A 56,267-nucleotide genomic window follows, 5' to 3' on the forward strand; every position below is an offset into this window, starting at 1 on the left:
CGCGTCCGGGTTGGGCGCCAGCAGGCCGTTGGACCGGCCGTCGTGGTTGACCGCGGAGCCGGCGATCACCGCGAGGATCTGGTCGCCGTCCCGACGCGCGTCGTCCACCCGCTTGAGCACCAGCACGCCGCCGCCCTCGGCACGGGAGTAGCCGTCGGCGTCGGCCGAGAACGACTTGATCCGGCCATCGGGCGACAGCACGCCGCCGACCTCGTCGAAACCGACCGTGACCAGCGGGGTGACCAGTGCGTTCACGCCGCCGACCAGCGCCACGTCGGCCTCGCCGTTGCGCAGGGCCTGCACGCCGGCGTGCGCGGCGACCAAGGACGACGAGCAGGCGGTGTCGACGGTGACCGACGGCCCACGGAAGTCGTAGAAGTAGCTCACCCGGTTGGCGATGATCGAACTCGAGTTACCGGTGATGGCATACGGGTGGGTGATGCTCGGGTCGGACAGCGCCAGGTTCTGGTAGTCGCCGTTCGTCGAACCCATGTAGACCGCAACCGCTTGGCCGCGCAGGCTCGAGGCCGGGATGCGGGCGTGCTCCAGGGCCTCCCAGGTCAGCTCGAGCGCCATCCGCTGCTGCGGGTCGACGTTGTCGGCCTCCATCTTCGACAGCGCGAAGAACTCGGCGTCGAAGCCCTTGATGTCGGACAGGTAGCCACCGCGGGTGCGCGCCTTCTTGACGCGTTCGGCAACCCGGGGCTCCTCCATGAACTCCGACCAGCGCCCTTCCGGCAGGTCGGTGATGGCGTCGAAGCCCGCCAGCAGCTTCTCCCAGGTCTCCTCGGGGGAGTTCATGTCGCCGGGGAAGCGGGTGGCCAGGCCGACGACCGCGATGTCGGCGACATCGGCGTCCCGCGACCAGTCCTCGGAATCGTCGGCCCCGTTTTCCAGCACCGGCTCGCCCTCGACGATCACCGTGGCCAGCGCCTCGATCGTCGGGTGCCGGAACGCCACCGTCGCCGACAGCGTCACGCCGGTGAAGTCCTCGATGTCGGAGGCCATCGCCACCGCGTCACGCGACGACAGGCCCAGTTCGATCAGCGGGGCGGTCTCGTTGATCTTGTCCGGCGACTGCGAGGTGGCCTTGGCCACCCAGTCGCGTAGCCAGGTCCGCATGTCGGCGACGGTCAGGTCGGTGCGGCTGGTGCCGCGCAGGGTTGCGTCGTCGCCGTCGCCGGTCATCTGCGGAGCCTCGCTCATCTGGGGTTAGACCTCGTCGGGGTAGGCGTTCGGGCCGGTCGTGCCGCTGCGCAGGCTGCCGTCCAGGTAGGCGGCCCGGCAGGCGCGGCGGCCGATCTTGCCGCTGGAGGTACGCGGGACAGTGCCCGCCGACACCAGCAGCACGTCACGCACGGTCACGCCGTGGCGCACCGCGATCGCCGCCCGGATGTCGTCGGCGATCGGCTGGTATTCGAGCTTGTGGGCGCCCGGGGCGCGCTCGGCGACGATCACCAGCTGCTCGGAGCTGTCCTCGGGGTCGAACTTCAGCCCGGAGTGCGGGTTGTCGAAGGCCGACTGCGGCAGCTGGTTGGCCGGCACCGAGAACGCCGCGACGTAGCCGGCCCGCAGCGCCCGGCTGGCCTCCTGCGCGGAGTACTCCAGGTCCTGCGGGTAGTGGTTGCGGCCGTCCACGATCACCAGGTCCTTGACGCGGCCGGTGATGTAGAGGTCGTCCTGGTAGTAGGCGCCGTAGTCACCGGTACGCACCCAGAAGCCGTTCTCGTCGGCGCCCTCGGCCCGCGAGGGGCTGGTACGCGACTTGAGCACGTTGTGGAAGGTGTCGGCGGTCTCCTTCTCACGGTTCCAGTAGCCGATGCCCATGTTGTTGCCTTGCAGCCAGATCTCGCCGATCTGGCCGTCGGGAAGCTCGGCGCCGGTCTCGTAGTCGACGATCACCGCCCACTGGTCCACGGCCACCCGGCCGGCCGAGGCCTGGCTGACCGCGTTGGGGGCGTCGGCGGGAACCTCGACGAACCGGTTGCCGTTGTTGAGTTCCTCGCGGTCGACGTAGACCACGCGCGGTCCTTCGTCGGGCGGGGTGGTCGACACGAACAGGGTGGCTTCGGCCAGCCCGTAGGACGGCTTGATCGCCTCTTCACGGAACCCGTACGGGCCGAAGGCCTCGTTGAACTTGCGCACCGAGGCGGCCGATACCGGCTCACTGCCGTTGAGGATCGCCCGGACGTTGCTCAGGTCCAGCGGCGGGTCGCCCTCCTTGGGCAGGCCCCGCGCCGCAGCGTGCTCGAAGGCGAAGTTCGGGGCCACCGAGAAGCACTCACCGGTCTCCCCTTCCTTGCGGGCCATCTCCTTGATCCACCGGTAGGGCCGGCGCACGAACGCCGCCGGGGTCATGAAGGTGAACTGCTGCCCCATCACGCACGACAGCAGGATGGTGACCAGGCCCATGTCGTGGAAGAACGGCAGCCAGGTGACGCCGCGGTCGCCCTCGCGGCCCTTGAGCGCGTCCAGCAGCTGGACGACGTTGGTGGGCAGGTTCAAGTGGCTGATCTTCACCCCGGTCGGGGTGCGGGTGGAACCGGAGGTGTACTGCAGGTAGGCGACCGCGGTCCGGTCAGCTTCGGGCATGACCCAAGTCGACCCCACCTCGTCGGGCACCGCGTCCACCGCGATCACGCGCGGCCGAGCGTTGGCCGGGCGGCTGCGGAAGAACTTCCGCACACCCTCGGCGGAGTCGGTGGTGGTCAGCACCGCCGACGGGGTGCAGTCGTCGAGCACCGCGTGCAGGCGGCCCACGTGGCCCGGCTCGCCCGGGTCGAACAGCGGCACGGCGATCCGGCCGGAGTACATGATCCCGAAGAACGACACCAGGTAGTCGAGGTTCTGCGGGCACAGGATCGCCACCCGGTCGCCGGGCTCGGTGACCTGCTGCAGCCGGGCACCCAGTGCGCGGTTGCGGGCGCCGAAGTCGGCCCAGGAGATCTCACGCGCTACGCCGTCGCGCTCGGTGGAGTAGTCAAGGAAGCGGTACGCCACCTTGTCGCCGCGCAGGGCGGCCCAGCGCTCGACGGTGCGCACCAAGTTGGCGTTGTCCGGGAACCGGATCTTGCCGTCCTTGACGAACGGGTTGTGGTAGTTGGCCTGTGTTGCCGGGGCCATGCAAAATCTCCTGTCGCGAACATGCGTTCTCATCAGCTGCCGGGCGCGTGTGGCCACGCCGCTGCGTTACATCGCGCGGGCCCGGGACCTCACAGATGGTAATGGTTGCCGGCACCCGACGACGCGCTGCTGCCCTGCGGCCACGGACCGCCGCTCTTAAATTGTTCTTAATGTTAGAGGTCGGTGCGGTCCATGCCAAATCAAACGGTACCGCGTGTGACGCCAGTCTCCGGGTCACGAAGCGGTCCCAGCTTCGCCTCTCCTTCGTCGAGCGTCAGCCGTGTGGCGGCCGGGGCGCGTTGTCGATGAGTTCACGCGCCCAGTTCAGCGTCCACTGGGTTGCGGACATGCCGTCCTGGCTCCAGACATCGGTGGTGCCGTACAGCGCGTGCACCGGCTGAGCAGCACCACCGGCCAGCGTTGACAGCGTCGCCGGCAGCTTGCCGACGCTGAACGCCTCCTGCGGGGCCGCGCAGATCAAGTCACCGACCGCGCAGATCTCGTTGGTGCGCTTATCGAGGTCGCCGAAACCGCCCTCGCGCGCGCCGGTCATAGTCAGCCCCATCCCGGACAGGATCGGCAGCTCGTGCAGGGTCACCTCGGCGCCCTGACCGGGCGGGGACGGCGGGACGTCCACACCCACGCCGGTCTGGCGACGGCCGTCGGCGATCAGCGTGACGCCCAGCACCAGGTCTTCGTCGACCGGCCCCTCCCAGTTGCCGATCTTGCTGGCCACGTCGCCGGCGATCACGGCGCCCTGCGAGAAGCCGACCAGCACGTAGCTGGTCAGCGGGCACCGGTCATTCATCTCGGTCAGCGCCTTGATGGTGGCGCGAGTGCCTTCGGCGCGGCTGTCGTTGTAGCTCATCTGCTTGTCGGCTGACAGCGGGTTATGGAACTGCGCGGTGTAGGGAACCGTGTAAGTCTGCACCCGGGCGGCGTCGAACTGCTGCGCGATCGGGCGGGTGACGGTGAGCAGAAGCGCGATCGGGAACTGGGTGGGGTCGAGCGGGTCGTCCGTCGGCGAGGTCTCCCAGGTGCCGGGCACCGACACCAGCTGCACATCCGGGCAGCTGGCGTCCTGGTAGGCCGGGCGGGGCTTCTTGGTCCGCGACGGGACCGAACTAGTCGACGGGACGCCCGCTCCCGGCTGCTCCGCGATCGGCGGTGTGGCCGGGCGCCGAATCCAGATCACCACCGCGACGATCACCAGCGCCACCACGAGCGCCATCGCGCCGGCGGCGATCCAGGCGAGGACGCGGCGGCGGTTGGCTGGGGACTTGCGAGGAGATTTCGCGGATTTGCGCGGGGCTCCCGATGTCTTCTTCTTGGCCATATCGCCTTTCACGGTACAGATCGGCGGTCCCGGCCATCATTGACTCTGCACTCACCAGGCGGGTTACTCGCACTTCTGCCTGGTGGGTGCAGAGTCAACGGGTGAAGTGCGCTCAGCAACAGCCGCTGGCACCATCCCGGTACGGAAAACGCGGGCCAGCAGCCGTTCATCGGCTCAGAGGCCTTGCGCGCCGGCACCGTCACCTGGCATGAGCTGGCCAAGTATCACCGCGCGATCATGCCGGATGTCTACCTGGATCGGCGCGCCGAGCTCTCGATGCGGAACCGGACGCTCGCGGCGTGGCCGATCTCGGCCGGCGCGGGGGGTTGGTTCATCGCGTGGCCCGGCTCGATGCCCTGGCACAGGCAACGCGTTTCAAAATCGATGACGTGGCGCAGCTGGCGAAGCGGCACCCGCATACCAAGAGACTGCGCAGACTCGAAACGGCGCTGGATCTCGTCGACGCCGGAGCCGACTCCCCCCGAGAGACGCGGCTGCGGCTAAAACTCATCGCAGCGGGCTTCCCGCGCCCGCAGACCCAGATTCCGCTACGGCGCGGAGGCGGACGCTGGTACTACCTGGACATGGGTTGGGAGGAACATCCCGCTCGCCGCGAAATGGATTGGCGTACGACGGCGATCAACACCGGACCAGCCGTCCGCAATACGTCAGCGACGCCGAACGTCAGGAATTCATCGCTCGGCTCAGCTGGACGCAGAACAAGGTTCTGGCGGAGCACCGCGACGACGACGTCATCCGCCGTGTCCGGCAGGCCTGGGACCACCTGGCCGGGCACCCCAAACCGAGATTGACTCTGCACTCACCAGGCGAGTTACTCGCACTTCTGCCTGGTGAGTGCAGAGTCAACGCAAATTGGCGCCGCGCTAGCGGATCGCGCCGACGATGTCGCCGGCCATGGCGCCCAGCTGCGACGCCCACGATCCCCAGCCGTTGTCACCGGCCGAGAAGTCGAAGTGCCCGTTCTTGCCGCGCACCTGGCGGTACTGCGAGTTGAAGTACCGACCGCTGCCGGCCGCCTGCGACGGGTCGCCGATCATCGCGGCCGGGTTGGAAGCGCCGCCCAGCGGAGCGTAGATCCAGACCCGGGTGTTGTTCTGCGCCAGCAGCGTGGCGTGCACGGTCGGGTCGTGCCACTTCCACCGGCCGAGCTGCGGTGCGCCCCACATGCCGTACGGGTCCACCCCGCCGAAGTTCTGCAGGCCCGCGGCGATCACGCCGCCCTCGGTGGTGTTGGCCGGCCCCAGGAAGCCCGACATCGAGCCGGCGAAGCCGAACCGGTCGGGGTGGAAGGTGGCCAGCGCCAGTGCCCCGTAGCCGCCCTGGGACGCACCGACCACGGCGTGCCCGCCCGGCGCCAGGCCCCGGTTGGCCGCCAGCCAGTCCGGCAGCTCACTGGACAGGAAGGTGTCCCACTGCTTGCTGCCGTCCTGCTCCCAGTTGGTGTACATGCTGTAGGCGCCGCCGGCCGGGGCAACGACCGAGACCCCCTTACCCGCCAGGGTGTTCATCGCGTTGCCCGCGGTCACCCAGTTGCTCACCTCCGGGTGGGCATCGAACGCGTCAAGCAGGTACACCGCGTGCGGTCCCTGGTTGAGGAACGCCACCGGGATATCGCGGCCCATCGAAGGCGAGGGGACCATCAGGTTCTCGAACTGTGCGGCGTGCGCGGTGGAGCCGACGATCGCGCCCCCGCCCCACAAGCCCAGCATCAGCACGGCCACGCACAGCGCCCGCAGCAACTTCGACAGTCCGCTCATATCCACCTCGCTCGTCGGCACAGATTCTCCGATGGTTCCACCCGCTGGTCGCATGCCCTGACCCCGGGACGTAGTCAACCACACGGCACTCGCGGGCAAGGCAGGAAACGACCGACGGCGACGACCCGTCGGGTCGCCGCCGTCGGCGGTACATCTTTAGCGCTGGGAGACTACTCGCCCGAGCTGCTGCTCGCGCCGCCTCCCGGCGTGGCGCCCAGGTGGCTCTGCAGGTCCGGCTTCATGGCCTGCAGCTGCTGACCCCAGTACTCCCAGCTGTGCGTGCCGTACTCCGGGAAGTTGAAGATCGCGTTGTTGCCACCGGCCGCGGTGTAGAGCTCCTGGAACTTCTTGTTCGCACCGATCATGAAGTTCTGCTCGAGGAACACGGCCGGGATGTTGTCGCCACCCAGCTCGTTGGCCTTGCCGTTACCGCAGAAGACCCACAGGCGGGTGTTGTTGGCCACCAGCTTGTCGACGTTGACCGTCGGGTCGTTGCGCAACCATGCCGGGTCGTTGTCGTCGCCCCACATGTCGTTCTTCTTGTAGCCGCCGGCGTCACCCATCGACAGACCGATCCAGCCCTTGCCGGTGGACGGGTTCAGGTAACCCGACAGCGAACCCGCGTAGGTGAACTGGTTGGGGTGGTAGATCGCCAGCGTCAGCGCCGACGAACCCGCCATCGACAGGCCGACCGCCGCGTTGCGGCTCTGGCTCACGCCGTACTCGGAGGCCAGGTAGGCCGGCAGCTCGCTGGTGAGGAAGGTCTCCCACTTGTAGGTGGAGCAGCCCGCCTTGCCGCAAGCCGGCTTGTACCAGTCGCTGTAGAAGCTGGACTGGCCACCGACCGGCATGATCACCGAGATGCCCGAGTTCAGGTACCACTCGAATGCCGGGGTGTTGATGTCCCAGCCGTTGAAGTCGTCCTGGGCCCGCATGCCGTCGAGCAGGTACAGGCCCGGGGAACCCTGACCACCGCTCTGGAACTGGACCTTGATGTCACGACCCATACCCGCCGAAGGCACCTGCAGGTACTCGACCGGCAGACCCGGCCGGGAGAACGCGCTCGCCTCCGGGGTACCACCGACGAAACCGACCAGTCCCGCCAGCAGGGCCGCGCCACCGGCGGCGACCATCAACCTGTCAAGCAGCTTCATTCTTGGCATCCTCATTCGTTCGTTGTGCCGTACTTTGCTCATAGCGTGGCCCGACTCGGACCCGATCTGTGCGTACCAACGCAACAGTGCCGGTGTAGTCAACCACAAAACACTCACCATCGAGGGCCCCGGGTTCCATCGCAGGGCACGCCACCCGGGCTGTGACCGGATTTTGTGACAGTCGGCGTCCTGCGCTCATCTGGGCATACCGGCCGGTGAGACCCGGCAAGGCCGGTAGCTGCCGGGTCCGGAGAATGACGTCGGTCACAATTTTTGAGTCGGCCCGGCACCAGACGGTCAGGGGAGCTCAGGCGGCATCCCGGTATAGGTCGGTCGGGTCGGTTCGGGCACGGCCAGTCCGCAGCGGATCAATTCGTCGCGCGGGACCCGCTCGATCCGGTAGCGGGTGAAGCCCGGCGAGTGCAACACGTTGGACAGGAAACGGCGCGGGCCCATCGGCGCACGCACTGAGCCCAGCACCGCCGCGGTGTCGGGGCAGCGCATGGCCGCCTCCGCCTGGGCGATCCAGTCCTGGTCCAGGTAGGCCGGGATCAGCGGGTACCACTTGACCCACGGCCCGTCGGCCACCACCCAGTCCCGGAACAGGTCCTTGTCGTGGCCGATCCGGCCGTGCTCCAGCCGCTCGGTGTGCGCCGCGATCGGATTGATCAACCCGATCTGGTCCAGCACCCGAACGTCCAGGCCGGTGTTCATCCCCAACATGCCCATGTTGGTGAAGAAGACAGTGTGCGGCCCGGTACCGCCCGGATCGGGATCGGTCGGAACGCCGATGCCCGGGGGCACCGGCAGGATGACCGGCACGACGTCCCACTGGTCGTAGTTGCCCGACGGCAACAGCAACGCCCCGTCGGGGGTGGCGGCGATCGTGGTCAACACCGCGCGCATCCGCGGATAGCCGAGGTAATCCGCGGCGGTCAGCGGGTGGGCGTTGCCGGTCGCCTGGGAGTAGAACCGGCGCTCGTCGACGATCCCGGAGTAGGTGACGCGGGTCGCGTCGTCGCCCATCCCCGGGGAGTTGGCCGCCCACAGCGCCCAGCCGGCCACCGCCATCCACAGCAGACCGACCGCACCACTGAGCGGGTAGCCGGCTTCCCGCCGGTAGCGCGCGCCGTCGGCTAGTAGCACCGGAATGACCGCCACCGGGGCCAGCATGCAGAACAGCGGCGCCAACAGCACCCGCCCGTGCATGAAGTCGCCGCCCTGACGCACCCAGTAGGCCGCCTGCAGCAGACCGCTGAACACGAAGAAACAGACCACCGCGCCGGGGCTCTGCACCAGCCGGGCCCACCGGCCGACGCCGGGCGGCACCGGCCGGCGCGGCCGGTAGCGGACGGCGGAGCCGACCCACAGTGCCGCGCCGAGCGCCACCAGCAACACGGCGGGCACCCACAGCGCGTAGGGGGCGTTGAAGTTGGCCAGGTAGATCATGCCCTGCGACCACTTGTCGCCGGCCGCGTCTTTGGCCAGCGCGGTTCCCGGCACCAGCAGGGCGTAGTAGCCCATCCGGAAGATCTGATAGGCCACCGGCAGGGCGCCGCCGGCCACCAGGATCAGCGCGCGGGGCCGCCAATCCCGCACCGAGATCAACAGCATGATCAGCGCGCCGCCGCCGATCAGCGCCAATTCGGGGCGGACCAGCACACTGCAACCGGCCACGAACGCCAGGCATCCGGTGAAAAGGGCGCCGCGAGCACGGGATCGGGGCATCCGCAGCGCCTGGGACCAGCAGACCAGCATCCACCACAGCAGCCCGAGGTAGGCCAGCACCAGGCCGGCCTCCAGGCCGGAGGTGGCGAAGTCTCGGGCCGGGGGAATCGCGATGTAGACCAGCGCCCCGGCCGGCAGCAGCAGCGCGCGGCGACCCTGCAGGCCCGGCGCGTAGAGCCGTGCGGCGCCCAGCATCAGCATCGCCACTCCGGCCAGGCTCAGCACCAGCGCGAAGACCAGCGCCACGTATTCCATACGCACCGGCCCACCGAGCCAGCTGCCGAGATACATCAGATACGTCCAAGCCGTCGAGGTATTGGCCTCGACGCGCTCCCCGACGTTGAACACCGGGCCGTTGCCGGCCAACAGGTTGCGCACGGTGCGCAGCACGATCAGGCCGTCGTCGGAGATCCAGCGCCGCCGCCACGCGCCGATGCCGAACATCAGCAGCACCACCGCTACGCCGGCCCAGGAGCTCAGCCGCACCGACGGGCTGTAGGAGACCGCGGGCCAGCCCAGCGGCCGGACCCGGGGGTCCGGCGCTCTGCCGCTCGTGGCCCCCCGGGCCGAGCTAGCCGAAGGCGACGGCAACACCGATGGTTCCGATCCAGGCCAGCGCCGCCAGCTGCAACACCCGGTCACGGCGCAGGATGTCCTCCGCTTCGCCGGCCATGCCGCCGTCGACGTCGACCGCGAAACGCAGCACTCCGATGACGATCGGAATGATCGATACCGCGAACCACGAACCCGAACCGCTGTCGCGTTCGAACGCATACAGGCTGTAGCAGACCAACATCGCGGTCGCCGATGCCGTCCAGACGAACCGCAGGTAGGTGCTGGTGTAGTTCTCCAGCGACTTACGGATCTTGGCGCCGGTCTGTTCGGCCAATTGCTTCTCGGCGTAGCGCTTGCCGGCCGCCATGAACAGCGACCCGAACGCCATCACCAACAGGAACCACTGTGACAACGGGATGCTCGCGGCCACACCGCCGGCGATAGCCCGGATCAGGAACCCCGACGAGACGATGCAGATGTCCAGCACCGCTTGATGTTTGAGACCGAAGCAGTAGGCCAGCTGGATGGCGAGATAGATGGCCATCACCAGGGCCAGGTTCGGGGTCAGCCACCAGGAGATGCCCAGCGAGGCCGCCCCCAGCAGCGCCGCCAGCCCATAGGCCAGCCCGACCGGCACCACACCGGCGGCGATCGGCCGGAATCGCTTGGTGGGATGCGCCCGGTCGGCTTCCACGTCCTGGGCGTCGTTGATCAGGTACACCGCGGACGCCGCCAGGGAGAACACCACGAACGCGATCAGCGACTTGCGGGCCAGATCGGCGTAGTCGTAGTGGACGCCGCCACCGAGCGCGGCCAGCGGGGCCGCAACCACCAGGACGTTCTTCACCCACTGGCGGGGCCGGATGGCCTTGATCACCCCGGAGAGCAGGTTGGCCGGCGGGCCGAGCTCCGACGTGCGATCTTGCGTTTCTGCGCTCATGCCGAGTCTCCAGAGTTGTCCAAGCGGATCGCGGCTGCGGCGACGGCGGCGCCGACCAGCGCGCCGGCGGCAACATCACTGGGATAGTGCACCCCGAGCACCATGCGTGACAGCGCCATCGGCGGTACCAGTGCCGCCGGCAGGGCTCCGCGCCGCAGGCCGGCCGCGCGGCCCAGCAGGATGGCCGCCGCCGCGGTGGAGGTGGCGTGCGCCGAGGGGAAGCTCAAGGCACTTGGGGTGCCGACATTGATCGCGATGGCCGGGTGGTGCGGGCGTTTGCGCCGCACGATGCGTTTGATGATCACCGCCGCGGCGTGCGCGGCGAAGGTTCCGGCGCCGGCCACCAGCCAGCTGCGGCGCCGCTGCGGCTGAAGCAGGGCGCCGAGCGCCGCTACCGCCAGCCAGCCCAGGCTGTGCTCACCGAAGTGCGACATCGCCCGGGCCACCGGCAGCACACCGGGCCGACCGGTCAGTGCCGACTGCACCCCGACCAGCACGGCATCCTCGCCGTGCGGGGGTACCGAATCATCCAAGTCCATGCGGTCGGGGGCGCTGCCGAGTTCGGTCATGACGACGCGGCACCGTCGGGAAGCAGCACCGTCTCCCACTGCTGTTTGCTTGCCAGCGTGGGCAGCGCCCGGCGGTAGGTCCGGCGCAGACTGTCGAACCGGCGCGCCAATTCGTATTGGCGGCGCAACGATTCGCGCAGCAGCGAGAACATCTTCTCCCGGTCGCGTTGCCGGTAGACCACACCACGTCCGTCGGCGGTGGTGACGGTGACGCCGTCCTGGGTGCACAGCAGGAACCAGCGGGCGTCCTGGGTCGGCACGTTGAGCTGCGGGCGCCGATGGTGCTCCGGCTCGGTGGCCTTGAGGTTGTGCAGGATGCCGCGGGCCAGGCGATAGCCGATGGACAGCGGCTGCACCGGGGGCCGCATCGGCTTGCGCCGCTGCGACGGGGTCGGCAGCTCACTGGCCGCCGGCAGCACCACCGCGTCGGGGTAGGCCTTGCGCAGCGCGTGGATGTCGGGCAGCGCCGACTCCAGGATCGAGAAGATGTGCTCGGGGCCCGCCATGAAGTCGTCCAGCGCCTTGTTCTGCACGGCGACCGTCGAGTACTCCAGGCAGGCAAGGTGTTTCAGGGTGGCCTTGAGGTGGCTGCGGATCAGTCCGGAGATGTTGCCGTCCCAGTGCAGCGCCGCCACCATGAGCCGGTTGCGCAGGTGGAAGTAGGCCTGCCAGTCGATCGCGTCGTCTTTGTCGCTCCAGGCCATGTGCCAGATCGCCGCTCCGGGCAGGGTGACGGTCGGGTAGCCGTGCTCGCCGGCCCGGATCCCGTACTCGGCGTCGTCCCACTTGATGAACGACGGGATCGGCTGGCCGATCTCCTCGGCAACGGCGCGCGGGATCATGCACATCCACCAGCCGTTGAAGTCGACGTCGATGCGCCGGTGCAGGTCCGGGGACTCGGCCAGCGAGTCGGTGGCGAAGTTGTGGTCGTACTCGGTGTGTGGGGCGTTGGTCCACATGAACACGCCCGAGTCGACGACCTCACCCATGATGTGCAGGTGCGAGGGCTCCTGCAGGTTGAGCATGTGCCCGCCGATCAGGGTGGGCGTCTTGGCGAACCGGTTCAGGGCCAGTGCCCGCAGGATCGAGTCCGGCTCGATGCGGATGTCATCGTCCATGAACAGGATCTGTTCGCAGCCAGTGTTTTTCAGCGCCTCGTACATGACCCGGCTGTAGCCACCGGACCCGCCGAGGTTGGGCTGGTTGTGTATCGACAGCCGGTCTCCCAGACCGGCGGCGGCCGCGGCGAACCCGGGGTGGTCGCGGACCTTGCGGGTGCCCTGGTCGGGCACGATGACCGCGCTGATCACCTCGTCGACGTCGGGGTCGGAGGTCAGCGCGAGCAGCGCGTTGACGCAGTCGTCGGGCCGGTTGAAGGTCGGGATGCCCACGGCGATGTCGGCCCGGCTGGGCGCCTCGATCGGGGCGTACCAGCCGCCGCGGTCCAGCGTGACCGCGGTGTCTGTGGTGATGTCGAACCAGATCCAGCCACCGTCCTCGAACGGCTGCAGGCCAATCTCGAATTCCACCACCGTCGGGGTGTCATTGTTCTCGACCGACCCGAAAGGCTTGCCGTCCACCGCGATACGCGCACCGGTCGCCTTGGAGCGGTAGACGTCGACGCGTCCGGCCCCGGTCAGCTCCAGCTGCAGCACCACCGATTCGACGATCGACCAGCGACGCCAGTAGGACGCCGGGAAGGCGTTGAAGTACGTGGCGAACGAGACTTCGGACTCCTCGCCGATCTCCAGGCTGGTGCGGGTGAGCGGGTGTGCCCGTCGGCTGTTGGTCTCGGATTCCTCGATGTAGAGCTTGCGCACATCCAGCGGCTCGCCCTGGCGAGGCAGGATGATCCGCGAAAGCCGGCTCACCGCGCGCGAAGTGTCGGTCATGCCTTACTGCCCTCCCCCAGCGGCACCCCTTCGGACAGGTGCGGCGCCAGGATGTTGTCGTACATGTTCAACGCACTGGCGATGGCCATGTGCATGTCCAGATATTGGTAGGTGCCCAGCCGCCCACCGAAGAGCACCTTCGCGGTGTCCATCTCGGCCTTGGCGCGCGCCCGGTAGGACGTCAGCACCGCCCGGTCTGCCTCGGTGTTGATCGGGTAATAGGGCTCGTCGGCGTCGTCGGCGAAACGCGAGTACTCCCGCATGATCACGGTCTTGTCGGCCGGGTAGTCCCGCTCCGGGTGGAAGTGCCGGAACTCGTGGATACGGGTGAACGGCACGTCGCCGTCGTTGTAGTTCATCACCGGCGTGCCCTGGAAGTCCCCGGTGTTGAGCACTTCGAGCTCGAAGTCCAGGGTGCGCCAACCGAGCTTGCCCTCGGCGTAGTCGAAGTAGCGGTCCAGCGGCCCGGTATAGACAACCGGGGCGTCGGGGCTGGCCGCGCGGAGCTCGTCGCGGACGTCGAACCAGTCGGTGTCGAGCCGGACCTCGATGCGCTCGTCGGCCGCCATGTTCTCCAGCCACGCGGTGTAGCCGTCGACCGGCAAGCCCTCGTAGGTGTCGCTGAAATAGCGGTTGTCGAAGGTGTAGCGCACCGGCAGCCGGGTGATGTTGGCCGCCGGAAGTTCCTTGGGGTCGGTCTGCCATTGCTTGGCGGTGTAGTCCTTGACGAACGCCTCGTACAGCGGGCGGCCGATCAGGCTGATCGCCTTCTCCTCGAAATTGGCGGCGTCGATCGCCGATATTTCCGAGGCCTGCTCTTTGATCAGCGCCCGGGCTTCGTCGGGGGTGAAATAGCGGCCGAAGAACTGCGACACCAGACCCAGGCCCATCGGGAACTGGTAGGCCTGACCGTCGTGCATGGCGAACACCCGGTGTTGGTAACCGGTGAACTCGGTGAACTGCCGCACGTAGTCCCAGACCCTCTTGTTAGAGGTATGGAACAGGTGCGCACCGTACTTGTGGACCTCGATGCCGGTCTGCGGCTCCGCTTCGGAGTAGGCGTTGCCGCCGATGTGCGGGCGCTTCTCGACGACGAGAACGCGCTTGCCGAGCTGCGTGGCTGCGCGCTCGGCGATGGTCAGGCCGAAGAATCCGGAACCCACGACAAAGAGGTCAAAACGAGCGGTCATCGGCGCCAAGGGTAGCCGACCAGCGCCCGCCCGCATCGTCGGCGCCCCGCCGTCCCCGCTAGCACCTTGACTATCGCCCGCCGATTGCCGGCAGCGCGGCGATCGGGGGCGCCAGGACCGTCTCCGCACGCCGAGGAAGGGTTGATAGCAGTTTCCTCACGATTCGATCTCGTCACTCTTTTCACACGAGTCACACGCGTACCGTCGGTCACGTAGGACAGATGCAAGTGCAGTAAGCGCCACCATGGCCCCCGAAAGCAGAGAAGCAGCGCGGGGCCCGACGGCAAAACATATTGAGGAGACTTCCGTGCCGAACCGACGTCGACGCAGGCTCTCGACAACCATGAGCGCAGTCGCCGCCCTGGCGGTCGCGAGTCCGTTCGCAGTTGTCGCAGTATCCGAGCTGGCCGCCCGCAGCAGCGCGCCCCAGCACCACGACTTCGTCGCGGCTTCGTCCGTGGCCGACCTGCCCAGTGAACTGATCACCGCCCTCACCCAGGGCCTGTCCCAGTTCGGGGTGAACCTCCCGCCGGTGCCCGGCTTCACCAACGGAGCCGCCTCGACCGGGATGTACCCCGGGGCCTCGACCGGGATGTACCCCGGCCTGACCTCACCGGGCCTGGGCACGCCGGGCCTCACCGACCCGTCGCTGGGCACAACGGGGCTCACCTCGCCCGGGCTGGGCACGCCGGGGCTCACCGACCCGTCGCTGACCACGCCGTCGTTGTCGACCCCGCCGCTGGGCACGCCCGGTGTGTCCACCACATCCGGCCTGACCACGCCCGGCCTGACGACGCCCGGCCTGACCACGCCGCCGCTGACCGATTCCGGCTTGACCAGCCCGGGATTGACCAGCCCCGGCTTGACCAGCCCGTTGACCAGCCCCGGCCTGACCAGCCCGTTGACCAGCCCGGGGTTGACCAGCCCGGACACCGGCCTGCTCGGGTCCGACGGCCTGCCGCTCACCTCGCCGGTGGGCCTGGACCCCGGCCTGGACGGCACCTACCCGATCCTCGGCGACCCGTCCCTGGGCATGCCGGAGGAGAAGGGCGGGCTGGTCAGCGACCTGATGAGCGCTGCCAACCAGCTGGGCGCCGGACAGGCCATCGACCTGCTCAAGGGTGTGGTGATCCCGTCCATCGCACAGGCCGCGCAGGGCGCCGGACCGGCCGTTGCCGCCCCGGCCCCGCCGCTGCCGTAACAAGACACAACAGCGGAGCTGTTCCGCCCCGACGGCACCGCAGAGTCAGCCCGCACCCGGCGGGCACCGGAAGGCTCTGCGGTGCCGTTAACAATGGCCAGAAGCCGGCCGGTGTCGGTGGGCGCGTGTCGCATCACCAACAACACGTGACACATACGTAACATCAGCACGTGCCAACCCGTCGTCGTCCCCCGCCGACGATCAAGCTGACCGCGTCTCTCGCGACCGTGCTGATCCTGCCGTGGGCGTTGAACTCCGGGTCGGGCTTCAAATCGATCGATGCCTCTGAGAAGCCCCCCAGTGCTGCTGCGACCAAGCTGAACCAGCAGCCGCTGCCAGACCTGGAACCGGGCGTTACCGTCCGCGAGATCACCCAGGACGAACCGTTCACCATGGTCGCGCTCACCGGCGCCGACCTCAGCGGCACGTCGGCACGGATTCGCGCCAAGCGCGCCGACGGGACCTGGGGGCCCTGGTATGCGACCGCGCACGAGACCAAGCAGGAGACACCGGGTCCACGGCCGGCCGATGCGCCCGCTGCCGGTCCGGACGGAACCGAGCCGGTGTTCGTCGGGAGGACCACCGCGGTACAGATCGCGGTGACCCGAACCGCACCAAACACTCCCGGCGATCCGGCTCAACCCAAGCCCAAGGTCAAGCCCAAAGGGCCGACCACCACCAAGGGGTCCTCCGCCAAGTCGGAGCCGACCCCTAAGAACAGCGCCCCGGGCGATCTCGGTTATGTGCCGGCCACCGCCGCACAACCGTTCGCCCAGAACGTCTCCGCGGTGTTGATCACGCCGCCCAAGGCCCCGGCCGACGCGCAGTGGCAACCGCCCAAGGCAGTGCTGGGGCCGGGCCAGCCCCCCAACATCATTCCGCGCAGCCACTGGGGCGCGGGCGCCTACGGCCGGTGCGGAAAGCCCGTAGAGAGCGGCCCGGTCCACGCGGCCGTGGTGCACCACACCGCAGGGTCCAACGACTACGCCCCCGAAGACTCCGCGGAGATCATCCGGGCGATCTACGCCTATCACACCCGCACCCTGGGCTGGTGCGACATCGGCTACAACGCGCTGGTGGACAAGTACGGCCAGGTTTTCGAGGGCCGGGCCGGCGGCCTGACCCGGGGCATCATGGGCAGCCACGCGGGCGGGTTCAACAGCAATACCTGGGGGGTGTCGATGATCGGCACCTTCGACGACGCGCCTCCCCCGCCGATCCAACTCGAGACGGTCGGCCGGTTGTTGGGCTGGCGGTTGGGCCTGGACCGCACCGATCCGCGCGGTACCACCCAGCTGGTCTCCGCCGGCGGCTCGTTCACCCACTTTCCGCGCGGTGCGTCGCTGATGCTGCCCTCGATCATCGGTCACCGCGACCTCGACGCGACCGAGTGCCCCGGCGAGCAGGGCTACGTCGCACTCAACGAGATTCGGGAGATCGCCGCCCGGTTCAACGAACCGCCCGGGCCCGAAGACCTCGCCCGGGTGATGGAGGGCGGCGCCATTCACACCCGCTGGATGGAACTGGGCGGTGCGGAGGGCATGCTCGGTGCCCCGACGTCGCCGGAGGCGATTGGCGAGGGGTCCACCAAGTACGCCACCTTCGAGCACGGCGCGGTGTACTGGTCGCCGGAGACCGGCGCGCAGCCGATCACCGGGGCCATCTATGACGCCTGGGCCTCGCTGGGTTACGAGCGTGGCGTGCTCGGGCTGCCGACCAGCGCCGAGCTCGCCGAACCGGAGTGGGTGGGCCAGAACTTCCAGCACGGCACCCTGAACTAGTCGTCGACGGCAATGCCGAGGAGCTGCCCCCGCCGCCCCCGGAGGGCCCGCCGGTGCAGCTCGAGCGCTTCTCGCGGGTGATCGACCCGTTCGGCGTCAGCTAACCCTGCAGAGTCAGCGCAGGAAGATCCGCTCCAACACCCGCGCCAGGCCGTCGTCGGTGTTGGGGGTGGTGATCTCAGCGGCCGCCGCCAGCACGTCGGGGTGGGCGTTGCCCATCGCCACTCCGTGTCCCGCACGCACCAGCATCGGCAGGTCGTTGGGCATATCCCCGAACGCCACCACCTGCTCGATGCCAATGCCCAGCGGCGCGATCAGCTCCTCGATGCCGCTGGCCTTGGTGATGCCCGCCGGCACCACCTCGATCAGCCCGTTGTTGGTGGAGTAGGTCAGCTCCGCGGCCGTTCCGATGTGGGCCTGCAGCTGCTCCGCCATCGCGGCACTGGACATCCCCGCCTTGCGGATCAACAGTTTGATCGCCGGCTGCGACAGCAGGTCCTCGAAAGACACCTCGGTGTTGTCCGGGTTGAGCCAGGCGTGTTCGTAACCCGGCGAGCTGACGAACTGCGGGGTGGCCGCGTCGTGCGCGCTCTCGCCGATGCGCTCCACGGCCAGGCCCGCCCCCGGGATGGCGCGGCCGACGACCTCGGCCAGCTTGACCAGACTGTCGGCCGAGTGCGTGCGTGCCGAGACCACTCGATCGGTGGCGGGGTCGTAGAGCACCGCACCGTTGGCGCACACCGCCATCGGGGCGAACCCGAGCGCGTCGACGACCGGCGCGATCCACCGCGGTGGGCGTCCGGTCGCCAGTACGAAGCGAGCGCCGGAGTCCACGGCTGCGTGCACCGCGTCGCGGGTCCGCGCGGTGATGTTCTCGGTGTCGTCGAGCAGGGTGCCGTCGACGTCGCTGGCGATCAGCGCGGGCGGTCCGCCGTGCGGCTGCATCAACGCGAACTCCGTTCGGCCAGTATCCGCCGCCGCCGTCCGCCCTGGGCCTGCTCGATACGTTTGCGATCGCGCTCGGCCAGCTCAGCTGCCCGCATCTCCAATGCCTCGGCCATGGTGGGCGCGCTGCCGCCCAGCCGGCGCGGCACCCAGTACGCCCCTGCCGGGTGCGGATACTCCAGTTGCGCCGCTTCGAGCATCGCCGCCATCGTGTTCCTCAGCTCAGTGGTGGTCGCCGCCACATCGGCGGCCGCCGACATCGGCTCGCCGATCTTCGCCAGCACCGGAATATGGTTGCGCCACAGGTGCTTCGGGTGGTCTTTTGTCCAGACCCGGTGGATTCCCCAGACGATGACCGGGATGAGCGGAACGCCCGCGCTGTAGGCCATCCGGGCAGCCCCCGTCTTGAACTCCCGCAACTCGAAGCTGCGGCTGATGGTGGCCTCCGGATTCAGACCGATCAGCTCGCCTTGCCGCAACCGCGCCACCGCTTCGTCGTAGGCGCCGGCCCCGGCGGAGCGGTCGACCGGGATCAACTTGATGTGCTTGATCACGTAGTTGACCACCGGGACCTCGGTCATCTCGGCCTTGATCATGAACCGCAGCCGGCGGTGCCGCTGCAAGGCTGCGATCGAGGCCGGGTACCAGTCCAGGTAGCTGGTGTGGTTGACGGCGAGCACCGCCCCGCCGTGCTCGGGGATGTTCTCCAGGCCGTCGATGGTCACATGCGGCCCGTTGGCATTCGCCAGCCGCGGGAGCACGATCTCCAGCGCCCGGAAGAGGGGTTCTGCCATGCTCTACTGCTCCGTGCCAGATGGGTCGGGCCGACGGTCACCCGCGCGCTTGCGCATCCGTTCCGCCAGCTCCTGCTCTTCTAAAACCCTAGCCTCGTCGGGGGTGGGCGCGCCGCCGCCGAGTCGCCTGGGCACCCAGAACTCGCCGGCTGGGTGCGGGTATTCCTGCTGCACCTGAGCCAGCAACGGCGCCATTCGGTCGCGCAGTCGGGCGCTGAGCGCGGCGGCGTCACCGGACGGGGCCAGCGGTTCGCCCGCCAGGACGGTGATCGGGATGTTGCTGCGCACCAACCGCGCCCTCGGGTGATCCTTGGTCCACAGCCGGTGGGCACCCCAGACGATCAGCGGGACGATCGGCACCTGCGCCTCTAGGGCCATGCGGGCCGCCCCGGATTTGAATTCCTTGAGTTCGAAACTGCGGCTGATGGTGGCTTCGGGATAGACGCCCACCACTTCGCCGGCACGCAACGCAGTCACCGCGTGCTGGTAGGCGTCGGCGCCGGCCCCGCGGTCCACCGGGATGGTGCCGGTGTGGTGGATCAGGTAATTCACCAGCCGCACCTGCTGCATTTCAGCTTTGATCATGAACCGCATCCGGCGGCCGCGGTGATACGCCGCCAGCCCCGCGGGCAGGAAGTCCACGTAGCCGGTGTGGTTGATCGCGATCACCGCGCCGCCCTCAGCCGGGATGTGCTCCAGGGCGAGGTAGTCGACCCGCGCTCCGGCAATTCTCACCGCGCTCAGCGCAGTGAGTTCCAGCGCACGAAAGACCGGCTGCATGTCAGGGCTACTCCGCGGCACCCGTCGGGCTCGGCGGCTTCTTCTGACGGGCGGACCGCTCCTCGGCTCTGCGTACCGCTTCGGCCGCGTCGAGTTCGAGCGCCTCAGCAGGTGTGGGGGCGCTGCCACCCAGGCTCTTCGGTACCCAGAAGGCGCCGCCGGGATGGTCGTCGGGATAGGAGTCCTGCGCCTGCTCGAGCAGGTGCTGCATCCGCGCCTGCAGCAGCGCACGCAGTTCGTCGACCGGGAGCGTGGGCGGTATCGGCTCACCGATCGTCACCGTGACCGGCACTTTGGTGCGGCCCAGCTGCTTTGGGTGGTCCTTGGTCCACAGCCGCTGGGCGCCCCACACGATGTGCGGGATGATCGGCACCTGTGCCTCGATCGCCATGCGCGCGGCGCCGCTTTTGAACTCCTTGAGCTCGAAGCTGCGACTGATGGTCGCCTCCGGGTAGACCCCGACCAGTTCACCGGCCTTCAGCTTGGAGACCGCGGCGGCATAGGACTCCGCGCCCTGGCTGCGATCCACCGCGATGTGCTTGCAGCCTCGCATGATCGGGCCGGTGAAGCGGTTGTCGAAGGTCTCCTTCTTCGCCATGAAGCGCACCCAGCGACGTGGTTTCGCGTCGTAGGAGGCCACTCCAGCAAACAAGAAGTCGAAGTAGCCGGTGTGGTTGATCGCGACCACCGCACCGCCGGTGGCAGGAATGTGCTCCCGGCCGGTGACGGTGATCTTCAGCCCCTCATAGCGCCACAGGGTTCGCGCAGCGGCGGCGACACCGCCGTACCAAGCCTCCACAGCACCCAAGCCTAGGCGATGACACCGGCTCGGCCGCCGGTAAGCTCGGGAGGGATCTCTTACAGCGTCGGGAGTAGGAACTAGTGCAGGTCACCAGCGTCGGGCACGCCGGCTTCCGGATCGAGACCGCCGCAGGCAGCATCCTGTGCGACCCGTGGGTGAATCCGGCCTACTTCGGCTCGTGGTTCCCGTTCCCGGACAATTCGGCGCTGGACTGGGACGCCCTCGGCGACTGCGACTACCTCTACATTTCGCACCTGCACCACGATCACTTCGACCCGCGGCACCTGGCGGCGCACGTCAACAAGGACGCGGTGGTGCTGCTGCCCGACTACCCCGTGCCCGATCTGCGCCGCGCACTGGAAGAGCTGGGCTTTCACCGGTTCTTCGAGACGGCCGATTCGCAGCGGCACACCGTGTCCGGCCCCAAGGGCGATCTGGACGTCATGATCATCGCGCTGCGCGCCCCGGCCGACGGCCCGATCGGCGACTCCGGGCTGGTGGTCTCCGACGGCGTGACCACCGTGTTCAACATGAACGACTCCCGCCCGATCGACCTGGACGTGCTGGCGGCCTTCGACTCGATCGACGTGCACCTAGTGCAGTACTCCGGGGCGATCTGGTACCCGATGGTCTATGACATGCCGGCCCGGGCCAAGGAGGCGTTCGGAACCCAGAAGCGCCAGCGGCAGATGGACCGCGCCCGCCAGTACATCGCCCACGTCGGGGCGACCTGGGTGGTGCCATCGGCGGGTCCGCCCTGTTTCCTGGATTCCGAGCTGCGTTACCTCAACGACGACCACGGCGATCCGGCCAACATCTTCCCCGACGAGATGGTGTTCCTCGACCAGTTGCGCCGCAACGGTCACGACGGCGGATTGTTGATGATCCCGGGGAGCACCGCGAGCTTCACTGGAGCGCAACTGGATTCGCTGATCCACCCGCTGGACGAAGCCGACGTCGAGGCCATCTTCACCACCGGCAAAGCGGACTACATCGCCGCCTACGCCGATCGGATGGCGCCGGTGCTGGCCGCCGAGAAGGCCTCCTGGGCGCCGGCGGCAGGCCCGGCGATGCTCGATCAGCTGCGCGCCCTGTTCGAGCCGATCATGGCCCGCAGCAACGAGATCTGCGACGGCATCGGCTATCCGGTCGAGCTGGTGCTGGACGGGGAAGGCCATACCGAGACGGTGGTGCTGGACTTCCCCAAACGCATGGTGCGCGAGCCGATTCCCGGCGAGAAGTTCCGCTACGGCTTCGGCATCCCACCTGAACTGGTGCGCACCGTGCTGCGCGATGGCGAACCGGACTGGGTCAACACCATCTTCCTGTCCACCCGATTCAGGGCTTGGCGGGTCGGCGGCTACAACGAGTACCTCTACACCTTCTTCAAGTGCCTCACCGAGGACCGGATCGTCTACGCCGAAGGCTGGTTCGGCGAAAGCCACGACGACTCGGCAAGCGTCACACTGGGCGACTGGCAGGTTCAGCGTCGCTGCCCGCACATGAAGGCCGACCTGTCGAAGTTCGGGGTGGTCGAGGGCGACATTCTCACCTGCAATCAGCACGGTTGGGAATGGGATCTCAAGTCCGGTCGCTGCCTGACCGCCAAGGGCCACGAACTGCGTTGCGAGAAGCTGTGACCAGCGACTCCTACGGCTCCTACGATGATGGGCTAGTCGTTCTGGATCGCCGGGCGATCACGTTGCGCCGCTACCACTTCCCTTCCGGTACGGCGAAGGTGATCCCGCTGTCGGCGATCCGCGGTTACCGCGCGGAGCCGCTGGGCATGCTGACCCACCGATTCCGGATCTGGGGCAGCTCGGATCTGCGGCGCTGGCTGCCGCTGGACATCAAGCGCCCGACGCGGTCCACCCTGATCACCCTGGAGCTGCACGGTGATCCGTGGCCACATCCGGCGTTCACCCCGGCGGATCCGGACAGGTTCCGGGCACTGCTCGACGAGCTGCTGGCGGGCTAATCCCGGCCGGACCCAAAGGGATACCCGGCGGACCCCATAACGACAGTTGCCCGCCTTTGAGCGACTAGACGTGGTGGCGTGTCCATGCTCCCCCTCGATGTCGCGCAAAGACGGGCAACTCTCCTGTTCACCTATGCCGATCTAAGCCTCGATCCAGACCTGGCCAATCCGGGCTAACTTGCCCAACGTGCGCTCAGCGCGAATTTCAGTGCGATTTTTCGCGCTGGTTACACGCTCGGCGTCCTTCAGCGGTCGGCCAGCACCTGGTGTGCGGCGTTGTAGCCGGGAATGAACGTGATCCCCGGCCCGCCATGACAACCCGCGCTTCCCAGATACAGTCCTGCCACCGGTAACGGCTGGCCGAGAAAGCCCCGCGGCCCGGGCCGGTTCGGGCCGATCTGATCCGGATTGAGCAAGCCGTGGCAGTAGTCGCCGCCGGGCGCACCGAACATGGTTCCCATATGACGCGGGGTGAAGGTGGTGTGCCGAGTGATGCTGCGCTCGAAATTTGGTGCCAGCCTGGTGATCTTGTCGATCACCCGCTGCCCCATCTCGACCTTCATCTCGCCGTAGTTGCCGTCTCCTTCGATGGGGAACCACAGCGCGAACGCCGACGCGGCGTGCTTGCCCGGCGGTGCCAGCTCGGGATCGTGCAGCGACGGGATCTGCAGCACCACGGTCGGATCGGCCGGGACGATGCCGCGGCGCGCATCCTCCCACTGCTGCTGCACCTCCTCAGGCGTGCAGAAGATTCCCAACGAGGCCTGCATGGCGGGGTCATTGAGCGCCTCGTAGGGCGTAGCGAACACCGGGGCCTCGTCCAGCGCGAAATGCATCTGCAGATAGCTGCCGCGATGGTCGGTGCGGGCGTAGCGGGCGCGGACGTCGTCTGGAACCGCAGCCGGGTCAAGCAGTCCGGTGACGGTCGCGTCGGGTGCGATCGCCGACACCACTACCGGTGCGCTCACGGTGTCACCGGACTCGGTGCGCACGCCGCTGACCGCCCCACCGGCGACCAGGATCTCCGCGACCGCGGTGCGCAGCCGCAGCTCCCCACCCAAGCCGGTGAAGGTGTCGCACAGGTGCCCGGTGAGCGCGCCGATTCCGCCGCGCAGCTTCTTCATCAGCACGGTGTTCTCGTCGGGCACACCCAGGCCGTAGGCCAGTGCCGCGGCACTGCCGGGCGTGGCGGGCCCGCGGTAAAGGGTGTTGACGGCCAGCACCGTGAAGGAGCCGCGCAGCGCCGCGTGCTTCTCCCGGTCGGGCAGGTAACGGTCCAGCACGTCGGTGACCGAACCGAACAGCATGTCGTCGATGGCCGAGCGCTCGAATTCATTTGCGGCGCAGGCATACATCTCGTCGAGCGATTTCGGCGGCCGCCCCGCCTCGAAGCGACCCAGCGCCCGGGTGGGCGCCTGACTCCAGGCCAGCAGCCCGGCCATGCCGTTGACCGCCTCGGCGCCGTGCACCTCGCTGAGGTGGGTGAACAGCTTCATCGGGTCGGTGTACTGGATCAGCGGGTCGTCGCCGACGCCACGCATCGCCACCGACATGACCTCGAGGTCGATGCTCTCCAGTCCGTCGAGGCCCAGCTCGGCGCTGACCGCGGCCGACGTCGGGAACTGCACCGAGCCGGCGATCTCGAACCGATAGCCGTCGAACAGCTCCACCGTGGAGGCCATCCCGCCGGCGTAGCGCCCGGCCTCCAGGCACAGTGTGCGCAGTCCGGCGCGCTGCAGGATGAGCGCCGCGGCCAGGCCGTTATGTCCGGCGCCAATGACGATCGCGTCGTAATCGGTCATTCATCGCCCCTTCCCGCTTTCGGAGGAACGCTGGCACGAGTGGATAGTTTTGTCAATATTGACGTAACTAGAGATCGCCCAGCGAGTCCAGCGCGGCACGGCACATCCGGGCCAACTCGGCCAGTGAGCGGTCCGCACCCAGCATCCAGACCTCCATCGCGGCGAACACGGCGGCCGCAATACAGCGGGCCGTCACCGCGACCCGCAGCGGGTCACTTGACCCACGCCTCGCGGTGGCCCGCAGCCGCTCGGCCACCGCGTCGCCGAAATCGGTCTCCACCTGCCGGATGTGGCGCACGATGCGCTCGGGATCGAGTTCCTCCTCGCGCAGCGCGGCGATGCGGGTCACCGCCTCGACGTCGTAGGGAAACGCAAAGATCGCCGCCTGAACCGCCTCGATCATCGGCTCGGCGGGCGGGCGCTCAGCCAGGGCCCTGCGGAACCACTGCAGTCCGGCGTCGTAGTCGGCGAACAGCAGGTCGTGCTTGGAAGTGAAGTGCCGATAGAACGTCCGCAGCGACACCCCGGCGTCGGAGGCGATCTGCTCAGCCGAGGTGTCCTCCACCCCCTGCGCCAGGAAGCGGACCAGCGCGGCCTGCCGCAACGCTTCGCGGGTGCGTTCGCTGCGCGCGGTCTGCGGGGCTCGTGGCATGCGCGTAAAGGTACCTCAGCGGCACGGCCGGCCAGAATGGCAATATTGACAAAACTCGCGGCGCATGGTGAGACTGACCGCATGATCTCGCTCATCGTGCATGCAGTGCTCGGCCTGGCGACTATCTGGTGGATCGTGGCGTCCAACCGCGCGGTCTTCGCGAAACCCGCTGGGGGTGTCGCTTTCTCACTTCTGGAGATCGTGTACTACGCGATCGGTATCGCTTCGATCGGGTTGGGTTGGTACTTCAACATCCGGTTCGTCCAGGAATACGCGCACGGCCCCAACCACAATCCGATTTGGGGGCCGGGCAGCTGGACGCAGTACATCCAGCTGATGTTCACCAACCCGGCCGCCGGCTCGGCCAGCCAGGACTACACGATCATCAACGTCGTGCTGCTGCCGCTGTTCACCATCGTCGACGGCTATCGCCGCGGGCTACGGCGACCGTGGCTCTACTTCGTGTCGAGTCTGTTCACCAGCTGCGCGTTCGCCTATGCCTTCTACTTCGCCACCATGGAGCGTCAGCACCGGCACGCCAAGGCTGCGGCCTAGCCGGGTCATTGCAGGACTGCCTCCAACCGCACCGCGATAGGCTGGCCGCGTCGAGGAGGAGGACTGTCGTGGCCAAGCCAGTGGCACCGCGCGGATCCGCGCGCGAGCGAGTGCTGCAGGCGGCGTTGGCCCTGTTCGTGGAGCACAGCGTGGGCGGTACGTCCATGCAGATGATCGCCGACCAGCTCGGCGTGAGTAAGCCGGCCGTCTACTACCAATTCCGGTCCCGAGACGACATCGTCATCGCCCTGGTGCAGCCGATGTTCGACGACATCGTCCGGGTCATCAAGATCGCTCAGGCCATGCCCACTCAGCAGGGCAAGCGGGACGTGATGGTCAGCGGCGTCGTCGAGCTCGCGGTGCGTTACCGCCGGCTCACCTTCCTGTTCTATGACCGCGCCGTGGAGCACGCCATACGTTCCCGCGAAGACTTTATGGCCGTCGGCGACGACGCCGCGGCGATCCTGCACGGTCCCGAACCGGACGCGACGGCCCGCGTCATCACCACGGTACTGATGGCGGGAACCTTCACCGCGGCAGCCGATCCGGAGCTCGAAGACATCGCCGACGAGGAGCTGCACGAGATCCTGCTGGACATCGCACGGGGCGTGGTACAACCGCTGACCTAGCGAGTCAGGTCCAGTTCCACACGCCCATGTCGGCAGCGGGGTACTGCTCGCACACGTCGGTGGTCCGGGCAGCGACGCCGTGGTTGTTGAAGAACAGCTTGGCCCAGTTCGGCCACGCGAAAGCGAGCTTCTCGTAGTAGATATCGGCGGCCAGGTTCTCCGAGTAGGCGCGCCGGCCCGAGTAATCCATGGAGTAGAACCAGTGAATCCGGTCCTGTACCGCCTCATGTACCTGCGGAGACTTGTTGTTGTAGTCGATCATGTAGCGCTCGTAGTAAACCGGCGCGACATCGCGGGCGGCCGCCATGATCTGCTCGGCGGTACAGCTGGTGTGCAGCATCCGGTTGGGAATCGGGAAGTTCTCCGTCGCATCCGCCGACGCGTTCCCCGCCGCGGCGATACCGGCCAGCAGCAGCAGCCCAGCGGAAACCCACATCGCGTTGTGCCACGGGTTGCGCTTCATCGGGTAACTCCAGCCTGTTCCAGAACGATCAACTTGTCGGGGCAGTAGGTGCTCAGCGCCGTGCCCACAAACTGCCAGGCCTGCTGGGAGCCAGCACCTTTGACGTTCTTGGCGACGAAGGACGCCGACTCGAAGGCGTCGTGGTCGACGTTGTTGGCCAAGCGTTTGCAGGTGAGCTTGCCGATCCAGGCGTTGTAGTCACGCGCCCCGTAGATCCCGTAGCCGTGCAACCGGCCGGCGAAATCGGTGTCGACATCGGCGTGCGCCGGTGCCGCGAGAAAGATCGCCGCCGACACACCTGCCAACACCACGACTCCGTACCTCATCACCAACCTCCCCGATGCGCTCCACCGCTGGACTCCACGAGCTCGTCGCTCGGGTTGCGCTGCAACGGCGCCGGCCAGGGAGAGGGCTTGGGCCGCAGCCGTGGTACCTGCGGCCACCAGAACCATTTGCCGAGCAGCGTCGCGATCGACGGCGTCATGAACGAGCGGATGATCAGGGTGTCGAGCAGTAGCCCCAAACCGATTGTGGTGCCGACCTGTCCGATCACACGCAGTTCACTGATCGCCATCGTCATCATCGTGAAGGCGAACACCAGTCCCGCGGCGGTGACCACCGACCCGCTGCCGCCCATCGCCCGGATCATGCCGGTATGCAGCCCGGCGTGGATCTCCTCTCGTAGGCGAGAAACCAGCAGCAGGTTGTAGTCGGCACCCACCGCCAACAGGATGATCACCGCCATCGCCATCACCATCCAGTGCACCTGCAGACCGATGATGTTCTGCCACAGCAACACCGACAGTCCGAAGGCGCTGCCCAGTGACACCACCACGGTGCCCACGATCACCAGCGCGGCAACCACGGCGCGGGTGATCACCAGCATGATGATGAAGATCAGGCACAGCGCCGCGACGCCGGCGATCATCAGGTCGTAGTTGGAACCCTCCTGCATGTCCTTGAACATCGCGGCGGTCCCACCGACGTAGATCTTCGAGCCCTCCCACGGGGTGGTCTTCATGGCTTCCTTGGCGGCAAGCTTGATCGCATCGATGTGCTTGATGCCCTCTGCGCTCAGTGGATCGCCCTCGTGGTTGACGATGAACCGCACGGCATGCCCGTCGGGCGAGACGAAACTCTTCATGCCGCGCTGGAACTCGGCGTTGTCGAAGATCTCCGGCGGCAGATAGAACGAGTCGTCGTTGCGGGCCTTGTCGAAGGCCTCCCCCATCGCCGCGGGATCCCCCTGGGCTTCCTGCGCCTGCTTGGCCAGTCCGCTCTGGGTGGCGTACATGGTCAGCATCATGGCCTTGGTGTTCTTCATCATCTGGATCATCGGCGGCATCAGCGTGAGCATCTGCGGCAGCTGCGCGGCCATCGCGTCCATGTCCGGGACGATCTGCTTGAAGTTGTCGGTCATGGTGTCCACGCCGTCCATGGCGTCGAAGACCGACCGCAGCGCGTGGCAGACCGGAATGTCGAAACAGTGTGGTTCCCAGTAGAAGTAGCTGCGCATCGGCCGGAAGAAGTCGTCGAAGTTGGCGATCTTGTCGCGTAGCTCTTCGATGTCGCCGACCATCAGGTGCATCTTGCCCACCATGCGGCCCATGGTGGCGTTCATCTCCTCCATGAGCTCGATCATCTTTGTCATGGTGTCGATGTTGACCTGCATCTCCTCGGCCTGGGCCAACATCTCGGCGGTGCGGTCATCGTTGAACTTGCGGGTCATGTCCTGGCTGACAGCCTGCATGCCGAGCATGTAGCCGAAGGTGGAGTGCTCCATCGGAATGCCCTGTGGCCGGGTGATGGACATGACCCGGGACACTCCCTCTACCCCGGTGACTCGCTTGGCGATTCGCTCGATCACCAGAAAGTCCGCCGAGTTTCGGATGTCATGGTCTGTTTCAATCATGAGCATCTCGGGGTTCATCCGCGCGGACGGAAAGTGCCGATCGGAGGCCAGGAAGCCCTGATTGGCCGGTAGATCCGCGGGCATGTAGGCGCGGTCGTTGTAGCCGGGCTTGTACCCGGGCAGCGCGAGGATACCGACCATGGCTGCTGCGGTGGCGGCGATCAGAATCGGCCCCGGCCAACGGCTTACCGCCGCGCCGATCTTCCGCCAGCCGCGCCCCCGGTTGGCCCGCTTGGGCTCCAGCAGGGAGCCGAACCGACCGGCCACCGCGATGACGGCCGACCCCATCGTCAGCGAGGTGATGACCACGACCGTCATGCCGATCCCCAGCGGAATCCCCAGCGACTGGAAGTAGGGCAGCCGGGTGAAGTGCAGGCACAAGGTGGCGCCCGCAATGGTCATGCCCGAGCCGAGCACCACATGGGCGGTGCTGCGAAACATGGTGTAGTACGCCTGTTCCCGGTCTTCACCGGCGCTGCGGGCTTCTTGATATCGGCCGATCAGGAAGATCGCGTAGTCGGTGGCTGCCGCGATCGCCAGCGTCACCAACAGGCTGGTGGCGAACGGCGAAAGCCCGATCAGCCCGTGATAGCCCAGGAATGCCACGATGCCCCGGGCCGACGCCAGGCCGGTCACCACCATCGCCAGCGCCAGCGCCACGGTGGTGATGGATCGGTAGACCGCCAGCATCATGGTGATGATGACCACGAAGGTCAGCGACTCGATCACGTGCATGCTGCGGGTGCCGGCCTTGTCCTGATCAGCTGCCAGCGCCGCGCCGCCGGTCACATACGCCTTCACTCCCGGTGGCGCGGTGACACTGTCGACTACTTGGTTGACCGCTTTGACCGATTCGTTGGCCAGCGCCTCGCCCTGGTTACCCGCGGTATAGATCTGCACGTATGCGGCTTTGCCGTCTGGGCTCTGGGCTCCCGCGGCGGTCAGGCGATCACCCCAGAAGTCCTGGATGTGTTCGACGTGGGTGGTGTCGGCCTTCAGTTTGTCGATGATCTGGTCGTAGTAGTGGTGGGCGTCGGCGCCCAGCGGCTCGTCGCCCTCGAGGACCAGCATGACCGAGCTGTTGGAGGTGAACTCCTTGAACACCTCGCCCTGACGTTTGACCGCGATCATCGACGGTGCCTCGTCCGGGGTCATCTGGACCGCGGCCATCTCGGCGACCTTCTCCAGCTGGGGAACGGTCACGTTCGCCAGGACGATGATCGCGATCCAGCCGAGCATGATCGGAATAGCCAGCCGCCGAATCCATTTGGCAATCCGGCCGGGCTTGGCGTGGTCAGCGACAGCGGGGATGACCTCGGTCGGCGACTCGGGGGGGAAGTTGTGCGTGGAAGTGCTCATGCAGATTTCACCAAGCAGAAGGTCAGGGCGCTGACGCCGGTGGCGGTTCTCTCGTCTTTGAGCTCGTTGTCGATGCTGATGCGACAACCCAGGGTGGAGCCTTTGCCCTGGGCGTAGAGGTTCGGCGATACCGCCGACAACGTGGTGCTCAGGGTCACCGACCAGGGCAGCGTCGCGGCGTCGACACGCTGCGGTTTGCTGTCGAGGTCGAGGTAGCTGATGTCGGCAGTCGCGCCGGGTTCACCGAAGACCTCATAGGTGACGACCTTCGGGTTGTACGGCTTAGTGTCGTCGACCTTGGTGCTGATCAGGCGGGAGTTGTCGCCCCCGAAGTAGGTGCGTACCCGCAAGACGGTCAGCGTCCCGAGCGCCACCACCACCACGATGAGCAGCGGCATCCACGCCCGCCGCAGCGCCTTCATCGAACAGACCCAGTCGTGGCGGTGGCCTTGGTGACCACCACTAGGACGTGGGTGTCGGCCGCGAACCGATTCGCCGTGGCACCCAGTTCGGCGATCGCATCGAACAACGGGTGGTCGCCGGCCACGATCTCCGGCGCGTCAACCACATACGCGGTGACGCCCGGGGACATCTGGCCAGCGCCGGACGTGGCCGGTTCAGGCCGAGAAAGCCTGTGCACCTGTGGGTTCAGCATCAGCGACGCCCCTTTCAGCCCAGATCTGAGGTTAAGCGTGACGGAAGGTCAAGTTATACGATCAGTAAAGTAGAATCAAGCGATCGATCAGCAAAACTGTGCGACGTGGCTCACGCCCGTGAGCGGTCGACCGGAGCAGGGAGGCATGGGAGTGGCGAAGACGGTGGCGCCGCGGGGTTTCGCGCGGGAGCGCGTATTAGAGGCCGCGCAAGGGCTGTTCGCCGAGCATGGGGTGAGCGGCACATCGCTGCAGATGATCGCCGACCGATTGGGTGTCAATAAATCGGCGGTGTACTACCAATTCCACTGCAAAGACGACATCGTCGTTGCGGTGTTCCGTCCGGTGTTCGAGGACATCGCCCGGGTGGTCACCATCGCCGAGGCCATCGGCTCCCGCGAGGTCCAGCGCGAGGCCACTATCAGCGGCATCATCGAACTGGCGGTCCGCCACCGGCGCACCACGGCCCTGGTCCACACCGATCCCGCTGTGGTGGGGGTCGTCGAGGCCATCGGAGAATTCCGGGACGCCTCGCGCCGGTTGCAGTCCATCCTGGCGGGACCACAGCCCGACCCCGCCACACTCATCGCGATCGCTGTCCTGGTGCCCGGAATTCTCGGCGCAGCAGCCGATCCCGTGGTTTCGGACATTCCCAACGAGGAACTGCACCGGATGCTGCTGGACTGCTCGCGGCGGCTCTTCGCCGCCTGACGCGGCCGCGGATCAGGAGGCGGCGGGCTCCAGCACGTCCACGCCGACGTAGGGCACCAGCGCCTGCGGCACCCGGACGCTGCCGTCGGGCTGCTGGTGGTTCTCCAGGATCGCCACCAGCCACCGGGTGGTGGCCAGGGTGCCGTTGAGGGTGGCCGCGGTCTGCGGCTTGCCGTTCTCGTCGCGGTAACGCGTCGCCAGCCTGCGGGCCTGGAAGGTGGTGCAGTTCGACGTCGACGTCAGCTCCCGGTAGGTGCCTTGGGAGGGCACCCACGCTTCACAGTCGAATTTGCGGGCCGCCGAGGACCCGAGATCGCCCGCGGCGACGTCGATCACCCGGTAGGGCACCTCGATACGGGCCAGCATCTCGCGCTGCCAGCCGAGCAGTCGGTCGTGTTCGGCTTCGGCGTCCTCGGGCCGGCAGTAGACGAACCCCTCGACCTTGTCGAACTGGTGCACCCGGATGATGCCGCGGGTGTCCTTGCCGTAGCTGCCGGCCTCCCGGCGGAAACACGACGACCAACCGGCGTAGCGCAGCGGTCCGCCCGACAGGTCGAGAATCTCGTCGGAGTGGTAGCCCGCCAGCGGCACCTCGGAGGTGCCCACCAGATATAGGTCGTCGGCTTCGAGTCGATAAACCTCGTCGGCGTGCGCACCCAGGAATCCGGTGCCGGACATGACTTCGGGGCGAACCAGCGACGGGGTGATCATCGGGGTGAACCCGTTGTCGACGGCCAGCCGCACGGCCAGCTGCAACAGACCCAGCTGCAGCAGCGCGCCGCGACCGGTCAGGAAGTAGAACCGCGAACCGGAGACCTTGGCTCCGCGGCCCATGTCGATCAGGCCCAGCGCCTCACCGAGCTCGAGATGGTCCCGCGGGTTCTCGATGGCCGGTGGCTCACCGACCACGTCGAGCACCGCAAAGTCGTCTTCACCACCCGGGGGCACTCCGTCGATCACCACGTTGGCGATCGCCATGTGCGCGGCCGTGAACGCCGTCTCGGCCGCTCCTTGGGCGGTCTCGGCGGCCTTGACCTGCTCGGCCAGCTCCTTGGCCCGCGCCAGCAGGGCGGGGCGCTCCTCGGGTGAGGCCGCTCCGACCGACCGGCTGGCGGTCTTCTGTTCGGCTCGCATCGAGTCCGCGGCCGCGATGGCGGCGCGACGTGCGGTGTCGGCGGCCAGCAGGGCGTCCACCAGGGCCGGGTCCTCGCCGCGACCCACCTGGGAGCGGCGGACACGGTCGGGATCTTCACGCAGCAGCTTCAGGTCGATCACGGCAAAACCCTACAACCTGGCCGGCTGCATCACTTTCGCATCATTTGTCACGCGCTCGCGGCTGCCTGTCAGAATGGACGCGATGTCAGAGGCAGCCGACCAGGAGAATCCACCCGCCAAGCGGGTGTCTTGGCGACGCACGCTCCAGGCCGCCCCGACGCGCCGCGCCCTGTTGCTGACCGCGCTGGGCGGGCTGCTGATTGCCGGCCTGATCACCGTGGTGCCCGTCCTCGGCGAGGGCCCCGGCGGGTTGCTGGGCCATCTGAACGCCGAGCCGGCACCGGGCGCGGGCGGCAAAGGCGCCGGTCCGGGACTGGGGCTGGGCACGGTCAAGGGCAACGAGGCGATCGACCACGCTGTCGCCGGCGACTGCCTGAACTGGCCGGAGAACGACTTGGACGGGGCGACGATCGTCAGCTGCGCCGACGAGCACAAGTTCGAGGTGGCCGGCCCGGTGGACATGAAGATGTTCCCGGGCGCCGAATACGGTCCCGATGCCCCGCCGCCGTCGATGGCCCGCATCGAGCAGATCACCCAGGAACAATGCGAGTCGTCGGTGCGCCGCTATCTCGGCGCCAAGTTCGACCCGCACAGCAAGTTCGTGGCCAGCATGCTGTGGGCCGGCGAACGCGCGTGGCGCCAGCACGGTGAGCGCCGGATGTTGTGTGGCCTGCAACTGCCGGGCGTGGGCGGCCAGCAGACCGCGTTCGTCGGCAAGATCGCCGACATCGACCAGTCCAAGGTCTGGCCGCCCGGCACCTGCCTGGGCATCGATCCGGCCACCAACCAGCCCAACGACGTTCCGGTCGACTGCGCGGCACCGCATACCAAGGAAGTCACCGGCACGGTCAACCTGGCCGAACGGTTCCCCGACGCATTACCGCCGGAGCCCGAGCAGGATGCGTTCATCAAGGAGTCCTGCACCCGGCTCACCGACGCCTACCTGGATCCGGTGCAGCTGCGCGACACGACGCTGACGTTGACCTACGCCACGGTCTCCCTGCCCAGCTGGTCGGCGGGCAGCCGCGAGGTGGCCTGTAGCCTCGGCGCCACTCTGGGCAACGGCGGCTGGGCGGCGCTGATCAACAGTGCCCGCGGATCGCTGCTCATCAACGGCCAGCCCCCGATCCCGCCGCCGTCGATCCCCGCGGAGCGGCTGAACCAACTGCCCACCGGTAGCCAGCCGCGGTGAGTGTCCAGATGGACCCGCGCCGGTTCGACGACCTCGTGTCCGACGCGCTGGACCTGATTCCGCCCGAGCTGGCTGCCGCCTTCGACAACGTCGTGATCCTGGTGGCCGACCGCAACGCCGAGGAACCCGACCTGCTCGGCCTCTATGAAGGGGTGGCGCTGACCGAGCGCGATTCGAGCTATGCCGGGTCGTTGCCGGACACCATCACCATCTACCGAGAAGCGCTGCTGGAGATGTGCGAGTCCGACGACGAGGTGGTCGACGAGGTCCGGATCACGGTGATCCACGAGATCGCCCATCACTTCGGTATCGACGACGACCGGTTGCACGAACTGGGCTGGAGCTGATGGCACCCGACGCGGCGCGCCGGATCCACCTTGTCGGCGCTCGGTGCTATGAACGATCCATGGATGACCACTGCCGAGACTGCCGGGCGGGGCTGGAGCACTGCCACGGCACACTCATCCACCACGTACAGCAGGCCACGGAGTGCACCGAGGACGGCTGCCCCGGCGAGGTGCTGCCGCACTCATTCGCCCTGGATTGCGAAGCGGTCGGGTGCCGCTGCGCGCAGGTGTACGCGCTGGCGGTCTGACCCGACGCGGCGACCCGCAGCGCCCGGCTTCGCAAGCTCCGCCGCGCTTGCGATCGCCTAGCCCATCGGGTCGGTGTCGGACCGCAACGCGTCGCCGACCGGGTCCGGGTGCGGTTCGGGATAGAACGGCGGCGTCAGCGAGCCCCACTGCACGCAGCTCCATCGGCCGTCGGTGATCGGGGCCAGCACCACGGCAGTGGCGTTCTCCAGATGGTTGTCCAGCACGAAACTGCCGTCCACACCCGCCAGCGTCGCCGCCGCCAGCCGGATCGCCGCGCCATGGCTGACCACGACGATGTCCCCGGTCCAGTCGTCGTCGTCGAGGTAACGCAGCCGCAGGTCGGTGACGACCGGCAGGTAGCGATCGAGCACCTGTTCGGCCGATTCTCCGCCGGGCAATGCGACTCCTGGCTCGCCGGAGTGCCATCGCTGATAGATCGCGTTGAACTCGGCGATCGCATCGTCGTCGCTGCGGTTCTCCAGCGAGCCGGCCTGCACCTCGTGAATGCCTTCCAGGGCGCGGGCGGTCAGGCCGAGCCGGCCGCTGATCTCGGCAGCGGTCTGAACCGCGCGGGTAGCCACCGAGTGGGCGACCAGCATTGGACGGTGGATGCCTTCGGCGGCGAAAGCCCTGGCTTGGTCGCGGCCCAGCGGGGTCAGCTCCGATCCCGGCGGGCGGGTGTCGAGTCGACGGTCGACGTTGCCGTAAGACTGGCCGTGGCGCAGCAACACCAGCCGCCCGCTCATGACACCACCCCGCATCGACCTGCGGGCTCGATAGGCCAGGAGCCCAGGTAGCGGACGTCGGCGCAGCTGCGTCGCAGGGCCTGCAGTGCCTCGGCGACGGCTTCGTCGTCGATGTGTCCGACGCAGTCCAGGAAGAACAGATAGGTGCCCAGCTCGGTGCGGGTCGGGCGCGACTCGATACGAGTCAGATCGATACTGCGACTTCCGAACTCGGCCAGTGCTGCCGCCAAGGCCCCCGGCGCGTTGTCGAGGCGCAACACTACCGACGTCCGGTCGGCGCCGGTGCGGGCCGTCGGTGGCGCCGGGGTACCCACCAGCACGAAGCGCGTGCGGGCATTGGGTTCGTCGATGACACCCTCGGCCAGCGCAACCAACCCGCGCTGCTGGGCAGCTAGCGCCGTGCTCACGCCGGCGTCCACCTCACCGTCGTAGACCTGCTGTGCCGCAGCGGCATTGGAGTTGGCCGGCACGGTGTGGGCCCCGGGCAGGTGCTCGGCCAGCCAGCGCCGCACCTGTGCGCCCGCCACCGGGTGGGCGGCCACAGTGCGAATTGCCGCCTCACCGCGACCCGGCGCGACGACGATCGAGAACGAGACGTCCAGGGCGGTTTCGGCGAATATCTGCAGCGGCGACCCGACCGCGAGTCCGTCCAGAGTGGGTGTCACCCCGCCCTCGATCGAGTTCTCGATCGGCACACACGCGTAGTCGGCCGCGCCGGTGCGTACCGCCTCGAGTGCTGCCGGCGTGCTCTCGGCCGGCACCGGTTGAAGGTCCTGAACGTCACAGCCGGGAACCCGTCCGGCGCCGTTCAACGCGAGCAGCGCCGCTTCGGTGAAGGTCCCCGCCGGGCCGAGATAGCTGATGCGGGTCACCGGACAACCCTATCGGCCGCGGCCCGACAGCGCGCTCACCGGCGGCACGAGCGGGCGGTGATTCCGCAATTCCTGTTGCGTCCACCCGAGTCATTAATTAAGTTAGGCTTACCTCACTTCGAAAGGTGATCGATGGCCACGACTACAGCAGCACCCGTCCCGACGTCCGCCGAGCGGATTCGCAGCGCCTGCATCCGCGGTCAAGCCCTCCTAGCGATCGCCGACGCCGCCGACGCCGCCCCGGTCAACGCACCGGTCTGCCACCTGCTGCGGGACGGATCTCTGGTGGTCGCGGTTCCCGTCGAAGACCCGGTCGCGCAGGCCGCGGCCGACTCCGGGGTGCAGGCGATGCTCGAGCTGACCGATCACGCACCGTTGCGGCTGCGCGAACGCGTGCGTGCGCTGGCGTGGATCCGGGGGCTGTTGCGCCCGGTGCCCGACCGCGAGATCCCGATACTTCTGGACCGGATCGCGGCGGTGGACCCCAACCCTGCTCTGCTCCAGGTCGTCTCGCCGCGCTCGGCGTCGCACTCCCGCGATATGGCTGCACCGGAGGGCAGCGACGCCGACGTCGACTACGCGCTGCTACGGCTGACGCCCGAGTCGGCGGTGCTGGCCGACGCCACCGGAGCCGAAGCGGTCGACGTGCACGAGCTGCTGGCAGCCCGACCCGACCCGTTCTGCGCAATCGAGGCGCATTGGCTACAGCACCTCGACTCGGCGCACCCCGATATGGTCGCCCGGCTCGCCGCCGCGAAGCTGCCGCCGCAGCTGCGCCGCGGACAGGCTCGCCCGCTTGCCGTGGATCGCTACGGCATGTGGTTGCGGGTGGAAGCACCCGACGGTGACCGCGACGTGCGCCTGAGCTTCCCGCAGCCAGTAAACGATGTGCTGAGTCTGAACCGGGCGGTACGCGCACTGATGGGTTGCCCATTTCTCAACGGGCTGCAGGCCCGGCGTCAGGAGCAGTAGCAGGTCGCTACCGTGACGAGGTGACCGAGCGCCAGAACCCGCGACACGCGCTGCGCCTGGAGATCATCCTGGTTCTGGCGGTCACTTACGGCCTGAGCGCCGTCACCGCGATTCTGCAGCTCGCCGACGCGGTGCTGCGCGACCTCAGCGCCCAGCGGATCGCCCTCAACCCTCGCCGGTCTTATTTCGACCTGATCGACCTCGGTCTCAACGCCGCCTGGGCGGTGCAACTGATCGCCTGGGGCGCACTGGCGTTGTACCTGCTGTGGCGCAGCGGTTTCGGACCCGCCCGCATCGGGCTGTATGGGCGACCCCGCCGAACCGACCTGGCCGGCGCACTCGGCCTGGCCGCCCTGATCGGGCTGCCCGGCCTGGGCCTGTATGTGCTGGCGCGAACCCTGGGCCTCAATGCCGACGTCATTCCCGCCGCGATCAACGACACCTGGTGGCGCGCTCCGATGCTGATCGTGATCGCGTTCGCCAACGGGTTCGCCGAGGAAGTGATCGTGGTCGGCTACCTGCTGACCCGGCTACCCCAGCTGGGGGTGTCGCCGCGGGTGGCGCTGGCCTGTTCAGCCCTGCTGCGCGGCGCCTACCACCTCTATCAAGGCTTCGGAGCCGGCCTCGGCAACATCGCGATGGGCCTGGTGTTCGGCTATACCTGGCAGCGCAGCAGGCGGCTGTGGCCGCTGATCCTGGCGCACGGCCTGATCGACACCGTGGCCTTCGTCGGGTACGCACTGTTCGCCGACAAGCTGGGGTGGCTGCGCTGACCGCTACGGCGGCCCGCGCAGGCCTCAGCCCGCGGCCCGGGTCACCGTGACGGTGATGGTGCCGGCGCCGGCGTTGGATTCGATGACCAACACCGAGGCGTTGTCCGCCGAGACGACCTGCCCGCCGGTGACGCTCACCTGGTAGCCGTCCGGGAACTGGATGTCCGGGATCGAGATCCGGGTCTCCGACCCGGCGTCGAAGCTGCCCCCGCCACCAGCCATCGCCGTGGAGTAGCTGAAGGAGAAGACCCCGTTCTCGAACGACCAGCTGTTCGGGATTCCGGCGATCACCTGGGGGTAGGGCTGGGCCAGCGTCGCCACAATGGCCTCGTTCACGTTGTCGCCGGTCGGCGGCACGCTGGGGTCGTGCACCAGCGAGCCCGTGTCGTTGTAGCCCCAGTACAGCCAGCCGAACTTGTGCGGGTTGATCGAGTTCAGCTGGCTGGCGATGGTGTCGGTGTTGCCGGTGGCGCCGAACTCGGTGACCACGCCCGGAACGCCGTAGCGGTCGACGTAGCGCTGGGCGTTCTCCATCATCATCCCGTCCCAGAGCGAGCAACCGGCGGAACTGCCAGCGCCCAGGGCGTCGAAGATGCAGTAGTCATGGAACGAGAACACGGCGTTGTCGTCGTCGACCCCGCCCATGTTGATTCCCGCGGTGGCATTGCCGAACAGCACGTTCGGCTCGTAGTACACCGTGGTGTTCGGATCGACCGACCGGATCGCCGAGATCACCTGGTCGTAGAACGGCGTCAGCGACTGGTTGTCGAAGTGCGAGTTGCCGAGCAGGCTGCCCAGCCACGACGAGCCGGCCCACGGCTCGTTCATGATCTCGTAGCCGGCCACGCCGGGCGTGCCAGCCATATAGTCGGCGACGGTCTGCCACATCCGGGCGTAGTAGTTCTGCAGCCCGATACCGTCCACCTTCTCGTTGGCCCAGAACGCATCCCAGGCCTGGTTCTGCGCCGGGTTGAGTGCGTAGGCGAACGGGAACGGCTGGGTGGTGTCGTTGTCGTCCGGGTTGAACATCGTCGCCCAGTCCGGCGCGCCGTGCCCACCGATCTCCACACCGTAGAGGTCCTGGTGCATGTCGAGGATGCTCACGATGCCGTGCGACTTGAGGATCGCGATGGTCTCCCGGACCGAATCGAGGTAGGCCCAGTTGTACACCCCCGGCTGGGGTTCAATCTGGTCCCAGTACAGGCCCACCCGTACCGCGGTGAATCCGTTGGCGGCCAGGAACGCCGCATCATCGGCGCCGAAACCGTCGCCGCCGGGCGTGAACGGCGGCGACTTGTACACCTGATTGACGCCCTGCAGGATGACGACTCGTCCGTCGTTGTCGACGATCCAGCCGCCGGCGGTGCTGAGTTCGGCCGGTCCCTTCTCCGGGGCCCCGTCCAGCGTGCCGAAGTGGCCAACCGCGCCATGGGTGCCCAGCGAGCCGGCAAGGCCGCCGGCCCCGCCCAGGGCGGGCAGATCCCCCTGGCCCAGGTAGACGCCGTCGCCGCCGTCACCGCCGGCGCCACCGCCGCCGAACCAAATCGACCCGTTACCGCCGTCACCGCCGTTGCCACCCAGATGGGTGCCGTCGCCGCCGTCGCCGCCCGCGCCACCGATACCAAGCATCCACCCGCGTCCGTCGCCACCGGCCCCACCGATGCCGCCGTTGACGCCGTCGCCACCGGCCCCGCCGGCGCCACCGATGCCCATGTACCACCCGCCGACTCCACCGGCACCACCGCTGCCGCCTTCGCCGCCTTCGCCGCCGGCGCCACCGTTACCGAAGAACCCGGCCGATCCCCCGGCACCACCGGTGCCACCGACCTCGGTGTTGTCCCAGCCGGCGCCACCGTCACCGAACAACCAGCCGCCCGCACCGCCGGCAACGTGCTCCGCCGTACCGTCCGCACCATCGCCGATCATCAGGCCCAGCCCCAGCGCCCCACTGAGTTGGTTGAAACCGTCCACGACCGGCGCCAGCAACGAGCTGCTGACCAGGCTGTCGATTCCGGTGTACAGCGGGTTGTAGACCCAGTTCTGGACCAACGCCGCAACGTCCGGGTGCAGCAGGCTGTCCAGGTCCCAGGACCCAGCTGCCGACCCGGCCAGCAAGCCGTCCCAGTTCGCTGCGGAGGCAAACGCGTCCCATGCCGCCGGGCTGAACACTGCGTCCCAGTCCAAGCCGCCGGTGGTCGTATCCACAAACGGTGCCAGTACCTGGTCGAAGATGTCCTCGAAGCCCTCGGCGGACGCCACGGGGGCTGGTGCCAACGGCATTACCCCAAATGCCAGAAACGCGCCCACTGCCGTACCCAGCCCGGCGACCCGGCGGTTCAGCGAGGCTCGACGCAGGAGAGACGAAGCTGGGAACGCCGCATCAACCCGGCGATTCAGCGAGGCTCGACGCAGGAGAGACGAAGCTGGGACCGCCGCATCAACCCGGCGATTCAGCGAGGCTCGACGCAGGAGAGACGAAGCTGGGACCGCCGCATCAACCCGGCGGTTCCGCTTCGTGCTGCACTGACGAGTCATCTGCGGGTAGACCTCTCTTCGTGTTCGCGGGCGGCGACTGACGTTGGTCAAGATAACGATTTCTTCGGAAGATTACTAATAATGCCTGAGAAAAATGCGGAAATTGGGCAATAAGCTGGGAAGGTCCGCCGTTCATCGCACAGCTGGACCGACCACCGAGATCGCCCCGACGCCGTTCGATACGTAGATTGGGCAGGTGAACGGCGATCGCGGGCCGGGCCAGCCCTGGCACCTTCCACCGCCGCTGCGTCGTGAACCGCCGCCGATGCTGTACCGCGCTCCCCACGGCCGGCCGGTCTCGCCGCCGCAGGCCGTCCGGCGGCCGATCCCCTACCCCACGCCGCGTGCCTACTCGACTCCTCCACCCGCACCACCGCCGCCCGCGCCGCGCCCACCGGTCACGCGCCCACCCGCCTCACGTCCGTCCACCTCACGCCGGCGGCGATCCTGGCCGCGCCGACTGGCGGTACTCGCCCTGCTGGTGGCCTTGCTCGCCACCGCGTCCCTGGTGGGGGCCGCGGCCTGGCTCGACACCGCGCTGCAGCGGACTGCGGCGTTCGCCGGTTACGCCGACCGTCCGACGCCGGGCCGCGGGACGACGTGGCTGCTAGTCGGTTCGGACAGCCGCGCCGATCTCACACTCCAGGAGCAGCAGAACCTGAGCACCGGCGGGAACATCGGCAATGGACGCACCGACACGGTGCTGCTCGTACACCTCCCCAGCCCGGGATCCGAGTCGACGGCCACAATGGTGTCGCTGCCGCGCGACTCCTACGTCACGATCCCCGGCTACGGCAAAGACAAGATCAACGCCGCGTACACCCTCGGCGGGGCTCCGCTTTTGACCCGGACGGTGGAGCAGGCCACCGGCCTGCGACTGGACCACTATGTCGAGATCGGATTCGGCGGGTTCGCCTCGCTCGTCGACGCCCTCGGCGGCGTCACCTTGTGCCCGGACGAACCGATCGACGACCCGCTGGCCGGGCTGAATCTGCCGGCCGGCTGCCAGCAGCTCTCCGGCGCGGCCGCGCTCGGCTACGTGCGTAGTCGGGCCACGCCGCGCGCCGATCTGGACCGGATGGCCCACCAGCGACTGTTCCTGTCGGCGCTGCTGGCCCGCATCGCCGCTCCGACCGTCTGGCTCAATCCGCTGCGCTGGTACACCGTGCCGCACGCTGCTGCACACGCGGTGACCCTGGACGACAGCTCCGGCGTCATTGACCTGGCGGCCCTGGGCTGGGCGTTGCATGGCACCACCACCACGCTGACCGTGCCGATCGGCGAGTTCCTCCGGACCGATGTCGGCGACGCCGTGGTCTGGAACCATGCCGAGGCCGCCCGGCTATTCGAGGCATTGCGCCGCGATACACCACCCCCGTCGAGCGCCGATAATTGAGTCGAACCTAATTACCACGCGCGATTACGCAATTTCAGCCTACCCTATCTTTACTTAGGCAATGCTGACCTGAGTAAGCCTCGCCTTGGATGCAAACCCACTCTGACCAGGGGTAGCATCGCGTTCATGATCGAGAACGACAGCCACAAGACGAAATTCCACGCACTTCTTCAAGAGCAGATCTATCACGAATTTACCGCGGCACAGCAATATGTCGCGGTCGCGGTTTATTTCGACGGCGAGGATTTGCCGCAATTGGCCAAGTTCTTTTACGCCCAGGCCGTCGAGGAACGTAACCACGCGATGATGCTGGTGCAATACCTGCTCGACCGGGACATCCGCGTCGAGATTCCCGGCGTCGACGCGGTGCGCAACCACTTCGACGCCCCGCGGGATGCACTGGCGCTGACGCTGGAGCAGGAGCGGACCGTCACCGAGCAGATCAGCCGGCTCACCAGCGCCGCGCGCGACGAGGGCGACTACCTCGGCGAGCAATTCATGCAGTGGTTCCTGCGCGAACAGGTCGAGGAGGTGGCCGTGATGACCCGGCTGCTGCGGGTTGCCGACCGCGCCGGGCACAACCTGTTCGAATTGGAGACCTTCCTCGCACGCGAGATCACGGTCGGCCAAGAGGCCGGCGCGCCGCGTATCGCCGGCGGGTAAACCCCTCGCCCGCCGATCAGCCCGCCCGCAACCGCGCCTTGGTTCGGGCGGGCTGATTTGTCGCAATCCACGCGACCCCGACATCCCTACAGAAGTCGACGTCTTCATTGCGGTCGACGGTCCAGCAATACAGCGCGCGACCCCGTACGGCGGCCTGGTCCACCAACTCGGGATGTTCCCGCAGCGTCTCGATCGACGGACCGATCGCCGTGGCACCGACCGTCGTCGCCGCACCGCCACCCAGATAGCGCGCGCCTGATCCGAGCAGAACCGTCGGCAGCAGGGGCGCGGCCCGGCGAATCCGCCACACCGCCGCCGCCGAGAATGACATGACCACGGCACGCGACCGCGAGGCCGACGCCGGCGCGGCGAGCCCGAATCGGTGCAGCAACGCGAGCACCTCACGCTCAACCATCGAGCCGTATCGCACCGGATGCTTGGTCTCGATGAAGATCTTCACCGGCCGGTGCCAGTCCAGAACCAGCGCAACCAGTGCATCGAGGGTGAGCAGGCCGGTGTCGCCGATATCGGCACCGTCCGCTGAGCCGGTTTGCCCGTTACGGTGCCACGCGCCGTAGTCGAGGCGCTGCAGCTGCGACAGCGTCATCTCGCTGACCACCCCGGCCCCGCTGGAGGTGCGATCCACCCGGCGGTCGTGCACGCAGACCAGGTGGCCGTCACTGGTTAGCCGCACATCGCACTCGACACCATCCGCCCCCTCCTGCAGCGCCAAGTCATAGGCGGCCAGGGTGTGTTCCGGGCGATCGATAGACGCACCCCGGTGCGCGACCACGAACGGGTGTTCCGAGACGACATCGCCGGCCGGGGTCATGGGCTTATGCTGCCGGTTCCCGTCCGTCGGACTCAAGAGCCGGGGCCGTACCTTCGTCCGGCTTCGGCGCGGCGGCCGGAGCCGGCGGCGGTGCAGCGGCGGTATCGCGCCCATCGCCCACCACCACCCAGTGGTGGGCGGGCCGGCCCATCGATCGCCGTTCGAATCCCTCAACCACCCGCGCCGCCGTCACCACGGCTGCCAGTCCGAGGAGGTACGCCACCACGGTCGCAACCATGTTATTGGCAATGCCCTGGGCCCCGTCGGCCCAGCTGGTGGCGGTAGCGAAGATCGCGACGGCCGTGCTGGCTGCCCACACGGCCCACCACACCACGATGGGCTTGCGCAATCGGTCCAGCCGGTCCTCGCGCTTGGCCAGCTCCATGACAAACACCGGCGCCCAGGCCAGGTTGACCACCGGCACCAGGCAACCGGCCCACACCGCCCAGGCGGGGCGGGTCTCGGGCAGATGCAACCGAGCGAAGGCCACCGAACGACGGGCGAGCAGCCACCGGGTCAGCACGATGGCACAGCTGACCACTGCAGCGATCGCGGCCAGCCCGGCCAGCCGGCCCAACCACACCGCGCCACCGGCGATCAGCGGATTCAACAGCATGGTGCGATTGACGATCATCAGCACATAGATCAAGGCATGCACCAGGGCCGCGACGCTCAGCGCGGCGACCGCGGCAGCCAGTGTCTTCTCCAGCGCGCGCGCCGTAGGTGCCTGCCGCTCCCCCGGTTTCGACTGTGCCGCAGCCCGAATCGGCCCGCCCATTAGGGTCCAGCGGGGCATCACCGAATAACGCGGGGTGGGTCCCAGCGGGCGCCGTGCCGGCGACTGCGGAGGCGGCGGGCCTGGCCGCACCGCGATCCAGCGATAACCGGGCCCCGGCCGCGGCGGCACCTGCCCGGGTGCTGCCGGTGGTGCCGGTGGTGCCGGTGGCCCAGGTTGGGTCCACTGCAACTCGGCTTCTTGCTCGGGTGTCAGCGGCGCCCACAGCGCACCGTTGCAGCGTGGACACCAGGCCCGCTGCTGGTCACGCACGTTCCACCGCGTCTTGCAGCGGGAACACACCTGGATCACCGCACCAGCCTAGCGGCGACCGCAAGGTCGGCGGAGGCGACCGCAGGCGGGTCGACCCCATTAACACCGCGGCGACCGCAAGGTCGGCCCGGTCGCGGCCAGAGCCCTCGGCGATCGGCGACGCAGACGCCCTGTGCGGCCCGGTCGTGACCCGGCAGCTACCACCGGCTATCCACAGTTTCCACAGGTTTATCCACACACCGATCGACAGCCGCACGGGGCGTGATGTGCTTTTTACATGCCAACAGACGCATCGGTTGTGGATAACGCAGCGTCGTCGAAGCGAACCGACTAACAGCGTCGAGCGAAATCGCTTGATCGGCTAAGCAGCCGCCTGCCGCCCGTAGTTGACAGCCCGGAGGACCCGGAACGTATCAGTGCAGGTAAGTCGGGTTATCCAGATGAATTTTTCCACCGGGCGGACAAAGCGCTATGATCGCCGTCACAGAACGGATGTGATGCGCCTCACGGGGGTGGGCGCACGGTGAAGTTGGGGGCAACACAGATGACGGCACGGCCGATCGGACCCGGTCCAGTCGCAGCGGCGTCGGGCTGGCATACGGGATCGTCCACTTACAAGCGCGCCTATCTGCTGGCGTCGCTGCGCGCCGGAGTTATCGCCCTTGTGCTGCTGTCTTTCCTGGTTGTGCTCGTCCTGACCTGAACCTCAGCCTGAGCATTGCGATCGGCCGATGTCGCGCGCCAGCTCCACGTGTTTGTTGCGGTACACCGGGCGTTGGAGCAATGTGGGTGAAGGTGGCCCCATCACGCCGCGACCGCGGTGTAGTGGGGTGCCGCTAGACCGTCAACGCCTGTCGACAATGATCAACGGTGATTGACACCGGATCAGTACCGAAGGAAGGAACCCCGTGGCCGACTACACCTTGCCGGACTTGGACTGGGATTACGGAGCCCTTGAGCCGCACATCTCGGGCCAGATCAACGAACTGCACCACAGCAAGCACCACGCCGCCTACGTTTCCGGCGCCAACTCCGCACTGGAGAAGCTCGCCGAGGCTCGGGCCAACGACGACCACGGCGCGATCTTCTTGAACGAGAAGAACCTGGCGTTCCACCTTGGCGGTCACGTCAACCACTCGATCTGGTGGAAGAACTTGTCCCCCAACGGCGGTGACAAGCCGACGGGCGAACTGGCCGCGGCCATCGACGACGCGTTCGGATCGTTCGACAAGTTCCGTGCGCAGTTCACGGCGGCCGCCAACGGCCTGCAGGGTTCGGGCTGGGCGGTGCTCGGCTACGACACCCTGGGCGGGAAGCTGCTGACCTTCCAGCTCTACGACCAGCAGGCCAACGTGCCGCTGGGCATCATCCCGCTGCTGCAGGTCGACATGTGGGAGCACGCTTTCTACCTGCAGTACAAGAACGTCAAGGCCGACTACGTCAAGGCGTTCTGGAATGTCGTCAACTGGGCCGACGTGCAGTCGCGTTTCGCGGCTGCCACCTCGAAGACTTCGGGGCTGATCTTCTAGCCGGACCGCCGGCCTGGGTGGGGCGTCGCGCCGTTGGCGCGGCGCCCCACTGTTTTATACGGCGGTTCCAGCTTCGCCTCTCCTCCCTCGAGCCTCGCTAAACCGCCGGGTTATACGGCGATTCCAGCGTCGCCTCTCCTCCCTCGAGCCTCGCTAAACCGCCGGGTTTTTTCACCGTTTCGTTATCCGCCGCCTCGCCGTGTCACCTTGAATCCGCTTGGCGGGTGCCGCATGCTGCCAAACAACCCACCCGCTGAAATGCGAGCAGGCGAATCAGCCAACAAGCCAAAATGTCGCGGAGGGTGCGCGATGGAGACGACAGGTTCCGGCCGGGCGATTGAAGTCGCCCCGTTTCACTCCCGTGGCGAGCTTCGCGGATTCGTAGTTTTCGGCCGCTGGCCGGACTCGACCAAGGAATGGGCACAACTGCTCAGCATCACCGTCCGAGTCGCTTCGATGCCCGGATTGCTGCCCACCACAACAGTGTTCGGCACGCACGAGGAACTGCCCGACAATCCCGGTCCGGGCACCGTCGGATTGCTACTGGCCGAGGGCACTATCGCCGGCGAATCGGCGATCGCCCCGGGGTACTTCGCCGGCCGCCAGCCCTCCGCGCTGCTGATGCTGCACCCGCCGTCGGAGACCGTTCCCTCGCTGCCCGAATGCCGCGGCGCGGCATCGGGATGCATTTTGCTGCCCGGCCTGCCCTACCTGGGCTTGGAGCATCGCGCGGCCTGGGTCGAAGCCGAGTCCGACGGCACCGTCACCTCGATGGTGAGCCGAGTCGGCGTTGACCCGGTCAGCCACCCCGATACCGCGGTACTGGCCATGCTGCTTGCCGCATAAAGCATTTCGCGCTGAATTCTCCCGTTGCCGGATCGTCGGGGTTGATTCGGCAGTCCCGGCTTCGCCTCGCCTCTGCCGACCCTGCGGGCCAACTCCGGCGACCCTTGCCGAACCACCGAGTTCGGCCCGCCGAAATTCCCTGTCGGCTAGCGGCCGGGCCGCGGAGTCACTAGCCTCGGCAGCTGACGAAAGGGCGTCCCCGCATGCTTGCCGCCATGCTGATCAGCCTGGGCGTGGTCTTCCTCGCCGAGCTCGGCGACAAGTCGCAACTGATCACCATGACGTACGCGCTGCGGCATCGCTGGTGGGTGGTTCTCGGCGGGGTGGCTATCGCGGCTTTCGCCATCCATGGCATCTCGGTGACGGTGGGGCACTTTCTCGGGCTGACACTGCCCGCCCGTCCGATCGCCGCCGTCGCCGGTGTTGCCTTCATCGGTTTCGCGGCATGGACGTGGCGCGAGGGAACCACCTCCGCACCTGGGGATACCGCCGTCCGCGAACCTCGATTCGCACTGTTCGCGGTGGTGTCCTCGGTGCTGTTGGCCGAGCTCGGGGACAAGACGATGCTGGCGACGGTTGCGCTGGCCAGTGACCGCAACTGGCTGGGCGTGTGGTTGGGCGCGACGATCGGAATGGTGCTCGCCGACGCTGTCGCGATCGCGGTCGGGACGGTGTTGCACCGGCGGTTGCCCGAACACTTGCTCCATGCCGCGGCAGGACTGCTCTTCCTGGCGTGCGGCTTGTGGATTCTCTTCGATGAGGCGCTGGGCTGGCGACCGGTGGCCATCGCCTCGGTTGCGGGATTGGTCTCGGTGGCAGTGGGGTCAGCGCTGTGGCGGGCTTCGCTCCGCTGTTCCGGACAGACCGCCGGAGACGATTCCACCACTCGGTAGCAAATCCCGCCGACAGCCCAACACACGGTGGAAACTTCACTTCGCCGGAGTGGCTTCCAGCAGCGAGGACTAACAGACCGGCGTTGGTGGATCTCTTCGTTCGTCGTTGCCGACGCAATTGTGCTTGGTACGACACGAAAATCGGGCCACAGCGGTCTCTACGGAGAGCCGAATGAACTGCACCAAGCCCGATCTCGTGCTTCAAGATCGAACTCGCTACGGAAACACCCTTGGTTGTGTCGGTAACTATCGCTACGATGATCAGCAAATCATCAGGCGCTACCGCTTCCCCCTCGCGGAGCGCCTGTCGGCCGCCTGCCTACCCCCTGGAGGTCCTATAGATGAGCGCGACGTTCGCTGTCCGCTTGAATCGCCTTTTCGATGTGGTCTATCCACCCGGCCGCGGACCGCATACGTCCGCCGAGGTAATTGCCGCACTCAAAGCGGAGGGCGTCACGATGTCGGCCCCCTACCTTTCCCAGTTGCGCTCGGGGAATCGGACGAACCCGTCCAGCGCCACCATGGCCGCGCTGGCCAACTTCTTCCGGATCAAGCCGGCGTTCTTCACCGACGACGACTACTACGCCAAGCTCGACGCCGAGTTGTCATGGCTGGACAGCGTCCGCGACGCCGGAGTACGGCGCATCGCGACCCACGCTGTCGGGCTCTCGCCGGAGGCCCAGGAGGACGTCCTGGCCCGCATCGACGAGCTTCGTCGCAAGGAGCACCTCAGCGCCTGAGGCGTCGGCGCCGCGATTAGGGTGGCTTGATCGGTTCCAGCGAGACACCGGGGAGGCGGCCGCGATGGGCCTGTTCAGAAAACGCAAGAGCCGCGCGACCCGGCGTGCCGAAGCACGGGCGCTGAAGGCCGGCGCCAAGCTTGAGGCGCGATTGGCCGCCAAGGGTGAGGCGAAACGCTTCAGGGCCAGCCAGCGCGCGGATGCGCGTGCGCTGAAGGCTCAGATCAAGTCGGACCGCAACCGCGACCGCACCGCACGCAAGGCCGCCGAGAGCCAGCTCAAAGCCGCCCGCGACGGCCGGATCCTTTCGCCGGCCCGCGTCCGGCGCACGCTGGTGGTCACCCGAATGCTGGCGCCGGTCGTTGTGCCGCTGGTGTACCGGGCCGCGATGGCCGTGCGCGGCCTGATCGACGAGCAGCGCGCGGCCCGGCTCGGAGTGCCGCTGGCCCGCGTCGGCGAGTTCTCCGGAAATGGCGCCCGGCTCTCGGCGCGAATCGCCGGGGCAGAGAAGACCCTGCGCCTGGTGCAAGAGCGCAAGCCCAAGGACTCCGAAACCAAGCAGTTCGTCGCGGCGATCACCGATCGGCTGTCGGACCTGTCGACGGCGGTGACTGCCATCGAGACCATGCCGGGAGATCGTCGCCGAGTGGCCTCCGCCTCGATCAGCGACCAGCTCGATGGAATCGACGCCGATCTGATGGCTCGGCTGGGGCTGCCGTCATGAGCGCCCCGATGCGCGCCACGGCGCTGGCCGCGGCGATCACCGCAGCTTCCGTCGTCGGCGCCACGCCCGCTTGGGCGCATGTGCACGCCAGCAGCCCCGGCGCGGTGCGCGGCGGGGTTGCGATGGTCACTTTCGAGGTTCCCAACGAGTCACCGAACGGTTCTGCCACAACGGAACTCACCGTAACGCTGCCCGATGTGGCCTCGGCTCGCACGGAAACCAAGCCCGGCTGGACCGCACGCCTGGACCGCGACCCCAAATCCGGGGCGGTGCATTCGGTGACCTGGACCGCCACTGCCGGCGCGGGTATCGGCGCCGACCAGTTCGGACTGTTCCGGATCGCAATGCGACTGCCCGACGCAGAAACAGTGAACTTCCCGTCAGCACAGCGGTACGCCGACGGCACCGAGGTGCGCTGGGACGAGACTCCTCCACCCGGCGGCGGTGAGGCGCCGCACCCGGTGCCCATGCTGCAGCTGGGGACCGGGCCCGCGTCGGCGACCGAACACCATGCCCAGCACCCGGAGCCGGCCGTGTCCGCCGGCCCGGCGCCCGAGGCGGGTTCCGAGGCCGGCGAGCATCACGGCGACAATGCGGCGCGGCTGCTCGGCGGCGCCGCACTGCTGGTCGCGGCTCTGGCTGCCACGATCGCCCTGGGCAGGCGGCGCGCGTGAGGCGGGCGTTGCGCGGCGCGCTGGCGGGGCTGTTCCTGCTGGGGATGCTGTTCGCGGCCACCGGCGTGGCCGCCGCGCACGCCGTGCTGGTGTCGTCGGACCCGGCACGCGACGCGGAACTGGCGCGCGGCCCAGAGCGCGTCAGCGCCACCTTCAACGAGCAGCTGCAGTCCGACTTCGCGGCCATGACGGTGGTGGGTCCCGACGGGCACCTGTGGTCCACCGGGGACACCCGGGTGGACGGCGCAGTCGCCAGTGTCGCGGTGCGTCCGCTGGGCCCCACCGGCACCTACACGGTCCACTATCGGGTCACCTCCGCCGACGGGCATGTGGTGTCCGGTTCGTGGCCATTCCAGCTGACGGTGGCCGGCACCGGGGAGCCCGGCCCCGCGGTCACCGACCGTACCGACGCCGCACCCGCCATACCGCGCCGCTACGCCGACCCCCAGGGTGACCTGCCGATTTGGCCGTTCGTCGCCGGTGCGGTGGTGCTCGTCGGGATCGGTCTGTGGTTCAACCGGCCTCGATCCTGACTTTCGGCCAGCGGTCGCCGCTGGCAGATGCTGGCATGATGGGAACGTTGCCGGTGACGCCGAGTTGATCTGAGACGAGAACCCCGCCAGAGGAGCTGCCGTATGACCGAACCGCAAGGCCAGCCCGACCACGAAGCCGCGGCTTCGCCCGAGCCGGTTACGCCGGCGGCAGCTGACCTGCCGGCCGAGCCGCCGGCTCCAGCACCGCAGAAGACTCCCGCGAAGAAGGCACCCGCCAAGAAGGCACCGGCGAAAAAGGCGCCCGCCAAGGCCGCTAAGAAGGCCCCGGCCAAGGCCGCCAAGAAAGCACCCGCGAAGAAGGCGCCCGCCAAGAGCACCCCCGCGGCGCCCACCCCGGCCCCGCCGGTTCCCACCCCGCCCGCGGTCGCCGCCAACGGCTCGGGCCACCTCGCTGAGGGCGCCAAGGAAACCGCTGCCCAGGCGAAGTCGACGGTGGACTCGGCCCGCAACCCGCTGAGCACGCCGGTGCCCTCGGCACGACGTTCGCCCGGCCCGCTGCTGGCCGCCGGAATTCTCGGCGTGTTCGCACTGCTGCTGCTTCGCCGGCTGCGGCGCGCACGCCGGGGCTGACCGGCGTGACGGCGCGCTTCCGGCCCACCGCCGACCTGGTCGACGAGATCGGCCCCGACGTACGCAGCTGCGACGTTCAGTTCCGCCAACTCGGTGGCCGCACGGAGTTCGCCGGTCGCATCAGTACGGTGCGCTGCTTCCAGGACAACGCGCTGCTCAAATCGGTGCTTTCTGAGCCTGGCGACGGCGGGGTTCTGGTGATCGATGGCGGCGGCTCGCTGCACACCGCACTGGTCGGTGACGTCATCGCCGAGCTGGCGCGTAGCAACGGCTGGGCAGGGCTGATCGTGCACGGCGCGGTGCGCGACGCCTCGACCCTGCGCACCCTCGACATCGGCATCAAGGCGCTGGGCACCAATCCCCGCAAGAGCAGCAAGACCGGCGCCGGTGAGCGTGACGTCGTCGTCGAGTTCGGCGGCACCGCCTTTGTGCCCGGCGCGACCGCCCACAGCGACGACGACGGCATCGTTGTCGTCTAGGACGGGCACACCGATGGACGCCACCTTGCGGGCGCGTTGGGAACAGCTTCGCGCGCGCGTCGACGACGCGTGCCGCGCTGCGGGGCGTTCGCCCGAGGACGTCGAAGTGCTGCCGGTGAGCAAGACCTTCGGTCCCGAGCTGATCCGGGAGGCCGTCGATCTGGGCATGCGCCGGTTTGGCGAGAACAAGGTCCAAGAGATCAAGGACAAGGCCGGGCCGCTATTCGACTGCGGCATCGACTGGGTGATGATCGGACACCTGCAGACCAACAAGGCCGGCGTGGTGGCGCGGTTGGCCGCCGAGGTGCAGTCTTTGGATCGGTCCAGACTGGCGGTGGCGCTGGACCGCCACCTGCGCGCCGAGAACCGGGTCATCGACGTGCTGGTGCAGGTCAAGACCTCCGACGAGCCCAGCAAGTACGGCCTGGATCCCGCCCAGCTGCTGCCGTTCCTCGACGAGCTGGCCGGCTATTCCACGATGCGGGTGCGCGGCCTGATGACGCTGGCCATCAACACCGACGACCCCGACACCGTTCGCGGCTGTTTCCGCCGGCTGCGCCAGCTACGTGACGCCGCCGCCGAACATGGCCATGACGTGCCGCGGTTGTCGATGGGGATGAGCGGCGACTTCGCACTGGCGATCGCCGAGGGCGCTACCGAGGTACGGATCGGGACCGCGCTGTTCGGGTCCCGACCCTACCCCGACTCCTACTATTGGCCAGAGCGCGCCTAGAGAAGGCGGCGGCCCGTCAGACGCTCACCGGCGCCCGGTGCTTGCTGAACTTCAGCGACTTCTCGTCCACCTTGCCGTGCCGGATCAGCCGCAGGTCCAGCAGATAGTTCTGCTTGAGCCGCCACGGGGCCTCTGACCCCGAGCGCGGCAAGTCGTCCATCGCCCGGCGGAAGTAGCCGGGGCTGAAGTCCATGAACGGCTCTTCCTTCACCGCGGCACCCGGGTGCTGGGGCTCGACGCGGTCGAAGCCGTTGTCGTCCATGTAGTTGAGCACCCGGCAGACGAACTCCGAGACCAGGTCTGCCTTGAGCGTCCACGACGCGTTGGTGTAGCCAAAAGTCACCGCGGCGTTGGGCACGCCGGAGAACATCAAGCCCTTGTAGGTCATCGCCTTGGGCAGATCGATCGGCTCACCGTTACGCAGCAGCGAGGCCCCGCCCAGCAGCTGCATGTTCAGGCCGGTCGCGGTGATGATGATGTCGGCGTCGAGTTCCTGGCCGGAGTTCAGCCGAATCCCGGTCTTGGTGAAGGTATCGATCGTGTCGGTGACGACGTCGGCCTTGCCGCTGCGGATGGTCTTGAATAGGTCGCCGTTGGGCGCCAAGCACAACCGCTCATCCCACGGGTTGTACCGCGGCCCGAAGTGCTTCTGCACATCGAAGCCTTCGGGCAGCCGGTGCTTGGCCATCGTCATCAGCGTCTTGCGCATGTACTTCGGGAACTTTCGCGCCAGCTGGTACTGCAGGGTGCTGAAGCCGATCGCCTTCCAGCGGTTGGCGAAGTGCGCCGCTTTGGTCGGCAGGAACCGGTTTGCCTGCACCGCGAACGGGTCGACCAGGGGCAGCGCGCCGATGTAGGTCGGCGACCGCTGCAGCATGGTCACATGTCCGGCGCCGGAGTTGGCCAGCGCGGGAATCAAGGTCACCGCGGTGGCGCCGCTGCCGATCACCACGATCTTCTTGCCGGCGTAGTCCAGGTCCTCCGGCCAGTGCTGCGGGTGCACGATGGTCCCGGCGAAGTCCTCGGCGCCGGGGAACTCCGGCGAGTAGCCCTCGGCGTAGTTGTAGTAGCCGCTGCACGCGAACACGAACGACGCGGTGATCTGCTCTTGCTCGCCGTTGTTGTCGACGGTGACCGTCCACTGGTTGTCGGCATCGGACCAGTCGGCCGAAACGACCCGGTGCCGGTAGCGGATGTGCTTGTCGATGCCGTTTTCGACGGCGGCCTCATTGATGTAGTTCCAGATGTCGGCGCCTTCGGCGATCGAGTGCGCCGACCGCCACGGCTTGAACCGGAAGCCCAGGGTGAACATGTCGGAGTCCGAGCGGATGCCCGGGTACTTGAACAAGTCCCAGGTGCCGCCGAGGTTGTCCCGGCTTTCCAGGATGGCGTAGCTCTTGTTCGGGCAGCGGTTCTGCAGGTGCCAGGCCGCGCTGATACCGGAGATGCCGGCGCCGACGATCACAACATCGAGGTGTTCAGTCATGGCGCCAGGTTATCAACGGTGTGTTGAGTGAGTCAACACTCTGTTGATTAAGTCAACGTCGTGTAAAGTAGCCGCCATGACCAGCCCAAATGCGACCCGTCATGGACGCCGAGGAACGCGGCCATCCGGCGACGATCGGGAGCTGGCTATCCTGACCACCGCCGAACGACTGCTTGAGCAGCGCCCGCTGGCCGAGATCTCGGTCGACGACCTGGCTAAGGGCGCCGGGATCTCGCGACCCACCTTCTACTTCTATTTCAAGTCCAAAGACGCGGTGCTGCTCTCGCTGTTGGAGCCGATGATCGCAGCGGCCGACTCGGAGTTCGTCGGAGCGGTGCAACGACTGCCCACTGACCCGCGCCGGATCTGGCGCAGTGGCATCAAGGCGTTCTTCATCGCGTTCAGCTCACACCGCGCGATCGCCCGGGCTGGAACCGAGGCACTGGCCACCAGCCCGGAATTCAAGGCGATGTGGAACGGCTTCATGCAGAGGTGGATCGAGCAGACCGCCGCGATGATCACCGCGGAACGCGAGCGCGGCGCCGCGCCGACGACTATCGACGCCCTGGATCTGGCGACGTCACTGAATCAGATGAACGAGCGCACCATGATGGCGGCGCTGGTGGCCGAGCAGCCGTCGGTGCCGCACGAAAAGGTGGTCGACACGTTGACCCACGTGTGGGTCAGCAGCATCTACGGCCAGGCGTCCTGACGCCGGCCGCAGCCAAACGCTGTCAGAACCCGCCGACGCCGAACCCGGCCAGCAGCACCGCAAAGCCGCCGACCTCGCCGATGATCAGCAGCACCATGCCGGCGTGCAGACGCCAACCGAGCTGCTCGAACTGGTTAGTGGTGTCACGCAACGCGCCGTGCAGCATGTAGCTGCCGATCGCGACGACGAAGAAGAACACAATGACCATTGCCGCGACCATGTTCACCCAGGTCGGCCAGGCGCTGAGTTCCACAAACACCGCGACCAGCATGGTCGCAAAGGAGTACATCAACGCCGCTCGATGTGCGATGTCAACGTAGACGTGCGCCTGGCGATTCTCCGAAGTGGCGATCTGTTGGTACTTCCACGCGCCCAACAGCAACGCGAGCAGAAAGATCAGGCCCGCGGACAACAAAGTCACCTTGGTGTCGATGTCCAGATTCATGACCACCGAGTGAGCCTACTTCCCGCCGCCTGAAGTTGCGGCTCCGCCGGCCTTGCGATCGCCGCGGGGTTCATGGCGGCGACCCGCTACGGCCGGTCCCCCGCAAGCGGGAGGTGCCCCCACCGCCGGCCTTGCGATCGCCGCGGGGTTCATGGCGGCGACCCGCTACGGCCGGTCCCCCGCAAGCGGGAGGTGCCCCCACCGCCGGCCTTGCGATCGCCGCTAGGCTCGGCGGGATGCGCTTCGCGTTCAAGACTTCACCGCAGAACACCACCTGGTCCGACATGCTGGCCGTCTGGCGAGCCGCGGACGATATCGACGTCTACGAGTCCGGCTGGACCTTCGACCACTTCTACCCGATCTTCTCCGATCCGACCGGGCCGTGCCTGGAGGGCTGGACCACCCTGACGGCGTTGGCCCAGGCGACCACCCGGTTGCGAGTCGGCACGTTGGTGACCGGCATCCACTACCGCCACCCCGCCGTGCTGGCCAACATGGCCGCCGCGCTCGACATCATCTCCGGCGGACGGTTGGAGCTGGGGATCGGCGCGGGTTGGAACGAAGAGGAGTCGGGCGCCTACGGAATCGAGTTGGGCAGCATCTCCGAGCGCTTCGACCGTTTCGAGGAGGCCTGCCAGGTCCTGATCGGCCTGTTGAGCGCCGACACCACCACCTTTGCCGGCACCTATTACCAACTCACCGACGCCCGCAACGAACCCAAGGGACCGCAGCGCCCCCACCCGCCGATCTGCATCGGCGGCAACGGCGAGAAGCGCACGCTGAAGATCACGGCGACATACGCCCAACATTGGAATTTCGTCGGCGGCACTCCGGCCGAGTTCGCCCGCAAGCGCGACGTGCTGGCCGCGCATTGCGCCGATATCGGGCGCGACCCGAAGCAGATCACCTTGTCGGCGCACCTGCGGTTGCAGCCGGATCTTGATTACGGGCAGCTGATCGAGGACGCCGCAGCACTCGGCGCCGAGGGCCTGGATCTGGCGATCGTCTATCTGCCGGCGCCCCACGACCCGGCGGTTCTCGAGCCGTTGGCCGAGGCGATCCGCGATTCCGGACTGCCGGCATAGATCACAAACTGATAACGGTCAGCAAACTCTTCCCGGGGACTGCGGCCACCGGCTCGATCGGACCTATGTCGCGAAGCGCAGAAGTTCGTCGGCGGTGATCAAGCGCTCCTGCTTGGCGGGGAACTCTCGGCTCCGGCGCGGATGGCGCAGCAGTGACCAGGCCATACGGCCCATCCGGTATCGGTATATCGGGTTGATGTACACGGCGCTGACCCCCGCCCCGGTTCGGACCAGATTGGAATAATGCGGACCATGTTAACACGTTGTTAACGCGGATCACATAGGTGTCCATTAGACACCGGGCGCATGGCAAACAAAACCCGACGCGCCGACCGTTGGGGCAGAAGTTGTCTAAGTGATGCGTGTAGCTGTAGTGGCGATTTGGTCGGCGGCCAGCCGACGGGCCCGGACGATCGGCGCGACGGACCGTTCGACTTTGGAGCCCACCAGCGCGCCGTCATAGAGCAACTGAAGGTCACCCGCGCGCTCCTGCGCATCGGCGACACCGGCTTGAGCAAGTAGCCCCGCCAACATCGCATGCATCCAGCGCCGATGAGCAACCACCGGTTCGAGTTCGGTACCGGCATACGCGCCGGCGGCGTTGACATACAGGCA

54 protein-coding genes and 3 pseudogenes (2 of these 57 only partly in view) are annotated in these 56,267 nt (G+C 67.6%); 27 read left to right on the forward strand and 30 right to left on the reverse strand.

All coding sequences use genetic code 11. The features are described from left to right. The 3 genes from pks13 to culp6 form a co-directional block, all read right to left on the reverse strand. Positions 1-1,206 carry the start of a polyketide synthase Pks13 gene (gene pks13 / locus MJO54_RS22525; RefSeq protein ID WP_065152927.1) on the reverse strand. Its footprint begins 4,161 nt before the window's first position, so 1,206 of the gene's 5,367 nt are visible here — the first part of the coding sequence; its start codon is at positions 1,204-1,206; the stop codon falls past the left edge of the window. Between the two features lie 6 nt (positions 1,207-1,212). Further along, positions 1,213-3,123 (reverse strand): long-chain-fatty-acid--AMP ligase FadD32, encoded by a 1,911-nt coding sequence (fadD32, locus tag MJO54_RS22530; protein WP_046284078.1) that lies wholly within the window; start codon positions 3,121-3,123, stop codon positions 1,213-1,215. 274 nt (positions 3,124-3,397) lie between these two features. Continuing rightward, positions 3,398-4,459: a carboxylesterase Culp6 gene (gene culp6 / locus MJO54_RS22535; protein ID WP_046284079.1), complete on the reverse strand. Its 1,062-nt coding sequence runs from the start codon at positions 4,457-4,459 to the stop codon at positions 3,398-3,400. Positions 4,460-4,627: 168 nt separating this feature from the next. Between culp6 and MJO54_RS22540 the strand changes: the two are divergent. Beyond that, positions 4,628-5,246: pseudogene (locus MJO54_RS22540) on the forward strand (hypothetical protein); the annotation flags it as partial. Positions 5,247-5,343: 97 nt separating this feature from the next. Here the strand turns inward: MJO54_RS22540 and MJO54_RS22545 are convergent. The 7 genes from MJO54_RS22545 to glf all read right to left on the reverse strand — a co-directional run bounded on the left by MJO54_RS22545 (position 5,344) and on the right by glf (position 14,265). Then, positions 5,344-6,237 (reverse strand): esterase family protein, encoded by an 894-nt coding sequence (locus MJO54_RS22545; RefSeq protein WP_082108211.1) that lies wholly within the window; start codon positions 6,235-6,237, stop codon positions 5,344-5,346. Positions 6,238-6,407: 170 nt separating this feature from the next. Continuing rightward, positions 6,408-7,400 (reverse strand): esterase family protein, encoded by a 993-nt coding sequence (locus MJO54_RS22550; RefSeq protein WP_396873781.1) that lies wholly within the window; start codon positions 7,398-7,400, stop codon positions 6,408-6,410. 288 nt (positions 7,401-7,688) lie between these two features. Beyond that, positions 7,689-9,713, reverse strand: coding sequence for a terminal beta-(1->2)-arabinofuranosyltransferase (gene aftB / locus MJO54_RS22555; protein WP_434085422.1), 2,025 nt, complete (start codon positions 9,711-9,713; stop codon positions 7,689-7,691). Next, positions 9,691-10,614, reverse strand: coding sequence for a decaprenyl-phosphate phosphoribosyltransferase (locus MJO54_RS22560; RefSeq protein WP_046286669.1), 924 nt, complete (start codon positions 10,612-10,614; stop codon positions 9,691-9,693). The genes aftB and MJO54_RS22560 overlap by 23 nt, the downstream gene beginning before the upstream one ends. Next, a complete protein-coding gene (locus MJO54_RS22565; protein ID WP_233428678.1) occupies positions 10,611-11,183 on the reverse strand; it encodes a phosphatase PAP2 family protein in 573 nt (190 codons plus the stop codon). Before MJO54_RS22565 ends, MJO54_RS22560 begins: the two co-directional genes overlap by 4 nt. Next, positions 11,180-13,075 carry a glycosyltransferase gene (locus MJO54_RS22570; RefSeq protein ID WP_046286670.1) on the reverse strand — a complete coding sequence of 632 codons (1,896 nt, stop codon included), beginning with the start codon at positions 13,073-13,075 and terminating at the stop codon, positions 11,180-11,182. Before MJO54_RS22570 ends, MJO54_RS22565 begins: the two co-directional genes overlap by 4 nt. Further along, positions 13,072-14,265 (reverse strand): UDP-galactopyranose mutase, encoded by a 1,194-nt coding sequence (gene glf, locus MJO54_RS22575; RefSeq protein ID WP_046286671.1) that lies wholly within the window; start codon positions 14,263-14,265, stop codon positions 13,072-13,074. Before glf ends, MJO54_RS22570 begins: the two co-directional genes overlap by 4 nt. A 307-nt stretch (positions 14,266-14,572) precedes the next feature. On the opposite strand from glf, the gene MJO54_RS22580 reads away from it, so the two are divergent. Next, positions 14,573-15,466 carry a hypothetical protein gene (locus tag MJO54_RS22580; RefSeq protein WP_165797901.1) on the forward strand — a complete coding sequence of 298 codons (894 nt, stop codon included), beginning with the start codon at positions 14,573-14,575 and terminating at the stop codon, positions 15,464-15,466. A gap of 227 nt (positions 15,467-15,693) precedes the next feature. Then, positions 15,694-17,351: pseudogene (locus MJO54_RS22585) on the forward strand (N-acetylmuramoyl-L-alanine amidase). Positions 17,352-17,361: 10 nt separating this feature from the next. On the opposite strand, the gene MJO54_RS22590 reads toward MJO54_RS22585, so the two are convergent. The 4 genes from MJO54_RS22590 to MJO54_RS22605 are packed head-to-tail and all read right to left on the reverse strand — an operon-like array spanning position 17,362 to position 20,565. Next, positions 17,362-18,192 carry a Cof-type HAD-IIB family hydrolase gene (locus tag MJO54_RS22590; protein WP_046287008.1) on the reverse strand — a complete coding sequence of 277 codons (831 nt, stop codon included), beginning with the start codon at positions 18,190-18,192 and terminating at the stop codon, positions 17,362-17,364. Continuing rightward, positions 18,192-18,986, reverse strand: a complete 795-nt coding sequence (locus MJO54_RS22595) for a lysophospholipid acyltransferase family protein (protein ID WP_105295206.1) — start codon at positions 18,984-18,986, stop codon at positions 18,192-18,194. Before MJO54_RS22595 ends, MJO54_RS22590 begins: the two co-directional genes overlap by 1 nt. A gap of 3 nt (positions 18,987-18,989) precedes the next feature. Beyond that, complete coding sequence (locus MJO54_RS22600) at positions 18,990-19,766, reverse strand: lysophospholipid acyltransferase family protein (RefSeq protein WP_046286827.1); 777 nt, start codon at positions 19,764-19,766, stop codon at positions 18,990-18,992. A gap of 7 nt (positions 19,767-19,773) precedes the next feature. Beyond that, positions 19,774-20,565 carry a lysophospholipid acyltransferase family protein gene (locus MJO54_RS22605; protein WP_046286828.1) on the reverse strand — a complete coding sequence of 264 codons (792 nt, stop codon included), beginning with the start codon at positions 20,563-20,565 and terminating at the stop codon, positions 19,774-19,776. Positions 20,566-20,648: 83 nt separating this feature from the next. Between MJO54_RS22605 and MJO54_RS22610 the strand changes: the two genes are divergently transcribed. Then, on the forward strand, positions 20,649-22,208 hold the full coding sequence (locus tag MJO54_RS22610) for an MBL fold metallo-hydrolase (protein ID WP_064888875.1): 1,560 nt from the start codon (positions 20,649-20,651) through the stop codon (positions 22,206-22,208). Next, a complete protein-coding gene (locus MJO54_RS22615) occupies positions 22,205-22,546 on the forward strand; it encodes a hypothetical protein (protein WP_233428677.1) in 342 nt (113 codons plus the stop codon). The genes MJO54_RS22610 and MJO54_RS22615 overlap by 4 nt, the downstream gene beginning before the upstream one ends. 245 nt (positions 22,547-22,791) lie before the next feature. Here MJO54_RS22615 and MJO54_RS22620 read toward each other — a convergent pair whose 3' ends face one another. Beyond that, positions 22,792-24,348, reverse strand: coding sequence for a phytoene desaturase family protein (locus MJO54_RS22620; protein ID WP_105295205.1), 1,557 nt, complete (start codon positions 24,346-24,348; stop codon positions 22,792-22,794). 67 nt (positions 24,349-24,415) lie between these two features. After that, positions 24,416-25,000 (reverse strand): TetR/AcrR family transcriptional regulator, encoded by a 585-nt coding sequence (locus MJO54_RS22625; RefSeq protein ID WP_105295204.1) that lies wholly within the window; start codon positions 24,998-25,000, stop codon positions 24,416-24,418. An 81-nt stretch (positions 25,001-25,081) separates the two neighbouring features. Here MJO54_RS22625 and MJO54_RS22630 point away from each other — a divergent pair, with 81 nt between their 5' ends. Together MJO54_RS22630 and MJO54_RS22635 are read left to right on the forward strand one after the other, a co-directional pair. Next, the gene (locus MJO54_RS22630) at positions 25,082-25,555 is read left to right on the forward strand and encodes a DUF2834 domain-containing protein (RefSeq protein WP_046286026.1); all 474 of its coding nucleotides are present in this window, start codon (positions 25,082-25,084) and stop codon (positions 25,553-25,555) included. Positions 25,556-25,623: 68 nt separating this feature from the next. After that, positions 25,624-26,184 (forward strand): TetR/AcrR family transcriptional regulator, encoded by a 561-nt coding sequence (locus tag MJO54_RS22635; protein WP_046286025.1) that lies wholly within the window; start codon positions 25,624-25,626, stop codon positions 26,182-26,184. A gap of 4 nt (positions 26,185-26,188) precedes the next feature. Here the strand turns inward: MJO54_RS22635 and MJO54_RS22640 are convergent, their stop codons facing one another. The 5 genes from MJO54_RS22640 to MJO54_RS22660 are packed head-to-tail and all read right to left on the reverse strand — an operon-like array spanning position 26,189 to position 30,573. Further along, a complete protein-coding gene (locus MJO54_RS22640; protein WP_105295211.1) occupies positions 26,189-26,620 on the reverse strand; it encodes a DUF5078 domain-containing protein in 432 nt (143 codons plus the stop codon). Between the two features lie 23 nt (positions 26,621-26,643). Beyond that, on the reverse strand, positions 26,644-26,973 hold the full coding sequence (locus MJO54_RS22645) for a DUF732 domain-containing protein (protein ID WP_046286023.1): 330 nt from the start codon (positions 26,971-26,973) through the stop codon (positions 26,644-26,646). Further along, positions 26,973-29,918, reverse strand: coding sequence for an MMPL/RND family transporter (locus tag MJO54_RS22650; RefSeq protein ID WP_046286022.1), 2,946 nt, complete (start codon positions 29,916-29,918; stop codon positions 26,973-26,975). Before MJO54_RS22650 ends, MJO54_RS22645 begins: the two co-directional genes overlap by 1 nt. Next, positions 29,915-30,340, reverse strand: coding sequence for an MmpS family transport accessory protein (locus MJO54_RS22655; protein ID WP_064888881.1), 426 nt, complete (start codon positions 30,338-30,340; stop codon positions 29,915-29,917). The genes MJO54_RS22650 and MJO54_RS22655 overlap by 4 nt, the downstream gene beginning before the upstream one ends. Beyond that, the gene (locus tag MJO54_RS22660) at positions 30,337-30,573 is read right to left on the reverse strand and encodes a hypothetical protein (protein ID WP_131810394.1); all 237 of its coding nucleotides are present in this window, start codon (positions 30,571-30,573) and stop codon (positions 30,337-30,339) included. Before MJO54_RS22660 ends, MJO54_RS22655 begins: the two co-directional genes overlap by 4 nt. A gap of 151 nt (positions 30,574-30,724) precedes the next feature. On the opposite strand from MJO54_RS22660, the gene MJO54_RS22665 reads away from it, so the two are divergent. After that, positions 30,725-31,282 (forward strand): TetR/AcrR family transcriptional regulator, encoded by a 558-nt coding sequence (locus MJO54_RS22665; protein ID WP_105295209.1) that lies wholly within the window; start codon positions 30,725-30,727, stop codon positions 31,280-31,282. A gap of 12 nt (positions 31,283-31,294) precedes the next feature. Here the strand turns inward: MJO54_RS22665 and serS are convergent, their stop codons facing one another. After that, positions 31,295-32,557, reverse strand: a complete 1,263-nt coding sequence (gene serS, locus MJO54_RS22670) for a serine--tRNA ligase (RefSeq protein ID WP_046286020.1) — start codon at positions 32,555-32,557, stop codon at positions 31,295-31,297. A gap of 82 nt (positions 32,558-32,639) precedes the next feature. On the opposite strand from serS, the gene MJO54_RS22675 reads away from it, so the two are divergent. From MJO54_RS22675 to MJO54_RS22685, 3 genes are read left to right on the forward strand one after another with little or no spacing between them, the layout of a single operon-like run. Further along, positions 32,640-33,749, forward strand: coding sequence for a septum formation family protein (locus tag MJO54_RS22675; protein WP_233428676.1), 1,110 nt, complete (start codon positions 32,640-32,642; stop codon positions 33,747-33,749). Continuing rightward, entirely contained in the window at positions 33,746-34,096 is a 351-nt protein-coding gene (locus MJO54_RS22680) for a metallopeptidase family protein (protein ID WP_046286018.1), read from the forward strand. Before MJO54_RS22675 ends, MJO54_RS22680 begins: the two co-directional genes overlap by 4 nt. Before the next feature lie 59 nt (positions 34,097-34,155). Continuing rightward, complete coding sequence (locus MJO54_RS22685; protein WP_046286027.1) at positions 34,156-34,344, forward strand: hypothetical protein; 189 nt, start codon at positions 34,156-34,158, stop codon at positions 34,342-34,344. Between the two features lie 57 nt (positions 34,345-34,401). Here MJO54_RS22685 and MJO54_RS22690 read toward each other — a convergent pair whose 3' ends face one another. Both MJO54_RS22690 and pheA read right to left on the reverse strand, forming a co-directional pair. After that, entirely contained in the window at positions 34,402-35,091 is a 690-nt protein-coding gene (locus MJO54_RS22690) for a histidine phosphatase family protein (RefSeq protein ID WP_046286017.1), read from the reverse strand. Positions 35,092-35,123: 32 nt separating this feature from the next. Further along, positions 35,124-35,963, reverse strand: a pseudogene (gene pheA, locus MJO54_RS22695) (prephenate dehydratase); the annotation flags it as partial. Positions 35,964-36,095: 132 nt separating this feature from the next. Here pheA and MJO54_RS22700 point away from each other — a divergent pair. Together MJO54_RS22700 and MJO54_RS22705 are read left to right on the forward strand one after the other, a co-directional pair. Beyond that, on the forward strand, positions 36,096-36,935 hold the full coding sequence (locus MJO54_RS22700) for a DUF2470 domain-containing protein (RefSeq protein ID WP_064888884.1): 840 nt from the start codon (positions 36,096-36,098) through the stop codon (positions 36,933-36,935). 20 nt (positions 36,936-36,955) lie between these two features. After that, positions 36,956-37,708: a CPBP family intramembrane glutamic endopeptidase gene (locus MJO54_RS22705; RefSeq protein WP_105295203.1), complete on the forward strand. Its 753-nt coding sequence runs from the start codon at positions 36,956-36,958 to the stop codon at positions 37,706-37,708. Positions 37,709-37,732: 24 nt separating this feature from the next. Here MJO54_RS22705 and MJO54_RS22710 read toward each other — a convergent pair whose 3' ends face one another. After that, entirely contained in the window at positions 37,733-39,982 is a 2,250-nt protein-coding gene (locus MJO54_RS22710; protein ID WP_434006630.1) for a cellulase family glycosylhydrolase, read from the reverse strand. Positions 39,983-40,439: 457 nt separating this feature from the next. On the opposite strand from MJO54_RS22710, the gene MJO54_RS22715 reads away from it, so the two are divergent. Together MJO54_RS22715 and MJO54_RS22720 are read left to right on the forward strand one after the other, a co-directional pair. After that, positions 40,440-41,639: an LCP family protein gene (locus tag MJO54_RS22715; protein ID WP_082108048.1), complete on the forward strand. Its 1,200-nt coding sequence runs from the start codon at positions 40,440-40,442 to the stop codon at positions 41,637-41,639. A 126-nt stretch (positions 41,640-41,765) separates the two neighbouring features. After that, positions 41,766-42,302, forward strand: a complete 537-nt coding sequence (locus tag MJO54_RS22720) for a ferritin (RefSeq protein WP_046282826.1) — start codon at positions 41,766-41,768, stop codon at positions 42,300-42,302. A gap of 16 nt (positions 42,303-42,318) precedes the next feature. Here MJO54_RS22720 and MJO54_RS22725 read toward each other — a convergent pair whose 3' ends face one another. Together MJO54_RS22725 and MJO54_RS22730 are read right to left on the reverse strand one after the other, a co-directional pair. Continuing rightward, complete coding sequence (locus MJO54_RS22725; protein WP_046282827.1) at positions 42,319-43,134, reverse strand: glycerophosphodiester phosphodiesterase; 816 nt, start codon at positions 43,132-43,134, stop codon at positions 42,319-42,321. A 4-nt stretch (positions 43,135-43,138) separates the two neighbouring features. Further along, positions 43,139-44,221 (reverse strand): DUF4328 domain-containing protein, encoded by a 1,083-nt coding sequence (locus MJO54_RS22730; protein WP_065152756.1) that lies wholly within the window; start codon positions 44,219-44,221, stop codon positions 43,139-43,141. A gap of 869 nt (positions 44,222-45,090) precedes the next feature. Here MJO54_RS22730 and MJO54_RS22735 point away from each other — a divergent pair. The 10 genes from MJO54_RS22735 (at position 45,091) to MJO54_RS22780 (ending at position 51,924) form a co-directional block, all read left to right on the forward strand. Then, entirely contained in the window at positions 45,091-45,711 is a 621-nt protein-coding gene (locus tag MJO54_RS22735; protein ID WP_046282829.1) for a superoxide dismutase, read from the forward strand. A gap of 309 nt (positions 45,712-46,020) precedes the next feature. Next, a complete protein-coding gene (locus MJO54_RS22740) occupies positions 46,021-46,557 on the forward strand; it encodes a hypothetical protein (protein WP_046282830.1) in 537 nt (178 codons plus the stop codon). A gap of 203 nt (positions 46,558-46,760) precedes the next feature. Continuing rightward, entirely contained in the window at positions 46,761-47,450 is a 690-nt protein-coding gene (locus MJO54_RS22745; protein ID WP_064888888.1) for a TMEM165/GDT1 family protein, read from the forward strand. A gap of 341 nt (positions 47,451-47,791) precedes the next feature. Next, positions 47,792-48,190, forward strand: a complete 399-nt coding sequence (locus MJO54_RS22750) for a helix-turn-helix transcriptional regulator (protein ID WP_046282832.1) — start codon at positions 47,792-47,794, stop codon at positions 48,188-48,190. 64 nt (positions 48,191-48,254) lie between these two features. After that, the gene (locus MJO54_RS22755; protein ID WP_046282833.1) at positions 48,255-48,914 is read left to right on the forward strand and encodes a DUF6474 family protein; all 660 of its coding nucleotides are present in this window, start codon (positions 48,255-48,257) and stop codon (positions 48,912-48,914) included. After that, entirely contained in the window at positions 48,911-49,588 is a 678-nt protein-coding gene (locus MJO54_RS22760) for a YcnI family protein (protein WP_434085423.1), read from the forward strand. The genes MJO54_RS22755 and MJO54_RS22760 overlap by 4 nt, the downstream gene beginning before the upstream one ends. 44 nt (positions 49,589-49,632) lie before the next feature. Next, a complete protein-coding gene (locus tag MJO54_RS22765; RefSeq protein WP_082108052.1) occupies positions 49,633-50,121 on the forward strand; it encodes a copper resistance CopC family protein in 489 nt (162 codons plus the stop codon). Between the two features lie 102 nt (positions 50,122-50,223). Then, positions 50,224-50,712, forward strand: coding sequence for a hypothetical protein (locus MJO54_RS22770; protein WP_046282836.1), 489 nt, complete (start codon positions 50,224-50,226; stop codon positions 50,710-50,712). A gap of 5 nt (positions 50,713-50,717) precedes the next feature. Beyond that, a complete protein-coding gene (rraA, locus tag MJO54_RS22775) occupies positions 50,718-51,191 on the forward strand; it encodes a ribonuclease E activity regulator RraA (protein ID WP_046282837.1) in 474 nt (157 codons plus the stop codon). Between the two features lie 13 nt (positions 51,192-51,204). Beyond that, on the forward strand, positions 51,205-51,924 hold the full coding sequence (locus MJO54_RS22780) for a YggS family pyridoxal phosphate-dependent enzyme (protein ID WP_240175444.1): 720 nt from the start codon (positions 51,205-51,207) through the stop codon (positions 51,922-51,924). A gap of 16 nt (positions 51,925-51,940) precedes the next feature. On the opposite strand, the gene MJO54_RS22785 is transcribed toward MJO54_RS22780, so the two are convergent. Then, the gene (locus tag MJO54_RS22785; protein WP_046282839.1) at positions 51,941-53,410 is read right to left on the reverse strand and encodes a flavin-containing monooxygenase; all 1,470 of its coding nucleotides are present in this window, start codon (positions 53,408-53,410) and stop codon (positions 51,941-51,943) included. Positions 53,411-53,486: 76 nt separating this feature from the next. On the opposite strand from MJO54_RS22785, the gene MJO54_RS22790 reads away from it, so the two are divergent. Then, positions 53,487-54,122 carry a TetR/AcrR family transcriptional regulator gene (locus tag MJO54_RS22790; protein ID WP_105295497.1) on the forward strand — a complete coding sequence of 212 codons (636 nt, stop codon included), beginning with the start codon at positions 53,487-53,489 and terminating at the stop codon, positions 54,120-54,122. A 22-nt stretch (positions 54,123-54,144) separates the two neighbouring features. Here the strand turns inward: MJO54_RS22790 and MJO54_RS22795 are convergent, their stop codons facing one another. Next, positions 54,145-54,567: a hypothetical protein gene (locus tag MJO54_RS22795; RefSeq protein ID WP_046282882.1), complete on the reverse strand. Its 423-nt coding sequence runs from the start codon at positions 54,565-54,567 to the stop codon at positions 54,145-54,147. Positions 54,568-54,803: 236 nt separating this feature from the next. Between MJO54_RS22795 and MJO54_RS22800 the strand changes: the two genes are divergently transcribed. Next, a complete protein-coding gene (locus MJO54_RS22800; RefSeq protein ID WP_046282841.1) occupies positions 54,804-55,652 on the forward strand; it encodes an LLM class F420-dependent oxidoreductase in 849 nt (282 codons plus the stop codon). Positions 55,653-56,003: 351 nt separating this feature from the next. On the opposite strand, the gene MJO54_RS22805 is transcribed toward MJO54_RS22800, so the two are convergent. Continuing rightward, positions 56,004-56,267: the 3' portion of a TetR/AcrR family transcriptional regulator gene (locus tag MJO54_RS22805; protein WP_240175445.1), read on the reverse strand. 345 nt of this gene lie beyond the right edge of the window; the window shows 264 of its 609 coding nt (coding positions 346-609); the start codon falls outside the window, past its right edge; it ends in the stop codon at positions 56,004-56,006.

It is taken from the genome of Mycolicibacter virginiensis (assembly GCF_022374935.2).
Taxonomy (GTDB): Bacteria; Actinomycetota; Actinomycetes; order Mycobacteriales; family Mycobacteriaceae; genus Mycobacterium; species Mycobacterium virginiense.

Coding starts and splice junctions, on each gene's coding strand:
- fadD32 (WP_046284078.1), bottom strand. CDS start 3,123: ATGGCCCCGGCAACACAGGCCAACTACCACAACCCGTTCGTCAAGGAC.
- MJO54_RS22700 (WP_064888884.1), top strand. CDS start 36,096: ATGGCCACGACTACAGCAGCACCCGTCCCGACGTCCGCCGAGCGGATT.
- MJO54_RS22795 (WP_046282882.1), bottom strand. CDS start 54,567: ATGAATCTGGACATCGACACCAAGGTGACTTTGTTGTCCGCGGGCCTG.
- MJO54_RS22760 (WP_434085423.1), top strand. CDS start 48,911: ATGAGCGCCCCGATGCGCGCCACGGCGCTGGCCGCGGCGATCACCGCA.
- MJO54_RS22780 (WP_240175444.1), top strand. CDS start 51,205: ATGGACGCCACCTTGCGGGCGCGTTGGGAACAGCTTCGCGCGCGCGTC.
- MJO54_RS22600 (WP_046286827.1), bottom strand. CDS start 19,766: ATGCAGCCGGTCTTTCGTGCGCTGGAACTCACTGCGCTGAGCGCGGTG.
- MJO54_RS22565 (WP_233428678.1), bottom strand. CDS start 11,183: ATGACCGAACTCGGCAGCGCCCCCGACCGCATGGACTTGGATGATTCG.
- MJO54_RS22560 (WP_046286669.1), bottom strand. CDS start 10,614: ATGAGCGCAGAAACGCAAGATCGCACGTCGGAGCTCGGCCCGCCGGCC.
- MJO54_RS22590 (WP_046287008.1), bottom strand. CDS start 18,192: ATGCAGCCGCACGGCGGACCGCCCGCGCTGATCGCCAGCGACGTCGAC.
- MJO54_RS22595 (WP_105295206.1), bottom strand. CDS start 18,986: ATGGCAGAACCCCTCTTCCGGGCGCTGGAGATCGTGCTCCCGCGGCTG.
- MJO54_RS22545 (WP_082108211.1), bottom strand. CDS start 6,237: ATGAGCGGACTGTCGAAGTTGCTGCGGGCGCTGTGCGTGGCCGTGCTG.
- MJO54_RS22725 (WP_046282827.1), bottom strand. CDS start 43,134: ATGACCCCGGCCGGCGATGTCGTCTCGGAACACCCGTTCGTGGTCGCG.
- MJO54_RS22650 (WP_046286022.1), bottom strand. CDS start 29,918: ATGAGCACTTCCACGCACAACTTCCCCCCCGAGTCGCCGACCGAGGTC.
- MJO54_RS22620 (WP_105295205.1), bottom strand. CDS start 24,348: ATGACCGATTACGACGCGATCGTCATTGGCGCCGGACATAACGGCCTG.
- MJO54_RS22685 (WP_046286027.1), top strand. CDS start 34,156: ATGGATGACCACTGCCGAGACTGCCGGGCGGGGCTGGAGCACTGCCAC.
- MJO54_RS22675 (WP_233428676.1), top strand. CDS start 32,640: ATGTCAGAGGCAGCCGACCAGGAGAATCCACCCGCCAAGCGGGTGTCT.
- MJO54_RS22550 (WP_396873781.1), bottom strand. CDS start 7,400: ATGCCAAGAATGAAGCTGCTTGACAGGTTGATGGTCGCCGCCGGTGGC.
- MJO54_RS22755 (WP_046282833.1), top strand. CDS start 48,255: ATGGGCCTGTTCAGAAAACGCAAGAGCCGCGCGACCCGGCGTGCCGAA.
- culp6 (WP_046284079.1), bottom strand. CDS start 4,459: ATGGCCAAGAAGAAGACATCGGGAGCCCCGCGCAAATCCGCGAAATCT.
- MJO54_RS22790 (WP_105295497.1), top strand. CDS start 53,487: ATGACCAGCCCAAATGCGACCCGTCATGGACGCCGAGGAACGCGGCCA.
- MJO54_RS22655 (WP_064888881.1), bottom strand. CDS start 30,340: ATGAAGGCGCTGCGGCGGGCGTGGATGCCGCTGCTCATCGTGGTGGTG.
- MJO54_RS22570 (WP_046286670.1), bottom strand. CDS start 13,075: ATGACCGACACTTCGCGCGCGGTGAGCCGGCTTTCGCGGATCATCCTG.
- MJO54_RS22765 (WP_082108052.1), top strand. CDS start 49,633: ATGCTGTTCGCGGCCACCGGCGTGGCCGCCGCGCACGCCGTGCTGGTG.
- MJO54_RS22660 (WP_131810394.1), bottom strand. CDS start 30,573: ATGCTGAACCCACAGGTGCACAGGCTTTCTCGGCCTGAACCGGCCACG.
- MJO54_RS22640 (WP_105295211.1), bottom strand. CDS start 26,620: ATGTGGGTTTCCGCTGGGCTGCTGCTGCTGGCCGGTATCGCCGCGGCG.
- MJO54_RS22630 (WP_046286026.1), top strand. CDS start 25,082: ATGATCTCGCTCATCGTGCATGCAGTGCTCGGCCTGGCGACTATCTGG.
- MJO54_RS22720 (WP_046282826.1), top strand. CDS start 41,766: ATGATCGAGAACGACAGCCACAAGACGAAATTCCACGCACTTCTTCAA.
- MJO54_RS22625 (WP_105295204.1), bottom strand. CDS start 25,000: ATGCCACGAGCCCCGCAGACCGCGCGCAGCGAACGCACCCGCGAAGCG.
- MJO54_RS22785 (WP_046282839.1), bottom strand. CDS start 53,410: ATGACTGAACACCTCGATGTTGTGATCGTCGGCGCCGGCATCTCCGGT.
- MJO54_RS22750 (WP_046282832.1), top strand. CDS start 47,792: ATGAGCGCGACGTTCGCTGTCCGCTTGAATCGCCTTTTCGATGTGGTC.
- MJO54_RS22690 (WP_046286017.1), bottom strand. CDS start 35,091: ATGAGCGGGCGGCTGGTGTTGCTGCGCCACGGCCAGTCTTACGGCAAC.
- MJO54_RS22745 (WP_064888888.1), top strand. CDS start 46,761: ATGCTTGCCGCCATGCTGATCAGCCTGGGCGTGGTCTTCCTCGCCGAG.
- MJO54_RS22645 (WP_046286023.1), bottom strand. CDS start 26,973: ATGAGGTACGGAGTCGTGGTGTTGGCAGGTGTGTCGGCGGCGATCTTT.
- MJO54_RS22800 (WP_046282841.1), top strand. CDS start 54,804: ATGCGCTTCGCGTTCAAGACTTCACCGCAGAACACCACCTGGTCCGAC.
- glf (WP_046286671.1), bottom strand. CDS start 14,265: ATGACCGCTCGTTTTGACCTCTTTGTCGTGGGTTCCGGATTCTTCGGC.
- MJO54_RS22770 (WP_046282836.1), top strand. CDS start 50,224: ATGACCGAACCGCAAGGCCAGCCCGACCACGAAGCCGCGGCTTCGCCC.
- MJO54_RS22740 (WP_046282830.1), top strand. CDS start 46,021: ATGGAGACGACAGGTTCCGGCCGGGCGATTGAAGTCGCCCCGTTTCAC.